Source organism: Escherichia sp. WS568, assembly GCF_046486085.1.
Lineage (GTDB): Bacteria > Pseudomonadota > Gammaproteobacteria > Enterobacterales > Enterobacteriaceae > Escherichia > Escherichia coli.
Window position 1 is genome coordinate 1 of record NZ_JBJQMC010000012.1, and the last position, 57158, is coordinate 57158.

The following is a 57158-nucleotide window of genomic DNA, read 5'->3' on the forward strand; positions in this document are numbered from 1 at the left end:
GAACTCAGGGGTGAAAGTACGTTTGGTTTTCTTGTTCATTAAGTCACCTGTTTTGTGTTGAGGTGAGAATATCACCTTTAATCAGGTGGCCAAATTTACTGTGCCACTACAGTTCTTTATCAGGGAATATTCAGGTAGCAAACGCAAGCTCAGGAACCACATGGAGCTTTATGAAATCAACTGGTAACGCTGTAGCGCCTGGAGCATGGGTTCCGAATTCAGATGGCCGCCTGAAAGATGGAGTGTCCAGAATTGGAGACCCGCTCAGTAAGATGGAAATGCTAAAAGGTTGTTCCTGGACGCGAAAAGATACCGGACAATGGGGGATTGGGTTTATCGCGCAGGATGTTAAGAAAATCTTCCCCCAGGCAGTAACTGAGGGAGGTGATCGTCAACTTCCTGATGGAACTATGGTGGAAGGAGTACTCTCTCCAGATACTTACGGCGTTGCGGCAGCGTTGCATCATGAAGCGATTCTGGCACTAATGAACGAACTCAGTGAATTACGAGAAGAAGTGAATGCGCTGAAAAGTGAGTAAGGGAATCATTCTTATAATCTGGAAGCCGCAACCACGCCGGATTGTACTTAATCAGTGTGACGGTTCAAGGCGTTTAATCTGAAAACAGCTACATATCAGTCTCTTCAAACATTTCCTGAACAGTACGGCTTATCTGTTCATTCTCATGCTTGTTGGCGTCAGTGTTGATCGCCGGCAATGTCATCATCGGTTTAACCCGGACATCAGCGCCGGGGAAAATCCGGTGAACCCTCTTGGTCAACTCGCCCAGAATGATATCTTTTGCACCGGGCAGTCCATCAAAATTCCTTTTGCCATAAACGAGTTCCACGAACATTGCTCATTGCCTCTTTACTGGGTGTATATACAGTATTTATACTGTGTTTTTATCCGGTATTCAAGAGAGGGCGTAATGATGCCACGACGCAGCGATATTGAAATAGCCTGGTATTCTTCGATACAGCAAGAGCCGAATGGCCGGAAGACCGTCACTACACAGCGATTTGTTCAGGGGTTGAGCAAAGTTAACTGGGAATTCTCACTCAAAGATGCTAATGCCTGGATCGAATCCAGCGTGAGCACTTTTAAATATTTATCAATGGTAGAGGGGGAAGAACGCACTTTCATGCTCTATAGCCTTGATTTATGCGATGCACATTTCCACAACCTAGTCAGGACAACCTCTTTTCTAATAAAATGTAGATGCCTAATTTTAGGCGTCTACATAATTAATGATGATTTATTACAATTATTTTCTAGATACTAATCGTGAAATAATGACATTGAATAAATCCACGACGGGGTCATGTTAATTAACTTATCATAATTAAAGTTATCACTGTTTTCACAGACATGCTTTGCGTTGTGATTAAATGATACCAATCCAGATTGAATGAAATGTTTATCAACTAATGAAGATACACAGAAAAAAGGTTTTCCATTGGCGTCGGTTATGAATTTTTTAATGGCGTCTTTATCATTTGATTTAATAAGTACAGGAACATCACCAAAATCGAGTGGGGTTGTGCTCATTTTAAAGACGAAATCTTCATCTTTTTCTTCTCCGATTTTGTTGAAAATATTACTTGGTAGCACCCCATTTTCGACGAAATATTTATTTAGTGGTGGTTTATGGTCACCGTAAAAGACGATTACAGCATTTGGATCTATTTTTTCTACTTGCTGTGAAAATTGAACGAATCTTTTGACTGCCTCATTAATCTCATAGGTATAAACACCTTCACCATAATCATTAATGTGTTGATAAGGACCATGAGTTGACATAGTGATCAAATGTACAAAAATATCTTTGTTTCCTGCATTTTGGATGGCTTTTAATGCTGCATTGTAAAGCAGGTAGTCATCAGGTTGCCACTGCCATGGTTTTTTAATACTGCTATACTCTGGTGGTAAATCTCCCATATTAATAATGCTATCAAATCTATCAAATCCAAATTTAGGGTAAATTTTATTCCTATACCAAAAGTCTGCTTGGTAATTATGTGCTGCGAAAGTAATATAGCCTTTGTTTTTCAGGGCATTAGGTAATGCGTCAACTTTTGGTTTGAATGCATCTGAATATTCTTGATAGATGATTCCTGATATTTTATCTGAATTACTTGGTAGTCCTGTCAGCATTTCAAATTCGGCATTTGCGGTACCTCCACCGTAAACTGGTGAGATGGCCCGTAATTCACTGTAACCTTCATCAATAACAGGTTTGAAATTTTCTCGGAAGTTTTTTTTATCATACCAACATGATTCACATAAAACATAAATAATGGTTTTATTTTTTATATGAGTGGATACTAAAGATCTTTTTTCATCTAAATATCTTAATTGTTCTGCATCAGTTGCATGTGGTACAGATTTTCTGACACTTGTTTGTATTATATGCATTGGCAAGCCATTAACGCCAATATTTTGAGACCAATTCCAGTAAATATATTTTATATTTAAGTTGTTCGCGCTGGAGTTTATGATTTCAGAAATCCTATTGTTAGGGCTAAAAATGGTTCCAATATAGGGGTAGAATGAAAAGGGGATCGTAATGATAATTAAAAGAAATAACGATATATAATTTTTTCTTGTTGTGACCGTTTTTTTGCTAAGTAGGATTGAGATTATTGCGCCAATTAGAATAGCGACAGAGTAAGTAATGGATGATAAGTTGAGGTATTTTCCTGCGACACTCAAATTGAATCCAGAAACAATGTCATTAAATGATAAAGGCTCACCGGTTAACGCCATTTTAGTACTGTTCACAAACATCAATGTTATAATTGCGATGCCTGATAAATAAGAACATAGAAAAATTGGAATGTTTATTATTCTAAATAACAAATAAATAAACAAAATGGGGGATGAACGCCAGATGAAATTCAATATTGCACCAATTAACTCTTTAGGCGGTTCAATATTTCCTATGATAACTATTGACTGATTTAGAAAACAAAATAAGTACAATAAAAACATAACGTTGACAATGTCGAAAACATATGATTTCAACTTTAAGTTTTTATATCTTGTAACGACTTTGCTCAAACCGATACTCATATTAATGCTCTATCTCTAGAATAATGAACTTTTATGCAGAATATCACAAAATGACATTTTGGTTAAATAAATCATGGTAGTCTCTCTTACTAATCATGAGTTTAAAATCTAATTAGTAGAGTATCTAATCTGTCTTTGGTATGTGTAAAAATCCAGGTTTATCCCACCATCCGGGGCGTATCCCCAGAAAACTGGATCAAGATGGAGTTTCTCGTCACGTTCGCTCAGAAGCAGAACTTTGGTGCCTGGCGCAACGTTGAAACGTCCGATCGGTTCAGGGTCATATGGAATGTCTTGCTCGACTTCATCTGCGAGAAGGGCGAGATAGTCTTCACGCGTCATTGACTGTGAAAAGCGTCCGCACATAGAAACCTCCAGCCAGATGTCAGACTGAAAGTATAAGTCGTAGCGAAAAAAAAGGGGCGCTTAGATTAATGTGTACTTAAATGCGCCCTTTATTATTGATTATGTTGACTGTCTTTCGTTATTGCTTTGAATTTAAATAATATTTAATTTATTCAAAACACTTTCTTAAATGGTTTCACTGAAACGTGTTCATAGACTCCTGCCGCTACGTACGGGTCAGCATCGGCCCAGGCCTGAGCTGCTTCCAGCGACTCAAATTCAGCAATAACGGTTGAGCCAGTAAATCCCGCAGCCCCTGGATCGTTACTGTCTACTGCTGGCATTGGACCGGCGGTCAACAAACGACCTTCATCATGCAGTAACTGTAAACGTGCTAAATGTGCCGGACGAACGGAAAGGCGTTTTTCGAGGCTATCAGCTTTGTCTTGAGCGTAAATAACATACAACACAGGCACAACTCCTTGTTCGGGAAAGTTGTAAAGTACGTTATTTGAAAGGGCGAAGATCTGCAACGGAAAGATGATGTCTTTGTTAAGACCATGCATAAAGTAAGGTCAATTACGCCAAAAATGACATTTTCACTGATCCTGATCGTCTTGCCTTATTGAATATGATTGCTATTTGCATTTAAAATCGGGGCCTGGTTTTTCTACTGAAATGATTATGACTTCAATGACCCTTGATTTACCTCGCCGCTTCCCCTGGCCGACGTTACTTTCGGTCTGCATTCATGGTGCTGTTGTGGCGGGTTTGATCTATACCTCGGTACATCAGGTTATTGAACTACCTGCGCCCGCGCAGCCGATTTCTGTCACGATGGTTGCGCCAGCGGATCTCGAACCGCCACAAGCCGTTCAACCACCACCGGAGCCGGTGGTAGAGCCAGAACCGGAACCTGAGCCGATCCCTGAACCGCCAAAAGAAGCTCCGGTGGTCATTGAAAAGCCGAAGCCGAAACCTAAGCCAAAACCGAAGCCGGTGAAAAAGGTGGAGCAGCCAAAACGCGATGTCAAACCCGTAGAGTCGCGTCCGGCATCACCGTTTGAAAATACGGCACCCGCGCGCCCGACATCAAGTACGGCAACGGCTGCAACCAGCAAGCCGGTTACCAGTGTGGCTTCAGGACCACGCGCATTAAGCCGTAATCAGCCGCAGTATCCGGCACGAGCACAGGCATTGCGCATTGAAGGGCAGGTTAAAGTTAAATTTGATGTCACGCCAGATGGTCGCGTGGATAACGTACAAATCCTCTCAGCCAAGCCTGCGAACATGTTTGAGCGTGAAGTGAAAAATGCGATGCGCAGATGGCGTTATGAGCCGGGTAAGCCAGGCAGTGGGATTGTGGTGAATATCCTGTTTAAAATTAACGGCACTACCGAAATTCAGTAAGCATAAAGTCAAAAGCCTCCGACCGGAGGCTTTTGACTATTACTCAACAGGTAAGGCGCGAGGTTTTCCTTCAGGATCAACCGCGACATACTTAAATAATGCTTCTGTCGCTTTATAGCGTTGCCCGATGGGTTCAGACGCGACTTTTTTCACCCACACTTCAATATTAATGCTGACCGATGTCGTCCCTTTCTGGACACAGCGTGCATAGCAGCACACCACATCGCCGACCGCAACCGGTCGTAAGAAAGTCATTCCTTCAACCCGCACGGTCACTACACGACCGTGGGCAATTTCTTTCGCCAGAATAGCGCCGCCAATATCCATTTGTGACATTAACCAACCACCAAAGATGTCACCATTGGCATTGGTATCGGCGGGCATGGCTAAAGTACGTAAAACAAGATCGCCCTGAGGGACGTTATGTGTTGTAGACATGGTAAAACCGACTTAAAAGGAAAATCACAGGCGCGATGCTACTATGATTTTCCTGAGGAGAACAGAGGAGATACAGCGCCAGCCCCGAAGGACTGGCAGTCTGGTTAGGATTTATCTTCCTGCGGCATGTGGCGGTAGATATAGATACCGCTTAACAATGTGAAGATTAAGGTAAGGGCGGTCAGGCCAAAGACTTTAAAGTTGACCCAAATATTTTGCGGCAGCCAGAATGCGATGTAGATGTTTGCCAGGCCGCAAAGGATAAAGAAAACAGCCCAGGCCAGATTCAGCTTCGACCATACCGATTGCGGCAGGGTGAGTTCTTTACCCAGCATCCGCTGAATTAGCGGCTTTTTCATCACCCATTGACTGACTAACAGGGCACCCGCAAACAGGGCATAAATGACAGTAACCTTCCATTTAATAAACTCATCATTGTGGAAGAACAGCGTTAAGCCACCGAAGACGACCACCAGAACAAAAGTGATCAGGGCCATCTTCTCAACCTTACGAAAGCGAACCCAGCTATAGATAAGCACAATCGCCGTGGCGACGATGAGCGCCGCAGTAGCCGCATAGATGTCATAAATCTTGTAGAACGCGAAAAAGACAACCAGCGGTAAAAAATCAAGAAACTGCTTCATTTTACGATTCCGTAATCAAATGCTTAAGGTTATTGGCGAATCAACATATACAGGCGGAACAGATAGATGAGCAATACGGCTGAAATCAGGTTGCTCAAGGTGTTCGCCAGTACGGCACCAATTTCCGGGGTTAATGCGGCAAAAGAAGAGGCAAAAAGCAGCAACAGTGTTTTTGCCAGCAACCAGCTCAGTACTGCGGGTGCCACCAGACGCATATTCGCCCATGTCAGCCGCATACTGCTACGCATCGAGGCAAAAATGCCCATTTTGTCCTGTACCAACATCACCGGTGCCAGAGCCAGTAAAATGGCCATGATAATTCCCGGAACGACCACCAGCATGATGCCAATCTGTACTAAAAGGGTAGTCAGAAAAATCAGAATAAATAACTTTGGCAATATCGGCGCACTGGCACCAATAGCTCGAAGCGCACTGACTCTCTGACCCGCAGACACCAGCTGGATAATTAATATTACGCCTCCGGCTAGAATGGCGTTACCGATTAATCCTGAAAAAGTGGACGCCGCTGAAGCCTGCAGCAAAATTTGTTGCTGTTCAGGTGACATATTCTGAACCAGGTCGAACAACCCACTACTGCCGCTAACGGGCACGCCGTCATTGAGCTGAGCAAGCTGTGCATCACTGGGTGAGAAAACATGCCCTAACACCACTGTGATAAACGCACATAGCAACGATACCAACAGAATGGTCATAAATTGATTACGGAAGAAATTTCCGGTGTCACGGTATACGGACTGCGCCGTGATAGACATGCACTCTCCTTGAGTTTTATGCAGGTGTTAATTAGCGGGCAATTGTACCCTGGTTAAGCCTCGGGTGGCAGCATCAGGTCTTGTATGGAAAAGCATATCTTTGTAAAGCGGAGGTAATTGCGGGTCTAAGCTATGGGCAAACCGCAGCAAGTGGCGAGCGAGTTAATGTTTGCGTAGTGAAATATATAGGAATTGATTTAAATCACATTAACCAGGATTCACAGTGCAACTTCTAAATTAATCCAGATCAATAAAGGGTGAATTATCATATATAATGTGATCTGTGTAGGATCATTTGTTACTCCAATGTGGGTATATTCGTCACGTTTTTATAACCATAACGACGGAGCGGATATGAAAAAGTTAACAGTGGCGGCTTTGGCAGTAACAACTCTTCTCTCTGGCAGTGCCTATGCGCATGAAGCAGGCGAATTTTTTATGCGTGCAGGGTCTGCAACCGTACGTCCAACAGAAGGTGCTGGTGGTACGTTAGGAAGTCTGGGTGGATTCAGCGTGACCAATAACACGCAACTGGGCCTGACGTTTACTTATATGGCGACCGACAACATTGGTGTGGAATTACTGGCTGCGACGCCGTTCCGCCATAAAATCGGCACCCGGGCGACCGGCGATATTGCAACCGTTCATCATCTGCCGCCAACACTGATGGCGCAGTGGTATTTTGGTGATGCCAGCAGCAAATTCCGTCCTTACGTTGGGGCAGGTATTAACTACACCACCTTCTTTGATAATGGATTTAACGATCATGGCAAAGAGGCGGGGCTTTCCGATCTCAGTCTGAAAGATTCCTGGGGAGCTGCCGGGCAGGTGGGGGTTGATTATCTGATTAACCGTGACTGGTTGGTTAACATGTCAGTGTGGTACATGGATATCGATACCACCGCCAATTATAAACTGGGCGGTGCACAGCAACACGATAGCGTACGCCTCGATCCGTGGGTGTTTATGTTCTCAGCAGGATATCGTTTTTAATTCCGCACAAAAACGACCCCGTAATATACGGGGTCAATAAGGACATGGTATAAAGGGTATTATTTCTTCGCTTCTACGCCATCAGTTTCAGAGCGAATTAAAAATTTCTCAGTTGTTTGCGGAATATGCTGAATCAGCCAGTCGGCCATTTGCTTTTCCTCATTTAAAATCGCTTCGATGGTTGGAATTGAAGCTGTATCACCGGCATTTTTTGCTGCTGCTAAGAGTGAGGTGTAACAGGCGATTTCAAATTGCTCGAAGACATATCCGCTAATAGAGCCTTTGACTATTTCATCAGAAGGAAATATACCACTGATTGACTGCCCAAGCGCAGCCATTTTACTCATGGAATCTTTAATGACTGAACGTGAAATGTCATTACGATCAAGAATAGTTTCCAGTTGAACAATCGGTTTTTGGTTTCACTAAGATGTTGTTCAATACGAGCGCGTAGTTCAGGATAATTATCTATACGGCTGGCCATGGATTAAAGCATAGATTCGGCTTGCTTTTCCATTGCGTGGGCGTCACGTAACCAGTCATGATAATGTTCAATACGATTCATGAAAATGTCCTCTTTATAAAATGACTAAAAGTTAAAGTTCATATTTCAGGCTTTATTTTCGGCTTTCTTATTTACGTTATTAAGGGCCAGATCAGTCAGTTTGATGTCGGTGGCCTTTTCTTCTTCAAGAGTTTCTTTCAGAAGCTTAGCTGCTTTACGGTAACCTAATTGTTCAGCCAGCGTCGCTAATGTCCCGTAACTGGCAATCTCATAATGCTCGACTTTCTGTGCTGCGGCAATCAGTGCGGCATCACGCACTTCGTTTTTCTCGGTACTTTCGATGACCTCATTAGCTTCTTCAATAAGACCTTCCATTGCCACACATTTCATGCGCTTAATTTTCAGATTCGATTCTGATTCCACAACTTGATCAATACGTTCAATCTGTCCATGTGTTTCCTCGAGGTGCGCATGAAAAGCCTGACTTAATTTTTCGTTTGATGTTGCTCTAGCGAGTTTTGCCAGTGCACGTGTTAATTGTTTTTCTGCACTGTAGGTGTCTGAAAGCAGGTGAATAAATACATCTTCAATGGTCTTCATATTCATATTTTTCTCCAGTGAAATCACTGCGAGCCATACGGCCCGCAGATGCAATTATCTTTATCAGCTGATATTAATAATGAACGGTGAATCAGGATTTTCCTGATTTATTACCACCGCTTTGTTGACCGCCTTTTTTACCTGCTTCAGATGCGCGTTGCGGATCATTTTTAAAATTACCGCCGCTATGCTGACCGCCTTTACGGCCTGCGTCGGATGCCTTCTCACGGTCTTCGGCGAAATTTCCTGAACCACCACGATGTTCGGCCATGTTATTTCTCCCGTTGCGCTGCATTGTTTGATTAATATGAGTGTTGTGTGTCGACACTCATTAAAATTAGTCGCAAATGAGAATTAGTCAAATTAAGCGTAACGAGAAAAAAGAGGAAAAATATATTTTGAGGAACATTCTGGATATATTAACAATTGCCTGAGGAATAAGTGACTTAGAGAAAATTATTGACTTTACTGGTGTTATGTTGCGGGATTAATTTGTTTGATTATATTACTGTTGGGCGGAAAAAAGACGTAAGTTGACGTTCGACAGGGGTAAGCGAAACGGTAAAAAGATAAATAATAAATGAATTTAGGATTTTTCCGGCTTCGTTAAAGAAAGTAAAAATGCCGCCAGCGGAACTGGCGGCTGTGGGATTAACTGCGCGTCGCCGCTTTCATCGGTTGTACAAAAGCTTTCAGTGCCGCCAGCATTTTCTCTGGCTCATTAATATGTTGCTCGATGATTTTAACGATGGCCGAACCAGAAATCGCGCCCGCAGCTCCTGCATCAATCGCTGCTTTTACCTGATCCGGGGCGGAAATACCAAATCCCTGCAATGGAGGCGCAGCATTGTATTCTTTCAGCTTCGTGACCAGATGATTGAGGGGTAACGCGGCGCGGTTTTCTGCGCCGGTCACGCCCGCACGCGACAATAAATAGGTGTAACCACGACCGTAAGAGGCTATCTGGCGCAGCAGGTCGTCATCGGCATTTGGCGGGCAGATAAAGATAGGTGCGACATTATGACGCAACGCGGCCTGGCGGAAGGGCGCGGACTCTTCCACGGGCACATCGGCAACCAGCACCGAATCGACGCCGGCTTTTTCGCACTGGGCATAAAACTCATCAATGCCTTTGTTAAACACCAGGTTGGCATACATCAGCAGGCCAATGGGAATGGTCGGGTGTTTCTGGCGAATGAGTGCCAGCATCTCAAAGCACTGCGCCGGGGTCACACCTGCCGCAAAGGCACGCAGTGTGGCGTTTTGAATCGTCGGGCCATCTGCCAGTGGGTCGGAGAAGGGGATGCCTAACTCCAGCGCGTCAGCACCGGCTTCAATTAGCGCATCGATAATTTTCAGCGACTGCTCAATGCCCGGATCACCGAGGGTGACGAAAGGAACGAATGCGCCTTCTTTGCGCTCCTTCAAACGGGCAAACAGAGATTCGTAGCGTTCCATCAGATTTCCCCTCGTGCTTTCAAAATATCGTGAACGGTGAAGATGTCTTTATCGCCGCGACCGGAAAGGTTAACCACCAATAGCTGCTCTTTTTCCGGATTTTCGCGCATCATTTTCAGCGCATGGGCCAGGGCGTGGGAGGATTCCAGCGCCGGGATGATCCCTTCATGCAGGCAAAGCGTTTTAAAGGCTTCCAGGGCTTCATCGTCGGTAATAGACACGTAATCAGCGCGTCCAGTGCTGTTGAGATACGCATGTTGCGGGCCGACGGACGGGAAATCCAGCCCGGCAGAAATGGAGTAAGACTCTTCAATTTGCCCGTCTTCGGTTTGCATCATCGGCGCTTTCATACCGAAATAGATGCCCACGCGACCATGTTTTAACGGTGCGCCGTGCTCGCCAGTTTCGATACCGTGGCCGCCAGGCTCCACACCAATCAGGCCGACGTCGGTTTCGTTGATGAAATCTGCAAACATGCCGATGGCATTCGAACCGCCGCCAACACAGGCGATAACCGCATCCGGCAGGCGACCTTCTCTTTCCAGAATCTGTGCTTTGGTTTCTTCGCCAATCATTCGCTGAAACTCACGGACAATGGTCGGATAAGGATGTGGGCCAGCTGCGGTGCCCAGCATATAGTGCGCGGTTTCATAACTGCCGGACCAGTCGCGCAGCGCCTCGTTACAGGCATCTTTCAGCGTCGCGGAACCGCTATGTACCGGGATCACTTCCGCACCCATTAAGCGCATACGAAAAACGTTTGGCGACTGGCGTTCAACGTCTTTGGCACCCATATAAATACGGCATTTCAGGCCGAGCAGGGCGCTGGCAAGGGCCGACGCCACGCCATGCTGACCGGCTCCGGTTTCGGCGATGATTTCCGTTTTACCCATCCGCTTCGCCAGCAACGCCTGTCCCAGCACCTGGTTAGTTTTATGCGCGCCGCCGTGCAGCAAATCTTCGCGCTTCAGATACAGCGTGGTGTTCGTCCCGGCTGTAATGTTCTGGCATTTGGTCAGCGCGGTTGGACGCCCGGCATAGTTTTTCAGCAGGTCGTTGAACTGAGCCTGAAATTCAGGATCTTTTTGCGCACTGACAAAAGCTTCTTCCAGCTGGCGCAGAGCAGGCATCAGGATTTGTGGCACGTACATGCCGCCAAACTCACCAAAATACGGGTTAAGTAATGTTGTCATTGTTCCTTTCCTTAATATGCGCGCAGCGTCTGGAAAACCGAGGCCAAAAGACGTGCGTCTTTGATGCCCGGTTGCGACTCTACAGCAGAATTAAAATCAAGTCCGGCGCAGCCGGTTTGTGCCGCTTCCACGCAGTTATCTGCGCCTAAGCCCCCCGCCAGCAGAACGTTGCCAAGCGATTGACCATTTAATAGTGACCAGTCGAAACGTTGTCCGCTCCCGCCCTGACCGTTGTCGAATACATATTTATCGATGTGCTGAAAATCGCGCGCGGGAAGAGTTTCACCGACACTTAAAGCCTTCCAGATGGCGACGTGTGCTGGCAGAGCCTCACGCAGAGTGTCGATATACAGCTGATCTTCTTTACCATGCAGTTGCACTGCCGCCAGCGATAACACCTTAGCTTTGTCCACCACATCGGCAATATCGTGATTGCGGAACACGCCAACATACTGCAACGGTGCCGCAGCCATCACTTCCTGCGCCTGTTCAACGTTGACGCAACGCGGTGATGTCGCAACAAAAATCAACCCACCGTAAATCGCGCCCGCGTCATAAGCTGCTTTAGCATCTTGCCCACGCGTCAGGCCACACACTTTATTCTCACCCAGCAACACCCGGCGCACGGCGGCGTTCAAATCGTCATGGGCCATCAACGCCGAACCAATCAGAAAACCGTTAGCGAAGTGGCTTAACTCGCGCACCTGAGCGTAAGTATTGATGCCGGATTCGCTGATTACCGTCACGTTGTGCCCCAGTTTCGGTGCAAGCTCGCGGGTACGGTTGAGATCAATCGACAAATCGCGCAGATCGCGGTTGTTGATGCCAACGACCTTTGCCCCCAATGCAATGGCGCGCTCCAGTTCCTCTTCATTACTGACTTCGGTCAGCACACCCATCTCCAGACTGTGGGCGACGGCGGCAAGCTGGCGATATTGTTCGTCATCCAGTACTGAAAGCATTAATAAGCAGGCATCAGCCTGGTAATAGCGCGCCAGATAGATCTGGTAAGGGTCGATAATAAAGTCTTTACATAAAATCGGCTGTGGGGCGATTTGGCTGACAATGGGGAGGAAATCAAAGCTCCCCTGAAAATATTTCTCGTCAGTCAGCACCGAAATTGCCGAAGCGTAATTTCTGTAGACGGTTGCAATGCGTGCCGGATCGAAATCATCACGGATCACGCCTTTTGACGGCGACGCTTTTTTACACTCCAGAATAAACGCCGTGCGTGCGCCCTGAAGTGCATCATAAAAATGTCGCGTGCTCGGCTGAACCTCATTCTGAAAACTGGCCAGCGGTTGCTGCTCTTTGCGGGTTTCTACCCAAATCGCCTTGTCTGCGACGATTTTCGCTAAAACGGTTTGCATCATTTACCCTCGTGCCGCCAGTGCGGTGACTCTGTCGTAAGCGGAACCACTGCGCAGTACCTCAAGAACGGTTTGCGCATTGGCTTGCAGATCTTCATGGCCATGCAGGCGCATTAACATGGCGACATTCGCCGCGACGGCTGCTTCATGGGCGGCGTCGCCTTTACCTTGTAACAAGCGTGTTAAAATGTCACGGTTTTCTTCCGGTGTTCCGCCTGCCAATTGCTCCTGGTGGTAGGGTGTCAGGCCAAAGTCTTCTGCGGTGAGCTGATAGCTTTTAATTTCGCCGTCATGCAGTTCGGCAACGATTGTCGGCGCGTGTAATGAAACTTCATCCATCCCGCCGCTGTGCACCACCGCCGCGCGTTGATACCCCAGCACGCGCAAGGTTTCGGCAATCGGCAGCACCAGCTCCGGGCTGTAGACACCAATTAACGCCAGCGGAGGATGCGCCGGGTTAATTAATGGCCCCAGAACATTGAACAGGGTGCGGGTTTTCAGTTGCTGGCGAACCGGCATTGCATGGCGGAATCCGGTGTGATATTTCGGCGCAAAGAGGAAACAGACGCCTAACTCATCCAGCGCCTGGCGCGATTTATCGGCGTTCATATCAAGATTAATACCGAACGCCGCCAGCAGATCCGACGAGCCGGATTTACTGGAGACGCTACGGTTGCCGTGTTTCGCCACTTTCAGCCCGCAGGCCGCGGCGACAAACGCACTGGCGGTAGAAATATTGATACTGTTGCTGCCGTCACCGCCAGTACCGACGATATCGGCAAACAGATAATCCGGGCGCGGGAACGGCGCGGCGTTTTCCAGTAGCGCGGTTGCTGCCCCGGCGATTTCATTCGGGTGCTCGCCGCGAATTTTCATGCTCACCAGCGCCGCCGCCAGTTGTTCCGGTTTCAGTTCGCCACGCACCACCGCTGAAAATAGCTGGTGGCTTTCCTGCTGACTAAGGGTCTGCGCCTGATACAGTTTTTCCAGAATCGGTTGCAGCGTGTTGGTTGGCTCTAGTTTCTGCTGCGCCCAGGCCAGCGTTTGTTCCAGCAGGCGAGCGCCCTGGGTAGTAAGAATGGATTCCGGATGGAACTGGAATCCACAAACGCGATCCGCATCATGGCGCACCGCCATCACCATGCCATTAAAATGGGCGTTGATGGTTAAACCTGCCGGAATATTACTGCCAACCAGCGAGTGATAACGCGCCACTGGCAGCGGGTTTGTTAATCCGGCAAACATCGCCTGACCGTCATGTTCAATGCTCGACGCTTTACCGTGAAGAATTTCGCCCGCCTGACCGACATAGCCCCCGTAAGCTTCGACAATCGCCTGATGACCGAGGCAAATGCCAATAATTGGCAGCTTGCCGCGCAGGCGGGTGAGGAGTTCCGGCATACAACCGGCTTCGCTCGGCACACCGGGGCCAGGAGAGAGCATCAGCACCGGATTGCTCATCGTCGCCAGGCGTTCAATTAAGGTCTGCGCCGGAATATGGTTGCGGTAAATCACCACGTTATGACCATTGCTGCGCAACTGATCTGCCAGGTTGTAAGTAAAAGAATCGATATTATCGAGCAGCAGAATGTCAGCCATCAGAAGGTCTCCTGTGCATGATGCGCGGTGGCAATAGCGCGCAGTACAGCGCGGGCTTTATTACGGGTTTCGTCGGCTTCCGACTGCGGAACAGAATCAAGGACTACGCCAGCACCGGCTTGCACGGTGGCGATACCGTTTTCCACCAGCGCCGAGCGGATCACAATGCAGGTGTCGAGATCGCCATGCGCGGTAAAATAACCTACCGCGCCGCCGTAGCTGCCGCGTCGACGACCTTCTGCTTCGGCAATTAACTGCATAGCGCGTACTTTCGGCGCACCGCTTAACGTCCCCATATTCATACAGGCGCGGTAAGCGTGCAGGGCGTCGAGATCGTGGCGCAGCTCACCAACAACGCGGGAGACCAGGTGCATCACGTAAGAGTAACGGTCAACTTTGGTGAGATCGGCAACGTAGCGGCTGCCGGGTGTGCAAATGCGAGCCAGGTCATTACGGGCGAGATCCACCAGCATCAGATGTTCAGAAAGCTCTTTATGGTCGGTACGCATTTCGAGTTCGATGCGGCTGTCGAGGTCTCTGTCCAGTGAACCATCGGCACGACGACCGCGTGGGCGTGTTCCGGCAATCGGGTAGATCTCAATCTGGCGGCTGGTGGCGTCATACTTGAGCGAACTTTCCGGCGACGCGCCAAACAGGGTGAAATCATTATCCTGCATAAAAAACATGTACGGGCTGGGATTACTCTTTTTCAGCACGTAATAAGCCGCCAGCGGTGACGGGCAGGGTAGAGAGAAACGGCGAGATGGCACCACCTGGAAAATTTCTCCGGCGCGAATCGCTTTTTGCAACGAACGCACCACGCCACCGAACTCTTCATCGCTCTGATTACATTCACAACGCATATGCGGCACGGAAACCACCGGCAGCGGTGGCGCGGTTTCGGTCAGTTGCTGGCGAAGTTCGTTCAGGCGAGCAGTGAGACGTTGTTTTTCTTTTTCATTGGGAGCAAACAGGCTGGCCTGAATACGGGTGCTTTTTTTCTGATGGTCAATCACCATCAGCGTTTCAGCGAGATAAAAACAGAAATCAGGGCAGTTATTTTCCGCTGCCAGTTGCGGTAAATCTTCAAATCCTGCGACCAGGTCGTAAGAGAACAGGCCACCAAAGAACATCGCTTCCCGTTCTTCCTTCGGTACATTCAACAGATTCTGCAATAAGCGGAAAGCGTCAAAAACCGAAAGGGAGCATAAGCGGGCGTCTTCATCCAGCAATGGACTGACAGGAGGGAAGCGCAGCACGCGGCAGTTTGGTGATTGTTCATTTTCCACACCCGCAGGCAGGGCGTTATCCAGTAATGCCAACAGGGCTTCGCCATTGCCGGAAAGTGCCTGAATAGTGACAGTGTCACCTAATGCTGTAATGCGCAGCGCACTGTCCACTAGCAATAGACTTTTTAAATCATCTTTGCTGTCGATATCTGCGGATTCCAGCAGCAGCGTTGCCGGACGATCCCCACACAACTGGTGAAAAAGCGCAGTCGGGTTGTCGCGATAAGCGCCTTTGCAAGTTAGCAGTTCGAGAGTCGGTTTTTGTGTTTGCATTGTTATTCTCTAATTTTGTTCAAAAAAAAGCCCGCTAATTAGGCGGGCTGGGTATCTGATTGCTTTACGCATGGTGAATACACTGCCCGTTTCAGGAAGTGCGCCACCAACCTTTCAGTACGAAAATTGCTTTCATTGTCGATACCCTTTTTACGTGAACTTGCGTACTAGTTAACTAGTTCGATGATTAATTGTCAACAGCTCATTTCAGAATATTTGCCAGAACCGTTATGATGTCGGCGCAAAAAACATTATCCAGAACGGGAGTGCGCCTTGAGCGACACGAATTACGCAGTGATTTACGACCTGCACAGCCATACCACAGCTTCCGATGGCTGCCTGACGCCAGAAGCATTGGTGCGCCGTGCAGTCGAGATGCGCGTCGGCACCCTGGCGATCACCGACCATGACACCACAGCTGCAATTGCACCAGCAAGAGAGGAAATTTCACGTTCGGGACTGGCGCTGAATCTTATTCCCGGCGTGGAAATTTCCACGGTCTGGGAAAATCATGAAATTCATATTGTCGGGCTGAATATTGATATTACTCATCCGCTAATGTGTGAGTTCCTCGCGCAGCAGACAGAACGGCGCAATCAGCGGGCGCAGCTGATTGCCGAAAGACTTGAAAAAGCGCAAATACCTGGGGCACTGGAAGGCGCGCAACGACTGGCGCAGGGCGGTGCGGTGACGCGCGGTCATTTTGCTCGTTTCCTTGTGGAGTGCGGCAAAGCCAGTTCAATGGCGGATGTCTTTAAAAAATATCTGGCGCGCGGGAAAACCGGATACGTTCCGCCACAGTGGTGTACAATAGAACAAGCTATTGATGTCATTCATCATTCTGGCGGTAAGGCGGTGCTAGCTCATCCTGGGCGGTACAATCTTAGTGCTAAATGGCTGAAAAGATTGGTTGCGCATTTTGCTGAACACCACGGCGACGCGATGGAAGTCGCGCAGTGCCAGCAATCGCCCAATGAACGCACCCAGCTGGCGACACTTGCGCGTCAGCATCATTTATGGGCATCACAAGGATCTGATTTTCATCAGCCATGCCCGTGGATCGAACTGGGTCGTAAACTCTGGCTGCCCGCAGGCGTTGAAGGCGTCTGGCAGCTATGGGAACAGCCGCAGAACACCACAGAGAGGGAATTATGAGCCAGTTTTTTTATATTCATCCTGATAACCCGCAGCAACGTCTGATCAACCAGGCGGTGGAGATCGTGCGTAAAGGCGGGGTGATTGTTTATCCAACTGATTCCGGCTATGCGCTCGGCTGTAAAATTGAAGATAAAAACGCCATGGAGCGTATTTGTCGTATTCGCCAGCTGCCGGACGGTCACAACTTTACCCTGATGTGTCGCGATCTTTCTGAACTCTCGACCTATTCATTTGTCGATAACGTTGCGTTTCGTTTAATGAAAAACAACACGCCGGGCAACTATACCTTCATCCTGAAGGGGACGAAGGAAGTGCCACGCCGTCTGTTGCAGGAAAAACGCAAAACCATCGGTATGCGTGTGCCGTCTAACCCGATTGCGCAGGCGCTGCTTGAAGCATTGGGCGAACCGATGCTTTCCACTTCGCTAATGCTGCCAGGCAGTGAATTTACCGAATCCGATCCGGAAGAAATTAAAGACCGTCTGGAAAAACAGGTGGATTTGATTATTCACGGTGGCTATCTCGGGCAGAAACCGACAACGGTTATTGATCTTACCGATGATACGCCGGTCGTGGTGCGTGAAGGCGTAGGTGATGTGAAGCCTTTCTTATAACAAATTGCGTTCCACGGATGGAAGACTATGGCAGGGAAGTTTCGCTGCATTTTGCTGTTGATAGTTGGGCTTTTTTTCTCTTCGTTGAGTTATGCGAAAAACACGGAGATCCCTTCTTATGAAGAAGGGATCTCTCTCTTTGATGTTGAAGCCACTCTGCAACCGGATGGGGTGCTCGACATCAAAGAAAATATTCATTTTCAGGCGCGAAATCAGCAGATTAAGCACGGATTTTATCGTGATTTACCACGACTCTGGATGCAGCCTGATGGGGACGCTGCACTGCTGAACTATCATATTGTTGGCGTCACCCGTGATGGTATTCCTGAACCCTGGCATCTTGACTGGCATATCGGGTTAATGAGTATTGTCGTGGGCGATAAACAACGTTTCTTGCCTCAAGGCGACTATCATTATCAAATTCATTATCAGGTTAAAAATGCTTTCCTGCGTGAAGGGGATTCTGATCTGCTAATCTGGAACGTGACCGGTAACCACTGGCCGTTTGAAATTTATAAGACCCTATTTTCACTCAAGTTGCCAGATATTGCGGGTAATCCATTTAGCGAAATCGATCTCTTTACTGGAGAAGAGGGCGACACATATCGAAATGGCCGCATCCTTGAGGACGGAAGAATTGAATCCCGCGATCCGTTTTATCGTGAAGATTTCACGGTCCTCTACCGCTGGCCTCACGCTTTACTTGGTAATGCCCCGGCACCACAAACGACGAATATTTTCAGCCATCTTCTTTTACCCTCTACGTCATCGTTGTTAATTTGGTTTCCGTGTCTCTTCCTGGCGTGTGGATGGTTATATCTCTGGAAGCGCAGGCCGCAATTTACGCCGGTAGATGTGATTGAAACCGATGTCATTCCGCCAGATTACACACCCGGCATGTTACGTCTCGATGCGAAGCTGGTTTACGACGATAAAGGTTTTTGTGCCGATATCGTAAATCTGATTGTTAAAGGAAAAATTCATCTGGAAGATCAGTATGACAAGAACCAGCAAATCCTGATTTGTGTTAATGAAGGCGCGACCAGAAATAATGCGGTATTACTGCCCGCAGAGCAGTTATTACTGGAAGCGTTATTTCGTAAAGGCGATAAGGTCGTTCTTACGGGGAGACGCAACAGAGTCTTACGCAGGGCATTTTTACGGATGCAGAAATTTTATCTGCCGCGTAAAAAGTCTTCGTTTTATCGACCAGATACGTTTTTGCAATGGGGCGGAATGGCGATATTGGCGGTCATTCTCTACGGTAACCTGAGTCCCGTAGGTTGGGCAGGAATGAGTCTGGTTGGCGATATGTTTATTATGATCTGCTGGCTTCTTCCTTTTTTATTTTGTTCCCTTGAGCTTTTGTTTGCCCGCGATGATGACAAGCCTTGCGTTAATCGTGTAATCATCACTTTGTTTTTACCGCTGATTTGTTCAGGCGTGGCCTTTTATTCTCTCTATATCAATGTCGGAGATGTATTCTTTTACTGGTATATGCCAGCGGGTTATTTTAGCGCTGTTTTCCTGACCGGTTATCTCACTGGCATGGGGTATATTTTTCTGCCAAAGTTTACCCAAACTGGGCAGCAACGTTATGCCCACGGTGAAGCTATCGTTAACTATCTTGCGCGTAAAGAGGCAGCAACACACAGTGGGCGGCGGCGGAAAGGGGAAACACGGAAACTGGATTACGCGTTGCTAGGTTGGGCAGTCTCGGCAAACCTTGGAAAAGAATGGGCAGCACGTATCACCCCATCACTCACAGCGGCTGTTCACGCCCCGGAAATTGCCCGTAGTGGCGTTTTGTTTTCATTACAGATGCACCTGAGCCTGGGGGCCAATACCAGTTTGTTGGGGCGAAGTTATTCCGGTGGTGGTGCTGGCGGCGGGGCGGGTGGCGGAGGCGGTGGTGGCTGGTAATTAAGCTGATGTTAATCGAAACAAGCTTTAACCATAAAGATAGTGTAGTATGTTGCGCCTCAAAGCCAGGCCGATAAACGTCGAGTCGTTTACTTAAGGCCTGAAGAGTTCAAACAGACTTTACTATCAGTGAGTCAGATGTAAATTCTGACTCACTGTTGCACAAAAGCATATCAGACGCCTGGGAAGGCGACACCAAAAGGAAGCTCTATGAGCGAAAAGCTACAGAAAGTGCTGGCGCGTGCCGGCCACGGCTCTCGCCGTGAAATCGAATCTATTATTGAAGCCGGTCGTGTGAGTGTTGATGGCAAAATTGCTAAACTCGGCGATCGCGTTGAAGTTACCCCTGGATTGAAAATCCGTATCGATGGTCACCTGATTTCGGTACGTGAGTCCGCTGAACAAATTTGTCGCGTTCTGGCCTATTACAAACCGGAAGGTGAGTTGTGTACCCGTAACGATCCGGAAGGACGTCCAACGGTGTTTGACCGTCTGCCAAAACTGCGTGGCGCACGCTGGATTGCCGTGGGGCGCCTGGACGTTAATACCTGTGGTCTGCTGCTGTTCACCACCGATGGTGAACTGGCAAACCGTTTAATGCACCCAAGCCGTGAAGTTGAACGTGAATATGCCGTGCGTGTATTTGGTCAGGTTGACGACGCGAAACTGCGTGATTTGAGTCGTGGCGTGCAGTTGGAAGATGGTCCGGCAGCCTTTAAAACCATCAAGTTCAGCGGCGGCGAAGGGATCAACCAGTGGTACAACGTTACTCTGACCGAAGGCCGTAACCGTGAAGTTCGTCGTCTTTGGGAAGCGGTTGGTGTGCAGGTGAGCCGTCTGATCCGCGTGCGTTACGGTGATATCCCACTGCCGAAAGGTCTGCCACGCGGTGGCTGGACGGAGCTGGACCTCGCCCAGACTAACTATCTGCGTGAGCTGGTGGAACTACCGCCAGAAACCAGCTCTAAAGTTGCTGTAGAAAAAGACCGTCGTCGTATGAAGGCGAATCAAATTCGTCGTGCGGTGAAACGTCACAGCCAGGTCAGCGGCGGTCGTCGTTCTGGTGGACGTAATAATAACGGTTAATTTAAGTTAAGTATAAAATAAAGGCCCTGCGGGGCCTTTTCTTCATTTGAAGTATGATAAATAGTCGCAGTATTTTAATTTAATTTCATACTTGCTTATGAATATTACCAGGAAATAGCCACATTACTATTTAATTATCTGAGATAAACTCAACGTCAAGAGGTGGGTTATGATTAGATATAGTGGAATATTTCTATCGCTGTTAATGCTTTCAGGTTGTGCAACCGAAGCATTGAAGAATGAACAAGCTGAAACTGTTATTACTGCGGGTAACAAGGCGGTTGCGGCGAATGCAAGTTTCTTTAAACAATACTATGCTTCTCGTGAAAACTTCCTTGTTAATTTCTATGCAACTAATCCGGATTGTGCACTGCGACCTGATTATACCATAGATATAGGCGGTGATGGTAATGGCGGAAAATTATGCCAGCGCCCTGGGCCAAATACAAAAAAAGTACAATTAGTCCCTTTCGAGAAAGAAAAATTACTGGCTTCAATGGAAGTCATTAATAGCATGAGCGCTTATGTAGAACTTCTGACTGAGGACATGGCAACGACAGAAAGTCAGCAAGTGGCATTACTTAAACAGGCTCTGGATCACGCAAACAACGCACAAACACTACTTGGTATTTCACATAGCAAAGATTTAGCACAATCTGCAGCAGCGGTTAAAGATTTGGTAAATTATTTCAATGAGTTATATATAATAAAAGTCAATTCTGGAAAAATAGGCAAAACGGTAGATGAAAACTGGGTAAGACTTATAGGGAACATGACAGTTTTGCGTAATGATATTTATACAAAAAGCAATAAGATTGAAAATTATACCTTTGCGAATGTGCATGATAATATGTTTTATTATAATACGGCATCTAAAAACGCTAAGAATACAGAGTTTAACACTCTGAAAAACAGGAAGGAGTTTCTAAGTTCAGTAATCAATGTGAATGAAACCAGGCTACAGGCATCGGCACCTGCCATGCCCGCAATTGAGGCTTTAAATGCCTTTATAGATAAGGGTGATTATCTGAATAATTTATATGTTAATAAAACACGCACGGCAGCTGAACAAAAAAGGTTAAATGAGATATTGCGCGCACAGGTCATTAGTGGGTTAAAGGCGTCTGAGGGGCTGGCAAAATTACTTATTGCCAGCGGAATAATGTTATAGGAGGCTTTTTATGAACGATGTGCAAAATCGTAGAATACTGGCATTACTTGATATGCTGTATAATACCCTGGGCAATAAAACCACATGTAATGTTTGTCATAAATATTTTATCCATATCCTCACAGTTATGAACAACCTGACGATTAACTATGGTACTGAAACTTCGCCAGAGTTAGCAGGGATAAATTATGACGATGCTAATGCGCTAATTACTGAACTGATATTATTTATTGAAGATGTTGACGCTGAGAATCATGAAACATATCAGAGACATTTCAATGAGATTATACGCATTCTGAATTTTGCTATTGCCGCTTGAATATAATTATGATTAAAGCACCTCAAGAGGCAATCTTTTGAGGTGCTTTCCCTTAATAATCAATCCCTATTTGCGCCTTAACACCGGCATCAAACGCATGTTTGATGGGGCGCAGCTCACTCACCGTATCCGCTAGTTCAAGAATATCCCGATGACAGCCTCGACCCGTGATAATCACCGTCTGTTGATGTGGACGTTCATTTAACGCCTGCACCACTTCTTCCAGTGGCAAATAATCATACGCCACCATATAAGTCAGTTCATCGAGCAAAACCATATCCAGTGAAGGATCTGCCAGCATTCGTTTGGCATGTTGCCAGACTTCACGGCAGGCGGCGGTATCAGATTCGCGATTTTGCGTATCCCAGGTAAAGCCCGTTGCCATCACCTGAAATTCAACGCCGTGTGGTTCCAGCAGATTTCGTTCGCCATTAGGCCAGGTGCCTTTAATAAACTGCACGACGCCCACTTTTTTTCCGTGACCAACTGCGCGTGTTGCCGTACCAAATGCTGCGGTGGTTTTGCCTTTTCCATTGCCGGTAAAGACGATGATAATACCGCGTTCATCCTGGGCCTGGGCCACACGGGCATCTACTTTTTCTTTCACTCGCTGCTGACGCTGTTGGTAGCGTTCATCACTCATTGGGAAATTCCTGGTTTACGGCCCGGTTGGGCGTCAAAGGTCATGCCGGTTTTACGGCGGCTGTCATCGCCCATCAGCCAAAGGTAGAGCGGCATGATATCAGCGGGTGTTTTAAGTTTCTGTGGATCTTCGGTCGGGAAGGCGCTGGCACGCATTGCGGTGCGCGTACCGCCTGGGTTAATGCAGTTGACGCGCAGGCGCTGCTGATATTCATCGGCCAGTACCTGCATCATCCCTTCGGTGGCAAATTTCGACGCTGCATAAGCGCCCCAGTTTGCACGCCCCTGACGTCCAACGCTTGATGAAGTAAAGACCAGTGAACCGGCGTCCGATTTGAGTAATAAAGGAAGCAGTGCCTGGGTGAGCATAAAGGTGGCATTAACGTTGACCTGTATGACGTCCTGCCAGACCTGTGGATTTTGTTCGCTCATTGGACAAACATCGCCGAGCAATCCGGCATTATGCAAAACACCATCCAGACGCGGATAATTAACGGCAATGCGCTGTGCCAGTTGTTGGCAATCTTCGGACGTGCAGGTCAGCAAATCGAGAATAAACCACTGTGGCTGACGCCCAGTTTCTTCGTTTATGTGGCTGGCTACCTGACGTAATTTTTCTTCATTACGGCCCAACAGAATCACTGTCGCACCATAGCGTGCATACGTCATCGCGGCTTCACGACCAATACCATTGCTGGCTCCCGTCACCAGGATAATGCGATCATTGAGTAAATCTTGTTTTGGCTGGTAATGCATGGCTACTCCTCAACGACGTTGTCTGTCGCGCTGCCAGTGTACTTTAAGACTTTGGGGCTTTATGCCTGAAACAGAAGGGCATTTCAATCAGCCTGGGGCGATAACACCGCAAAATGGATACTTTGTCATACTTTCGCTGCAATAACATCTCTGCGAGACGGCTTAACATGCCTGTTGTAAACTGTGAGCCAAAGCGTTGTTTAACCAAGGTGGGGACTCGTGGAATTGTTGTCTGAATATGGTTTGTTTTTGGCGAAAATCGTTACCGTTGTGCTAGCGATTGCGGCGATTGCCGCCATTATAGTCAATGTTGCTCAACGTAATAAACGCCAGCGTGGCGAGTTACGGGTCAACAATCTCAGCGAACAGTATAAGGAGATGAAAGAAGAACTGGCCGCGGCGCTGATGGACTCACATCAGCAAAAACAGTGGCACAAAGCGCAGAAGAAAAAGCACAAGCAAGAAGCGAAAGCAGCAAAAGCGAAAGCCAAACTGGGCGAGGTGGCAACTGACAGTAAACCCCGCGTCTGGGTGCTGGATTTTAAAGGCAGCATGGACGCCCATGAAGTGAACTCGCTACGTGAAGAGATAACGGCGGTACTCGCAGCATTCAAACCGCAGGATCAGGTTGTACTCCGTCTGGAAAGCCCTGGTGGCATGGTGCATGGTTACGGGTTGGCGGCTTCGCAGCTGCAGCGTCTGCGTGATAAAAACATTCCTTTAACTGTTACGGTAGACAAAGTCGCTGCCAGCGGCGGTTACATGATGGCCTGTGTGGCGGACAAAATTGTTTCCGCACCGTTTGCTATTGTGGGTTCCATTGGCGTGGTGGCACAAATGCCCAACTTTAACCGCTTCCTGAAAAGCAAAGATATTGATATCGAACTGCACACCGCCGGGCAGTATAAGCGCACGCTGACCTTGCTGGGTGAAAACACCGAAGAAGGGCGGGAGAAATTCCGCGAAGAGCTGAACGAAACGCATCAGTTATTTAAAGATTTTGTGAAGCGTATGCGTCCGTCTCTGGATATTGAACAGGTGGCAACGGGTGAACACTGGTACGGACAACAGGCGGTAGAGAAAGGCCTGGTTGATGAAATCAACACCAGTGATGAAGTTATTCTTAGCCTGATGGAAGGCCGTGAAGTGGTCAATGTACGCTATATGCAACGTAAACGACTCATTGACCGATTCACCGGCAGCGCGGCAGAGAGCGCCGATCGATTGTTGTTACGCTGGTGGCAGCGAGGGCAGAAGCCATTGATGTAAAAGACAAACGCGAGGGTAAGACCTCGCGTTTTGCTTTAATCAACCAGGTGATATTTTTCTGAAAGCACATGGGCCAGGTGTTTGAACATATTAAACACCGCGGTGCTTTTGGCTGTTGGCAATCCTTGTTCATCTAAAAAGTAGTCGCCGGTAAATACCAGCACGCCATTACGCTGCGTGACGCCGGTGGCTTCAATCCCTGCGAGCGTATCCTCATGCTCACGAATGATTTTGTTGGCCTCTTTCAACAGCGTTTCGCGGTCGATGGGTTGTGTCTCTTTGTTCATTATTTACTCCTTAAACAAGGACATTAGTCTACGCCAGGCATGGCTTGCAGACAAATATACCACGCTGGTGGCAAGAGCGCCTTACTGGCAACTTTGGATTTTGCATGCTAATAAAGTTGCGTATCGGATTTTATCAGGTACAGTGTGACGCTTTCGTCAATCTGGCAATAGATTTGCTTGACATTCGACCAAAATTCCGTCGTGCTATAGCGCCTGTAGGCCAAGACCTGTTAACTCAGTCACCTGAATTTTCGTGAACAGAGTCACGACAAGGGGTTGATATCCGCAGAGAGCGAGTCCATATCGGTAACTCGTTGCCAGTGGAAGGTTTATCAACGTGCGACGCATTCCTGGAAGAATCAAATTAGGTAAGGTGAATATGGGTAAAGCTCTTGTCATCGTTGAGTCCCCGGCAAAAGCCAAAACGATCAACAAGTATCTGGGTAGTGACTACGTGGTGAAATCCAGCGTCGGTCACATCCGCGATTTGCCGACCAGTGGCTCAGCTGCCAAAAAGAGTGCCGACTCTACCTCCACCAAGACGGCTAAAAAGCCTAAAAAGGATGAACGTGGCGCTCTCGTCAACCGTATGGGGGTTGACCCGTGGCACAATTGGGAGGCGCACTATGAAGTGTTGCCTGGTAAAGAGAAGGTCGTCTCTGAACTGAAACAACTGGCTGAAAAAGCCGACCACATCTATCTCGCAACCGACCTTGACCGCGAAGGGGAAGCCATTGCATGGCACCTGCGGGAAGTGATTGGTGGTGATGATGCGCGCTATAGCCGAGTGGTGTTTAACGAAATTACTAAAAACGCGATCCGCCAGGCATTTAACAAACCAGGTGAGCTGAATATTGATCGTGTTAATGCCCAGCAGGCGCGTCGCTTTATGGACCGCGTGGTGGGGTATATGGTTTCGCCGCTGCTGTGGAAAAAGATCGCTCGTGGTCTGTCTGCCGGTCGTGTGCAGTCGGTGGCGGTTCGCCTGGTGGTCGAGCGTGAGCGTGAAATTAAAGCGTTCGTGCCGGAAGAGTTCTGGGAAGTCGATGCCAGCACGACCACGCCATCTGGTGAAGCGTTGGCGTTACAGGTCACTCATCAGAACGACAAACCGTTCCGCCCGGTCAACAGAGAACAAACTCAGGCTGCGGTAAGTCTGCTGGAAAAAGCGCGCTACAGCGTGCTGGAACGTGAAGACAAACCGACAACCAGTAAACCTGGCGCTCCTTTTATTACCTCTACGCTGCAACAAGCTGCCAGCACCCGTCTTGGATTTGGCGTGAAAAAAACCATGATGATGGCGCAGCGTTTGTATGAAGCAGGCTATATCACTTACATGCGTACCGACTCCACTAACCTGAGTCAGGACGCGGTAAATATGGTTCGCGGTTATATCAGCGATAATTTTGGTAAGAAATATCTGCCGGAAAGTCCGAATCAGTACGCCAGCAAAGAAAACTCACAGGAAGCGCACGAAGCGATTCGTCCTTCTGACGTCAATGTGATGGCGGAATCGCTGAAGGATATGGAAGCAGATGCGCAGAAACTGTACCAGTTAATCTGGCGTCAGTTCGTTGCCTGCCAGATGACCCCAGCGAAATATGACTCCACGACGCTGACCGTTGGTGCGGGCGATTTCCGCCTGAAAGCACGCGGTCGTATTTTGCGCTTTGATGGCTGGACAAAAGTGATGCCTGCACTGCGTAAAGGCGATGAAGATCGTATCTTACCGGCAGTCGATAAAGGCGATGCTCTGACGCTCGTTGAACTGACACCAGCCCAGCACTTTACCAAGCCGCCAGCCCGTTTTAGTGAAGCATCGCTGGTTAAAGAGCTGGAAAAACGCGGTATCGGTCGTCCGTCTACCTATGCATCGATCATTTCGACCATTCAGGATCGTGGCTATGTGCGAGTAGAAAATCGTCGTTTCTATGCGGAAAAAATGGGCGAAATCGTCACCGATCGCCTTGAAGAAAATTTCCGTGAGTTAATGAACTACGACTTCACCGCGCAGATGGAAAACAGCCTCGACCAGGTGGCAAATCACGAAGCAGAGTGGAAAACTGTACTGGATCACTTCTTCTCGGATTTCACTCAGCAGTTAGATAAAGCTGAAAAAGATCCGGAAGAGGGTGGTATGCGCCCGAACCAGATGGTTCTGACCAGCATTGACTGCCCGACTTGTGGTCGCAAAATGGGGATTCGCACAGCGAGCACCGGGGTATTCCTTGGCTGTTCTGGTTATGCGCTGCCGCCGAAAGAGCGTTGCAAAACCACCATTAACCTGGTGCCGGAAAACGAAGTGCTGAACGTGCTGGAAGGCGAAGACGCTGAAACCAACGCGCTGCGCGCAAAACGTCGTTGCCCGAAATGCGGCACGGCGATGGACAGCTATCTCATCGATCCGAAACGTAAGTTGCATGTCTGTGGTAATAACCCAACCTGCGACGGTTACGAGATCGAAGAGGGCGAATTCCGCATTAAAGGTTATGACGGCCCGATCGTTGAGTGTGAAAAATGTGGCTCTGAAATGCACCTGAAAATGGGGCGTTTCGGTAAATACATGGCCTGCACCAACGAAGAGTGTAAAAACACACGTAAGATTTTACGTAACGGCGAAGTGGCACCACCGAAAGAAGATCCGGTGCCATTACCTGAGTTGCCGTGCGAAAAATCAGATGCTTATTTCGTGCTGCGTGACGGTGCTGCCGGTGTGTTCCTGGCTGCCAACACTTTCCCGAAATCGCGTGAAACACGTGCGCCACTGGTGGAAGAGCTTTATCGCTTCCGCGACCGTCTGCCGGAAAAACTGCGTTATCTGGCCGATGCGCCACAGCAGGATCCGGAAGGTAATAAGACCATGGTTCGCTTTAGCCGTAAAACCAAACAGCAATATGTCTCTTCGGAAAAAGACGGAAAGGCGACTGGCTGGTCAGCATTTTATGTTGATGGCAAATGGGTTGAAGGAAAAAAATAACCTTTAATTCTGTCAGGTTTTTATAAACAAAGGGTCGCGAAAGCGGCCCTTTTTTATTGCATATTATTTTTCTTCACACCTATACACTAAGGCTATAAATGATATAGTGGTTATAGTTAGCCCCTTTTTTATTATTAAATCGTATTAGTCACCCGCCTGGCGTGACGAAAAAACGATGTTCTGATGGCGTCTAAGTGGATGGTTTAACATGAAATTACAACAACTTCGCTATATTGTTGAGGTGGTCAATCATAACCTGAATGTCTCATCAACGGCGGAAGGACTTTACACATCACAACCCGGGATCAGTAAACAAGTCAGAATGCTGGAAGACGAGCTAGGCATTCAAATTTTTTCCCGAAGCGGCAAGCACCTGACGCAGGTAACGCCAGCAGGACAAGAAATAATTCGTATCGCTCGCGAAGTCCTGTCGAAAGTCGATGCCATAAAATCGGTCGCCGGAGAGCACACCTGGCCGGATAAAGGCTCGCTGTATATCGCCACCACGCATACCCAGGCACGCTACGCTTTACCAAACGTTATCAAAGGCTTTATTGAGCGTTATCCTCGCGTTTCTTTGCATATGCACCAGGGCTCGCCGACACAAATTGCTGATGCCGTCTCTAAAGGCAATGCCGATTTCGCGATTGCCACAGAAGCGCTGCATCTGTATGAAGATTTAGTGATGTTACCGTGCTACCACTGGAATCGGGCTATTGTAGTCACTCCGGATCACCCGCTGGCAGGCAAAAAAGCCATTACCATTGAAGAACTGGCGCAATATCCGTTGGTGACATATACCTTCGGCTTTACCGGACGCTCAGAACTGGATACTGCCTTTAACCGCGCAGGGTTAACGCCGCGTATCGTCTTCACGGCAACGGATGCTGACGTCATTAAAACTTACGTCCGGTTAGGGTTGGGGGTAGGGGTTATTGCCAGCATGGCGGTGGATCCGGTCGCCGATCCCGACCTGGTGCGCGTTGATGCTCACGATATCTTCAGCCACAGTACAACCAAAATTGGTTTTCGCCGTAGTACTTTTTTGCGCAGTTATATGTATGATTTCATTCAGCGTTTTGCACCGCATTTAACGCGTGATGTCGTTGATGCGGCTGTCGCATTGCGCTCTAATGAAGAAATTGAGGCCATGTTTAAAGATATAAAACTGCCGGAAAAATAATTTCTTGCGTTATTTTCGGCACCTTTTATGTAGCGAAGGTGCCGGAATATATTCTCTTTTGTTACTTATTTGTATACCGTGCACAATATTTTTATCCCTCATATTTATAGGGTAAATTACCTGTAAAGTAGTGTCTAATTACCCGCCTCGCAAACTCCAGTTTTCAAATATCTATTTCAGGTCAAAAGATTGAATTATTCACTGGAGACGATTCGTAAATTCGCTGGATTTTTGACTAAAGTTTCTTTAGGATTTGTCTCATCGTATGATTAATTACACCAATCGTTCAACGTCTTGTTGATAAGTGATGGCGATTATATGAGGTTAGCAATGCCTTCTGGAAATCAGGAACCCCGCCGCAATCCTGAATTAAAACGTAAAGCCTGGCTGGCGGTTTTTCTTGGTTCTGCACTTTCCTGGGTGGTTGTCGCACTGCTTATTTGGAAAGTGTGGGGATAACTATGGTCGGTCAGGAGCAACTGGAGTCGTCACCATTATGTCAGCATAGTGACAATGAACCAGAAGCAAAACGGGAATGTTCCGTCGTTATTCCAGACGACTGGCAACTAACATCGCAGCAACAAGCCTTTATAGAACTGTTTGCTGAAGATGATCAGCCGAAACAATAATTATCATCATTCTTATTACCCATTTTTAATGAATCACAGGGCTTTTAATACACCGCAGCAATAACAGGTTGAGTTATCTCAACACAAATATGAAATATTGGTCCTGGATGGGCGCATTTTCTCTGTCGATGCTCTTCTGGGCCGAACTCCTCTGGATCATTACTCACTGATCCCTGACCCCGCTGTTTGCTTTGTCTCAAGGTTTCTCCTCTTTTATCAATTTGGGTTGTTATCAAATCGTTACGCGATGTTTGTGTTATCTTTAATATTCACCCTGAAGAGAATCAGGGCTTCGCAACCCTGTCATTAAGGAGGAGCTATGTCGTCAACCCTACGAGAAGCCAGTAAGGACACGTTGCAGGCCAAAGATAAAACTTACCACTACTACAGCTTGCCGCTTGCTGCCAAATCACTGGGCGATATCACCCGTCTACCCAATTCACTCAAAGTTTTGCTCGAAAACCTGCTGCGTTGGCAGGATGGTAAATCGGTTACCGAAGAGGATATCCACGCGCTGGCGGGATGGCTGAAAAATGCCCATGCTGACCGTGAAATTGCCTACCGCCCGGCAAGAGTGCTGATGCAGGACTTTACCGGCGTACCTGCCGTTGTTGATCTGGCGGCAATGCGCGAAGCGGTTAAACGCCTCGGCGGCGATACTGCAAAGGTTAACCCGCTCTCACCGGTCGACCTGGTCATTGACCACTCGGTGACCGTCGATCGTTTTGGTGATGATGAGGCATTTGAAGAAAACGTGCGCCTGGAAATGGAGCGCAACCACGAACGTTATGTGTTCCTGAAATGGGGAAAGCAGGCGTTCAGTCGTTTTAGCGTCGTGCCGCCAGGCACAGGCATTTGCCATCAGGTTAACCTCGAATATCTCGGCAAAGCAGTGTGGAGCGAATTGCAGGACGGTGAATGGATTGCTTATCCGGATACACTCGTTGGTACTGACTCGCACACCACCATGATCAACGGCCTTGGCGTGCTGGGGTGGGGCGTTGGTGGGATCGAAGCCGAAGCCGCAATGTTAGGCCAGCCGGTTTCCATGCTTATCCCGGACGTAGTAGGCTTTAAACTTACCGGAAAATTACGTGAAGGTATTACCGCCACAGACCTGGTTCTCACCGTTACCCAAATGCTGCGCAAACATGGCGTGGTGGGGAAATTCGTCGAATTTTATGGTGATGGTCTGGATTCACTACCGCTGGCGGATCGCGCCACCATTGCCAATATGTCGCCAGAATATGGTGCCACCTGTGGCTTCTTCCCAATCGATGCTGTCACCCTCGATTACATGCGTTTAAGCGGGCGCAGCGAAGATCAGGTCGAGTTGGTCGAAAAATATGCCAAAGCGCAGGGCATGTGGCGTAACCCGGGCGATGAACCGATTTTTACCAGTACGTTAGAACTGGATATGAATGACGTTGAAGCGAGCCTGGCAGGGCCAAAACGCCCACAGGATCGCGTTGCACTGCCCGATGTACCAAAAGCATTTGCCGCCAGTAACGAACTGGAAGTAAATGCCACGCATAAAGATCGCCAGCCGGTCGATTATGTTATGAACGGACATCAGTATCAGTTACCTGATGGCGCGGTGGTCATTGCTGCGATAACGTCGTGCACCAACACCTCTAACCCAAGTGTGCTGATGGCCGCAGGTTTGCTGGCGAAAAAAGCTGTAACTCTGGGCCTCAAGCGGCAACCGTGGGTCAAAGCGTCGCTGGCACCAGGCTCGAAAGTCGTTTCTGATTATTTGGCAAAAGCGAAACTGACACCGTATCTCGATGAACTGGGGTTTAACCTTGTGGGATACGGTTGTACCACCTGTATTGGTAACTCTGGTCCATTGCCCGATCCTATCGAAACGGCAATCAAAAAAGGCGATTTAACCGTCGGTGCGGTGCTGTCCGGCAACCGTAACTTTGAAGGCCGTATCCATCCGCTGGTTAAAACTAACTGGCTGGCCTCGCCGCCGCTGGTGGTTGCCTATGCGCTAGCGGGAAATATGAATATTAACCTCGCTTCTGAGCCTATTGGTCACGATCGTAAAGGCGACCCGGTATATCTGAAAGATATCTGGCCCTCGGCACAAGAAATTGCCCGTGCGGTAGAACAAGTCTCCACAGAAATGTTCCGTAAAGAGTACGCAGAAGTTTTTGAAGGCACAGCAGAGTGGAAGGAAATTAACGTCGCACGATCCGATACCTACGGTTGGCAGGAGGATTCAACCTATATTCGCTTATCGCCTTTCTTTGATGAAATGCAGGCAACACCAGCACCTGTGGAAGATATTCACGGTGCGCGGATCCTCGCAATGCTGGGGGATTCAGTCACCACTGACCATATCTCTCCGGCGGGCAGCATTAAGCCCGATAGCCCGGCGGGGCGATATCTACAAGGTCGGGGTGTTGAGCGCAAAGACTTTAACTCCTACGGTTCGCGGCGTGGTAACCATGAAGTGATGATGCGCGGCACCTTCGCCAATATTCGCATCCGTAATGAAATGGTGCCTGGCGTTGAAGGGGGGATGACGCGGCATTTACCTGACAGCGAGGTCATCTCTATTTATGATGCCGCGATGCGCTATAAGCAGGAGCAAACGCCGCTGGCGGTGATTGCCGGGAAAGAGTATGGATCAGGCTCCAGCCGTGACTGGGCGGCAAAAGGTCCGCGTCTACTTGGCATTCGTGTGGTGATTGCCGAATCGTTTGAACGAATTCACCGTTCGAATTTAATTGGCATGGGCATCCTGCCGCTGGAATTTCCGCAAGGCGTAACGCGTAAAACGTTAGGGCTAACCGGGGAAGAGAAGATTGATATTGGCGATCTGCAAAATCTACAGCCCGGCGCGACGGTTCCGGTGACGCTTACGCGCGCGCATGGTAGCCAGGAAGTCGTACCCTGCCGTTGTCGTATCGACACCGCGACGGAGTTGACCTACTACCAGAACGACGGCATTTTGCATTATGTCATTCGTAATATGTTGAAGTAACGAGTATTTGCTTGCCGGTTATTTTGCTTCCGGCAAGCAAATGAATTACACAATGCAAGAGGGTTATTTGTTCAGCAAATGACCCATTTTCTCGGCTTTGGTATCGAGATAATGTTCGTTATTGGGGTTACGACCTACAATCAACGGTACGCGTTCAACAATATTAATCCCTGCTTCGGTCAGAATTTCGACTTTTTTCGGGTTGTTGGTTAACAAGCGGACTTCATTGACGCCAAGGAGTTTGAACATATCAGCGCAAAGAGTGAAGTCGCGCTCATCAGCGGCGAAGCCTAACTGGTGGTTAGCCTCTACAGTATCGTAACCTTGATCCTGCAGTGCATAAGCGCGGATTTTATTCAGCAGACCAATGTTACGACCTTCCTGACGGTGATACAGCAAAATACCACGGCCTTCTTCGGCAATTTGCGTCAGTGCCGCTTCGAGCTGGAAGCCACAATCGCAGCGCAAGCTGAACAGGGCGTCACCGGTCAGACATTCGGAATGGACGCGCGCAAGTACCGGGGTATGCCCGGAAATATCGCCATAGACTAGCGCGACATGATCGTGTCCGGTTGCCAGTTCTTCAAATCCCACCATCAGGAAATCGCCCCATGGGGTTGGCAGTTTGGCTTCTGCCACACGTTTAAGCTGCATGAAATTCTCCAGATAATGCTGGTTCTGTATTGGCTTATTTTGCCATAACGAGAAGGGGTTCACCTAATCACGACGCGTCGATCGTTCACGGAATGGCACAAATCTGTCAATTTTTCCTGGAACTGGCATTTTCAGTTATGATTGTGGGACTTATCAAAAAGGAGAGGCCATGCGTTCGATTGCCAGACGTACCGCAGTGGGAACTGCACTATTGCTTGTTATGCCAGTAGCCGTATGGATTTCTGGCTGGCGTTGGCAACCTGGAGAACAAAGTTGGTTACTAAAAGCGGCTTTTTGGGTTACTGAAACTGTCACCCAGCCCTGGGGCGTCATTACACATTTGATTTTATTCGGCTGGTTTCTCTGGTGTCTGCGTTTTCGCATTAAGGCTGCCTTTGTATTATTTGCCATTCTGGCGGCGGCAATCCTTGTGGGACAAGGCGTTAAATCCTGGATCAAAGACAAAGTCCAGGAACCACGACCTTTTGTTATCTGGCTGGAAAAAACACATCATATTCCGGTTGATGAGTTCTACACTTTAAAGCGAGCAGAACGCGGAAATCTAGTGAAAGAACAGTTGGCTGAAGAGAAAAATATCCCACAATATTTGCGTTCACACTGGCAGAAAGAGACGGGGTTTGCCTTTCCTTCCGGTCACACGATGTTTGCTGCCAGTTGGGCACTGCTGGCCGTTGGTTTGCTGTGGCCGCGTCGGCGAACGTTAACCATTGCTATCTTGTTGGTCTGGGCAACTGGAGTCATGGGAAGCCGCCTGCTGCTCGGGATGCATTGGCCACGCGATCTGGTAGTAGCTACGTTGATTTCGTGGGCGCTGGTGGCGGTGGCAACGTGGCTTGCGCAACGAATTTGTGGGCCATTAACACCACCTGCGGAAGAAAATCGCGAAATAGCGCAACGAGAACAAGAAAGTTAACGCTGGTTGATTTTCCGAATTTAGCCCTTAAATCATCAACAATGCGCGTGGATGCCATTTCGCAGACGGCGCGAAAATGGTACTTTAAAGGGCTATTGCGGTAAGTTGACCATAATTTATTTGCTCTAACCACATAACGGGAAGTAATGTGAAATATTTACTCATTTTCTTACTGGTGTTAGCGATCTTCGTGATTTCGGTTACGTTAGGTGCGCAGAACGATCAACAGGTGACGTTTAATTATCTGTTAGCGCAAGGGGAGTACCGTATTTCCACATTGCTGGCGGTATTGTTTGCTGCGGGGTTTGCTATCGGTTGGTTGATTTGTGGCCTGTTCTGGCTGCGAGTTCGTGTTTCCCTGGCGCGCGCTGAACGTAAAATAAAGCGACTGGAAAACCAGCTTTCACCCGCGACTGACGTGGCTGTAGCGCCGCACTCGTCAGCGGCGAAGGAATAACTTTCTATGCTGGAGTTGTTGTTTCTGCTTTTGCCTGTAGCCGCTGCCTATGGCTGGTATATGGGCCGCAGAAGTGCGCAACAAAACAAGCAAGATGAAGCCAACCGCTTGTCGCGTGATTACGTAGCGGGGGTTAACTTCCTGCTTAGTAATCAACAGGATAAAGCGGTAGATCTGTTTCTCGATATGCTTAAAGAGGATACAGGTACCGTTGAAGCCCACCTTACGCTCGGAAACCTGTTCCGTTCGCGTGGCGAAGTTGATCGCGCTATTCGCATCCATCAGACCCTAATGGAAAGCGCCTCGCTGACCTATGAACAGCGGCTTTTGGCGATTCAACAACTGGGGCGTGATTACATGGCTGCCGGGTTATACGACCGCGCGGAAGACATGTTCAATCAGCTGACCGATGAAACTGACTTCCGCATTGGCGCGCTGCAACAGTTGCTACAAATCTACCAGGCTACCAGCGAGTGGCAGAAAGCAATTGATGTTGCCGAACGCCTGGTGAAGCTGGGTAAAGATAAACAGCGCGTCGAAATTGCCCATTTCTACTGTGAGTTAGCTCTGCAGCATATGGCCAGCGACGATCTCGATCGTGCCATGACTTTGCTAAAAAAAGGTGCGGCGGCAGATAAAAACAGCGCCCGCGTATCCATCATGATGGGACGCGTGTTTATGGCGAAAGGAGAATACGCCAAAGCCGTCGAAAGTCTGCAACGTGTCATATCCCAGGACAGAGAACTGGTCAGCGAAACGCTGGAAATGCTGCAAACCTGCTACCAGCAGTTGGGTAAAACTGCCGAATGGGCAGAGTTCCTGCAGCGCGCGGTGGAAGAGAACACCGGTGCCGATGCTGAACTGATGCTTGCGGACATCATCGAAGCGCGCGACGGTAGTGAGGCCGCACAGGTCTATATTACGCGTCAGCTTCAGCGTCATCCGACCATGCGTGTGTTCCATAAGCTAATGGATTACCACTTAAATGAAGCGGAAGAAGGGCGTGCCAAAGAGAGTCTGATGGTGCTGCGTGACATGGTTGGCGAGAAGGTGCGGAGTAAGCCTCGTTATCGCTGCCAGAAATGTGGGTTTACCGCATACACTCTCTACTGGCATTGTCCGTCTTGTCGGGCCTGGTCAACCATTAAACCGATTCGCGGTCTTGATGGCCTGTAATTTTTAAAAAAATCCGACTTTAGTTACAACATACTAATTGTTGATGTTCCATTGTGCTCCGGTAGCTCGGGCGCAGAAAAGCCTGCCAGGGGAGAAATCGCAACTGTTAATTTTTTATTTCCACGGGTAGAATGCTCGCCGTTTACCTGTTTCGCGCCACTTCCGGTGCCCATCATCAAGAAGGTCTGGTCATGACGTTAACTGCTTCATCTTCTTCCCGCGCTGTTACGAATTCTCCTGTGGTTGTTGCCCTTGATTATCATAATCGTGATGCCGCGCTGGCCTTTGTCGACAAGATCGACCCACGCGATTGTCGTCTGAAAGTCGGCAAAGAGATGTTTACGCTGTTTGGACCTCAATTTGTACGCGAACTTCAACAGCGTGGTTTTGATATCTTCCTCGACCTGAAATTTCACGATATTCCCAACACTGCAGCGCACGCTGTCGCTGCTGCAGCTGACTTAGGCGTGTGGATGGTGAATGTTCACGCCTCCGGTGGGGCGCGTATGATGACCGCAGCGCGTGAGGCACTGGTTCCGTTTGGCAAAGATGCACCGCTTTTGATTGCTGTGACAGTATTGACCAGCATGGAAGCCAGCGACCTGGCCGATCTTGGCGTGACACTGTCACCTGCAGATTATGCAGAACGTCTGGCGGCACTGACGCAAAAATGTGGCCTTGATGGTGTGGTGTGTTCTGCTCAGGAAGCTGTGCGCTTTAAACAGGTATTCGGTCAGGAGTTCAAACTGGTTACACCGGGCATTCGTCCGCAGGGGAGTGAAGCAGGTGACCAGCGCCGCATTATGACGCCAGAACAGGCGTTGGCGGCTGGTGTTGATTATATGGTGATTGGTCGCCCGGTAACGCAATCGGTAGATCCAGCGCAGACGCTGAAAGCGATCAACGCCTCTTTACAGCGGAGTGCATGATGAGTGATTCCAACAGCCGTCTGGTCTACTCAACGGAAACCGGACGTATTGATGAGCCAAAAGCGGCCCCTGTACGCCCTAAAGGCGACGGTGTGGTGCGTATTCAGCGTCAGACCAGTGGACGTAAAGGTAAGGGCGTTTGCCTGATTACCGGTGTCGATCTCGATGATGCCGAACTGACGAAACTGGCAGCGGAACTGAAGAAAAAATGCGGCTGCGGCGGAGCAGTTAAAGATGGAATTATTGAAATCCAGGGCGATAAGCGTGATTTATTAAAATCACTGCTTGAAGCGAAAGGGATGAAGGTAAAACTCGCAGGCGGCTAACATAAAAAGCCACGGATATATCCGTGGCTTTCGAATGTTTTACTGTGTGTATTATTCAGTTATTTCGTACTGAACAGAATCAAGTGTATTATAATTGCGAGTCGATAATCGACATTTATTTACGATTATTTACCGACCTGGTGACCAATAACACCACCGACGGCTGCACCACCTAATGTACCCAGCGTACTGCCATCGGTCAGTACTGCACCGCCTAATGCACCTGCGCCCGCGCCAATTGCGGTGTTACGGTCTCGTTTAGACCAGTTAGAACAGGCACTCAGAGACATTGCCAGGGTAATTGCCAGAACAGCCGCGGTCATTTTTTTGCTCGTTACAAACATAATACTCTCTCCTGAATTTATGATTCACGGAAGTAAGCTCTCTATAACTATAATAGCTAAGAATAAGCCTGGTGAAATTATTCCGTGAAATCCGCTCGCGCGCAGGGTTATATCACGCAGGTGATAATGACTTCCTGTTATATCGCTGATAATAATTTTATATCTTGAGAGTGTTAATAACAGGTAAATAGTCTTAATTATCAACCAGGAATCATCTTAGAGCGGATGATTTGCAAAACAGCAAATCATCCGTAGAGAAGGGAAATGGTTAAATGTCAACGACGTGAACGGTGAGTTTACTGTGCTCAAGATGCATCAGATCGCTGGCGCGTATTTTCGAATCGGTAATCACGCGATTGAATCGCTCAACGGGGCCGATGGAGTATGAATGTACAGCACCAAATTTCGAGCTGTCAGTCAGGACTATCGCCTCGCACTCTTTTTCCAGCACGGCATTGACCACATCGGTACGCATCATATCGCGACCGGTAAACCCAGTTTCAGGTTGCCAGCCATCAATACCAATAAATGCTTTGCTGAAATGCACCTGTTGGATGCACTGGCGTGTCAAAGGACCAACCATACTTTCGCTTTTTTTCTGGTACACGCCACCGAGCAAAATAACTTCACAAGGCGCGTCTTTCAGCAAATGCGCGATGTAGCTGCTGACCGTGATGATCGTGACATTTTTCTTCTGCTCGCCCAGAGTCCGGGCGAGCAGGGCATTGCTGCTGCCATTTTCGATAAAGATGGTTTCGCCCGGTTGAACCAGTGACGCGGCAAACTCAGCGAGTTCACGCTTCAGCGTATAGTTGCTCATCATACGAGTTTCGACGTCATCACTATCAAGCGATACTGCAAAGCCATGTGCACGGCGGAGGTAACTCAGTTTTTCGAGGGTGTTGAGATCCTGGCGAATGGTAACTTCAGAAACTCCAGTGGCTTTTGCCAGATCGGTTACGCTAACCTGACCCTGGTCAATGACCATCTGTAGAATAGTTTGTTGTCGGGAATTCATCGCTGTAATTCTTATAACGTTATAATACTAAATAAAAAAATACTGACGCGCCGGGCATCCTCAAATAGGAAAACCTGAAGGCACGATTGTTAAATCTCCCACGGTGCCTTCGGGATGTCTGGCGTAGATTCAGCAACCTGGCGCAAGAGTTCTGCTTTAAGTATCTCGAGATTATGGATCGCAGAGTGGTAATCGCCTGCCACAAGGATATCTAACACAATATCAATACGTTCGGCAACGCGCTGGGCATCAAATTCAGACATCAAGGACATCCTTATAGCAAAAGGGGGAAAATGAATAATGCAAAAATTGCCGCTAAAAGAGAAGTGTTTAACAGCAACGGCTAATTATCATCCAGTAATACGATATATAATGACGGAATATATCGCTAAGTATATATATTCATCTACTTATGCGCGCTTCAGATAGCGTTTATACCAGCGTTCGAAGGCGACGGCGGGCATCGGTTTGGCAAACAAAAATCCTTGCCGCTCATTGATCCCGTTCTTGGTTAAAAAAGCATCTTCCTTTTTACTCTCCACTCCTTCAGCGATCACCTGAAGATTCAATGCCTGTGCCACAGCGACGATCGCCCGGACCAGTGACTGCGAGACAGGCTGTTTGTGAATATCCCGAACAAAAACCTGGTCAAGTTTGATGGCATCGATCGGAAAGCGCGCCAGTTGCGAAAGTGAAGAGTAGCCGGTACCAAAATCGTCCAGATGCACTTGCGCACCTAGTTGGCTAAATTGTTGAATAACAGACAGTGCCAGTTCATCATTCTCAATCAGGCAGCTCTCCGTCAGTTCAACATCAATAGGGCAGTATTCAAAATTGAGTTCCTGGAGAACCTGTTTCAGGGCGGTGAAAATGGTTTGATCGGCGAGCTGACGTGCAGAAATGTTTACCGCCACTCGCAGGTTAATACCTTTATCCCGCCACTTTGCCACCTGGCGTACGACATCGAGAATCACCCAACGGCCTAAAGGCACAATTAGCCCTGACTCTTCGGCGTAGGAAATGAAGTCCAACGGTGGAATCAACCCACGTTCAGGTGACTGCCAACGTACTAGTGCTTCCAGACTGCGCACTTCGCCACGCCAGGTGATTTTCGGTTGATAGTGAATAACCAACTGATCGTTTTCCAGTGCTTTACGCAAGTTGGTATCCAGCCAGAGATATTCAAATACCCTCTGATTCATTTCTGGGGTAAAAACGCAAAATTGTCCTCGTCCGCCTTCCTTCGCTGTGTACATTGCTGTGTCGGCGTGACGAATAATAGCCGCGCTGTCCGAACCATGTTCGGGAGAGAGTGAAATACCTACTGAACAGCTGGTATAAACTTCAATTAAACCAATGCGGAAGGGGAGTCGTAAGCGGGTCAAAATTCGTGATGCCATTGCTTCCAGCGCGCTTTGTGAGGTATTGGATGCCAGTACCAGAAACTCATCGCCACCTGGACGCGCCAACACCTGATCATGTTCGAGACAGCTTAAAATGGCCAATGACACGTCGCGTAATAACTGGTCACCAAATAAATGCCCATAGGCGTCGTTGACCTTTTTAAAATTATCCAAATCAAGATACACAACCCCAACTTTATTGTTATCTGCCTGATTAATAGCGTGATCGATTAACTCCTGCATTGCATTACGATTCGGCAGTCCGGTGATACTGTCGGTATTTGCCAGAATACGCAGTCGCTCCTGAGCGCGGCGCTCTTCGGTAATGTCGGTGCCGGAACAGATTAAAAAAATCTCGTTTTTGCCACTGCCGCTGTGGACAAATTTATTGCGAAACAGAAACAGCCGCTGGCCTTTACGTGTTGGTATCCACAGTTCGACTTCATATGCATTGCCGCTTCGAAAAAATACACGGTTATTGCGCCTGGATGCCGCAGCTTCACGACGGCTCATAAACAGTTTAAACACGCTTTGGCCAATGACGTCGTGTTCTTTCAACCCAGTGTAATCTTCACATAACCGATTGAAGCGTTGGATATTCCCCCGGCTGTCGAGAATCACTATTGCGGAATGTGCTTCAGAAACTACCTGCTCAGCAAAGGAAAGCCCGTGTGATAAATCACGAGCAACTGCTGGTGTGTCATGCCATGCAGACGCGTTGCCAGCCCATTCCCGTTTATTGATTTTTCGTCCTACCAGATGCACAGAAAGATCGCTTTCATCGACGGTCAGACTCATCATCAGGCTGGAGGTGATGACCGTCATTTCCCTGATGCGAGCAGCCTGTTCGGCAGATAACTGCAACGTACGTTCAGGTTCTGTGGTTTCGGTGGTAGAAAAGCGCAAAACATCGCTGCTTTCCGTTAACCGCCAGTATGGATTGTGCGATCCGAGAAAGTTGTACAACGTTGTGGACTCCCTAACGGTTTTCATGATGCATATCCTCCGGTTAACTGCGGAGTCCGCGGTTAAATAAAAGGAACAACATGACTTACATGAAATTAACGGCGGCTAAACGCATTGTTTTTTTTATATATTTATTTGTAATCCAGTTTTGGAAAAACGCCAGTTTTCAAACGAAAGTCAGTTAAAAATCTGCCGGGATATGACGAAGGTGGAGCGGGGAAATAAACGGCCCATTCATGAGGAATGGGCCGTGAAAGAAGATTACGCGACCGGGCGCGCAATAATGCTGCGGGTTTCCATGCGGACTTCGGCAATGGTGACGTCAATAACGTCAGTCACTTTGTAAGCCGTTTCACCTTTAATTTGTACAGTGCCGTTTTCCTGGCTGCAAACCAGTTCATCGCGCACAGCGTGTAAGAAAGGTGCCGGAATAAAGGCGATAGCGCCGTTATCAACCAAACGCACACGCATGCCGCCACGGCTGATATCGACAATTTCCGCCGCGAAACGGGTGTCGGTCCCGGCTTTGTCTTTCAGGAAGCGTGCGTATAACCAGTCGCCAACATCACGTTCTGCCATCCGGTTGAGACGGCGACGCTCGGCCATTTGGACAGTGATTTCATCCTGTGGACGCGTCGCAGTTTCGCCTTTGATAACCGCTTTCAGCAGACGGTGGTTGATCATGTCGCCATATTTACGGATCGGCGAAGTCCAGGTGGCGTATGCTTCCAGACCGAGGCCAAAGTGAGGACCGGGTTCAGTGCTAATTTCAGCAAATGACTGGAAGCGACGAATGCGGCTGTCGAGGAAACCAGTTGGTTGCGCATCCAGTTCACGACGCAGTTTGCAGAAACCGTCCAGCGTGAGCACTTCTTCGGCATCGACATGCAGACCGTGGGTTTTCAGCAACGCTGCCAGCGCGTCGGCATTCGCCGGATCAAAGCCCATATGCACGTTATAGATGCCAAAACCGAGCTTATCGCGCAGTACGCGGGCCGCACAAATGTTAGCGGCAATCATCGCTTCTTCGACGATACGGTTGGCAATGCGACGAGGCTCGGCGACGATATCCAGCACTTCTCCTTTTTCACCGAGAATAAAGCGGTAATCCGGGCGATCTTTAAACACCAGTGCGTGGTTATGACGCCACTCGCCGCGGCGTTGGCAAATTTGCGCTAGCAAACGGACTTGTTCGGCAATTGCTTCGCTTTCAGGCTGCCAGTCACCGGTATTTTCCAGCCAGTCAGAAACCTGGTCATACACCAGCTTCGCTTTGGATTCGATGGTGGCGGCAAAGAATTCGATATTATCTTCAATGGTGCCATCAGCGGAGAGCGTCATGCGGCATGCCAGTACCGGGCGGACTTCATTGGCGCGCAGTGAGCAGAGATCGTCAGAAAGCTCGCGAGGCAGCATAGGGATGTTGAAGCCAGGCAGATAGTTGGTGAATGCGCGAATTTTCGCGGCTTTGTCCAGCTTGCTGCCTTCAGCAATCCACGCAGTTGGATCGGCAATCGCCACAATCAGCTGAAGTTTGTCATCCGGCAACGCCTTAGCGAAAAGGGCGTCATCCATATCTTCTGTGCTGGCACTGTCGATGGTGACAAAATCCAGCGCAGTCAGATCTTCACGAACCAGACCTTCATCGAGCATTTCGGTAGCGACGCCGTCTGGTGCTTCTTTTTCCAGATTATGGCGCGCAAGGGTAACCCACCACGGTACAAAGTGATCGTCACCAAAAGTGATGTATTGTGTCAGTTCAGCATAGAAAGAACGATCGCCTTTCAGCGGATGACGGCGCATTTCGGCAACCGCCCAGTCGCCTTCTTTAAACTCGTGGTTCAGGCCACGGGCTGCGCGGCAAGGAATGGCGTCTTTTAAGAGTGGATGATCAGGAACGATGGCCAGACGGTCATTTTTGCCCTGAACTTTACCCACGAAACGAGTCAGGAACGGTTCAACCAGTTCTTCTGGCTCTGCGGATTCACGTTCTTTTTCACTGTGGATCACCGCGATAATTCGGTCGCCATGCATGACTTTTTTCATCTGCGGCGGCGGAATGAAATAACTTTTTTGCGCGTCGACTTCCAGGAAGCCAAAGCCTTTTTCTGTGGCTTTTACCACCCCTTCAGCGCGTGGCGTCTGGGAATGCAGTTGCTGTTTAAGCTGCGCTAGCAGCGGGTTGTCCTGAAACATAATTGTCTATTTTGGTGGCCATTAGAGCGGCTGACAGTTTTACGCGAATCTGTCTGACGCGGCAAGGTTAATATGTCTCACCCAACGCGATTTTTAAACGATTTATCCAGCCACACAGCCCGCTCCATACCAGCAGATTAATAATCTGCGTTGATGATTTTTCGTGTTCGAGTAATGGGCTGAACTGGGCGGCGCTAAAGCGATCGGGTGCTCGGGTCAGCCATTGTATCGCCTGAACGGTAGCGCGCTCAACAGAATGACGGTCAGCCCATCGGTTAATTTCATTTTCGCCCTTGCGCAGAAGGAGGCTGATTTTTTTATATTCATTTGATGAATTCATACAGGCGGCAAAACAAGCAGGACTGCCATTTATCCGCGCGCATAACAACGCCGCAAGCTGATTATCCGGCTGTGTATTGACCCGTGTGCTGTTTAACAACTTTTCGAGAAGGGAAAGTGAAATAGGGTGGAGAGAGAGTGTGTTGGCCAGTTGGCAAAGTTCTGCAGTTGAACTTTTTGTGTGCTCTTCAGGGAGTTTTTCCACCTCATAGCTGCTTCGCCAGCGTAATGATTCATCAGCAAACAGTGATGCGTCGGCGTAGTTTTGTATCTCCAGCCCGGGTAACCAGCGTACTGGATGCCCGAGATAAGCCTGAAATGTCGCAATTGTCCGCGCCTGAAAGCCAATAAAACCAATGATTTGGTTAATGATCACACAGTCACAGGCAGTAAGACCAACGTCATTCAGATGCTGGCGCGATCGGTTGTCGATAATAGAAGGCGAGCTAGCCAGTTGGCGGGCATATTGCGTGATTTGTGCCAACCGATGATTACTTTCCCTGGAGGAATCAGGCCCGGGGAGCGGCGTAAGTCGCGCCGAATAGTAGTTACATAACCGTTGGACGCCGCAAACCTGAGCAACCGTAAGGGCCGTCGACAAGCGTTCATAAGCGGTGAAGGTCTGTGAACGGGTCACGGTAAGCTGGTCAGGGAACAACTCTACTACAAGAACGCGCGCAGGGACCAGCCATGAAAGGAAGGGTGCCAGCGTTTCTTCATCAAGGATCACGTCGAGCAGAAAGGGATCGCTGACCTTTGCGGCTTCCGGGACCAGAGGCAGAACGTCATACTCCGCAGTACTGGATTGCGTTTCATGATACCAGTGGCTTTTGCCAGTGATGTGGCGTTGTTCCATAGGCGCTCCTTGGTCGTAAAGGAAATCGTTATCCTGACGCAAGGCGAGAAGGGGAGAAAGACGGATCGGCGATAACAAATATCAGAAAGGTATAACAGAGATAACGGGCGGCAGAACGCCGCCCAATATTTACCAACAGAACGATTATTTCAGTTCGAGTTCGTTCATTGCAGCGATGCTGAAACCGCCGTCAACGTGGACCACTTCACCGGAGATACCGGCAGAGAGATCGGAGCACAGGAATGCCGCGGAGTTACCCACATCTTCAATAGTAACGGTACGGCGAATCGGGGTAACGGCTTCGCAATGAGCCAGCATTTTGCGGAAGTCTTTGATACCGGAAGCCGCCAGAGTACGGATCGGACCCGCAGAGATGGCGTTAACACGCACACCTTCCGGACCCATCGCGTTCGCCATATAGCGCACGTTCGCTTCCAGAGACGCTTTTGCCAGACCCATAACGTTGTAGTTCGGGATAGCGCGCTCAGCGCCAAGGTAGGAAAGGGTCAGCAGGGCAGAACCCGGATTCAGCATGGAGCGGCAAGCTTTTGCCATTGCAACGAAGCTGTAGGAGCTGATGTCGTGGGCAATTTTGAAGCCTTCACGGGTAACGGCGTTAACATAGTCACCATCCAGCTGATCGCCAGGTGCAAAACCAATAGAGTGTACGAAACCGTCAAATTTCGGCCAAACTTTCCCCAGTTCAGCGAACATGGTGTCGATGCTGGCATCTTCGGCAACATCGCACTGCAGAACGATGTCAGAACCCAATTGAGCGGCAAATTCTTCTACGCGGCCTTTCAGTTTGTCGTTCTGGTAGGTGAATGCCAGTTCAGCTCCTTCGCGGTGCATCGCCTGAGCGATACCGTAGGCGATGGACAGTTTGCTGGCAACACCGGTTACCAGAATGCGCTTACCGGAAAGAAAACCCATAGCTTTAATCCTTATTGTTGATGCTTGTTGTGCCTGAAAATCAGGCGATTCGTCGTTTTAGTAAACAGTACGAACAGATAAACGGTTATTATAATCAACCTGGCTGTGGGTGGCTATAGTTGCGCTTTCTGTAGCGGAGAGAAGCTGCGGTACAGAGCATTTTGCGTTATCTACTCCTGACGCCTGCAAGGGGGAGGTTGGGGAAATATCTTATAGAATCTGACTTTGAAACTATTCGTATTAGCTCCGATAAGTTTGATGATGAAAACAGAACTGGCGACAACAAGTCGCTGTCTTTCTGATGAATTGACCCCAACTTAATATTGTCAACTATCTTCACAGAATCTCCACAATCTCTTCATTATCAGAATATGCATCATGAATAAGATAAAAATACTTTCCATTACTTTGGAGAAACGTATAATTAGCAAAAATGAGAATGATCATTCTCACCAAGTGATAGGCCAGGAGACAGAAATGACCAGCAAGCTGGAGATACGCCACAAACAGCGTCAGGATGAAATCATTAACGCCGCCCGTCGGTGTTTTCGTCGCTGCGGATTTCATGCCGCCAGTATGTCGCAAATTGCCAGCGAAGCTCAGCTTAGCGTGGGTCAGATATATCGTTACTTCGCCAACAAAGACGCCATTATTGAAGAGATGGTTCGCCGTATCATCGACTTTCGTATTGCCCAAATGGACATTGACGCGCGTACCGATCACTTTCCGGAAGTTCTTGCCTTGCGTAAATCCTTAAATGAGGACGACGACGCGCTGATGCTGGAAGTGGCTGCAGAAGCCACACGCAACCCGCGGGTGATGGCAATGCTTGAAGAAGCTGACGCCAGAATGTTCGCTAACGGTTGTGCTCATATGAAAAGAATGCATCCCCATCTTAGCGACGAGCACATTCGTTGCTGCGTTGAAGTGTTTGCTACCATGATGGAAGGTACGGTTTATCGTCGTTTAACACCGCAAAAAAGCGATCCACAACATCTGCAGGAAATATATCAGGATATTGTTAGTATGTTGATAAATAAATAAGAACAGAATTAACCAATAGCGGGGGATATTAATCCCCCTTATTTCATTGCGAAATTCATTTCGCGATGCGGGTTCGTTATAACTGAATATCCCTGACATATCCTCATTAATTTCAATGAGGAGGGTATTTCTCACCCTGGAGAAAATAATGAAGTATATAGCAACATCTGTAGTGGCAATGCTGCTCTTATCGGGTTGCGATAATACGCAAAGTAACAATTCATCCCCGTCAGAAACAGAAGTCGGCGTTGTTACACTCAAATCTCAACCGGTTTCGGTAGTCAGTGAATTAACCGGACGCACCAGTGCTGCGCTCAGTGCCGAAGTACGTCCGCAGGTTGGGGGAATTATCCAGAAACGCTTATTTAAGGAAGGTGATCTGGTCAAGGCTGGACAGCCGCTCTACCAGATTGATGCGGCCAGTTATCAGGCTGCATGGAATGAAGCCCGGGCAGCATTACAACAAGCACAGGCACTGGTAAAAGCCGATTGCCAGAAAGCGCAGCGTTATGCTCGACTGGTGAAAGAGAACGGTGTTTCACAACAGGATGCTGATGATGCTCAGTCTACCTGTGCACAAGATAAAGCCAGTGTAGAGGCGAAAAAAGCCGCACTGGAAACTGCGCGCATTAATCTTGACTGGACCACGGTAACCGCACCGATTTCAGGGCGCATTGGCATTTCGTCGGTAACCCCTGGCGCACTGGTGACCGCGTCGCAAGATACAGCGTTAACGACGATTCGTGGTCTGGATACAATGTATGTCGACCTCACTCGCTCCAGTGTCGATTTATTACGTCTGCGTAAACAGTCACTGGCGACCAACAGTGACACCATGAGCGTCTCACTTATTCTGGAAGATGGCACAACCTACAGCGAAAAAGGGCGTCTGGAACTCACCGAAGTCGCGGTGGATGAGTCTACCGGTTCGGTGACATTACGGGCAATTTTCCCCAATCCACAACAGCAGTTATTACCGGGAATGTTTGTTCGCGCTCGTGTCGATGAAGGCGTGATGGAAGACGCTATTCTCGCGCCTCAACAGGGCGTCACGCGCGATGCTAAAGGCAATGCAACTGCGCTGGTGGTGAATAAAGACAATAAAGTAGAGCAGCGAGCGCTCGAAACGGGAGAAACGTATGGTGATAAATGGCTGGTGCTGAACGGCCTGCACAACGGCGACCGACTGATTGTTGAAGGTTCTGCCAAAGTCACTTCAGGGCAGACCATCAAGGCTGTTGAAGTTCAGGCTAATGGAGGCAACGCCTGATGTTTTCGCGCTTTTTTGTTCGCCGCCCGGTCTTTGCCTGGGTTATCGCCATTTTGATTATGTTGGCGGGGATTCTGGCTATTCGCACATTACCCGTCGCGCAATATCCTGACGTTGCACCGCCGACCATTAAAATTTCAGCCACTTATACTGGTGCTTCTGCCGAAACGCTGGAGAACAGCGTGACTCAGGTTATCGAGCAACAACTCACTGGGCTTGATAATTTACTCTATTTCAGCTCAACCAGTAGCTCTGATGGTTCGGTCAGTATTAATGTGACCTTTGAACAAGGTACCGATCCAGATACTGCACAGGTTCAGGTGCAGAATAAAATTCAGCAGGCGGAGTCGCGCCTACCCAGCGAAGTGCAGCAAACGGGTGTTACGGTGGAGAAATCACAAAGCAACTTTTTGCTGATTGCTGCCGTGTATGACACCACTGACAAAGCCTCCAGTTCGGATATCGCCGACTGGTTGGTCAGTAACGTTCAGGACCCGCTGGCGCGTGTTGAAGGTGTGGGGAGTCTGCAAGTCTTTGGCGCGGAATACGCTATGCGCATCTGGCTTGACCCGGCCAAACTGGCGTCTTACTCGCTAATGCCTTCAGACGTGCAAAGTGCTATTGAAGCGCAAAACGTGCAGGTTACTGCCGGGAAAATAGGGGCATTGCCTTCACCGAATACTCAGCAACTGACCGCAACGGTACGTGCGCAGTCTCGCTTGCAGACGGTGGATCAGTTCAAAAATATTATCGTGAAAAGCCAGTCAGACGGCGCAGTTGTTCGTATAAAAGATGTGGCTCGCGTTGAGATGGGCAGTGAAGATTATACCGCTATCGGCAAACTTAACGGTCACCCGTCTGCCGGGGTTGCTGTAATGCTTTCGCCCGGTGCGAATGCGCTGAATACGGCGACGCTGGTCAAGGATAAGATTGCCGAATTCCAGCGGAACATGCCGCAGGGATACGACATCGCATACCCGAAAGACAGCACTGAATTTATTAAAATCTCCGTAGAGGACGTAATTCAGACGCTGTTTGAAGCCATCGTATTGGTGGTTTGCGTGATGTATTTATTCCTGCAAAACCTGCGTGCCACACTGATTCCGGCGTTAGCTGTCCCCGTCGTTTTGCTGGGCACATTCGGCGTTCTTGCGTTGTTTGGCTATTCGATTAATACCCTGACGTTGTTTGCAATGGTGCTGGCGATCGGCTTGCTGGTGGACGATGCCATTGTGGTGGTAGAGAACGTCGAACGCATTATGCGTGACGAAGGGTTGCCCGCGCGTGAAGCCACGGAAAAATCAATGGGCGAGATTTCTGGCGCACTGGTTGCCATTGCGCTGGTGTTGTCAGCCGTATTCCTGCCGATGGCCTTCTTTGGGGGATCTACGGGCGTAATTTATCGTCAGTTCTCCATCACCATCATCTCCGCAATGCTGCTTTCCGTGGTGGTGGCATTGACCTTGACTCCCGCCCTGTGCGGTTCCGTCCTCCAGCATGTTCCGCCACATAAAAAAGGCTTTTTCGGCGCATTTAACCGCTTTTACCGCCGTACTGAAGATAAATATCAGCGAGGCGTAATTTATGTCCTGCGCCGTGCAGCCCGAACGATGGGGCTTTATGTCGTGCTGGGTGGTGGAATGGCCCTGATGATGTGGAAACTGCCCGGCAGTTTCTTACCCACTGAAGACCAGGGCGAAATCATGGTGCAGTACACGCTGCCGGCCGGGGCGACCGCTGCCCGTACAGCAGAAGTGAATCGCCAGATTGTTGACTGGTTCCTGATTAACGAGAAAGCAAATACCGATGTCATCTTTACCGTTGATGGTTTCAGTTTTAGCGGCAGCGGACAGAACACCGGGATGGCGTTTGTTTCGTTGAAAAACTGGTCTCAACGTAAAGGGGCAGAAAACACCGCCCAGGCTATCGCCCTACGGGCAACCAAAGAGCTGGGCACAATTCGTGATGCGACGGTATTTGCGATGACGCCGCCAGCCGTTGATGGGCTGGGGCAAAGCAATGGTTTTACGTTTGAATTGTTAGCTAACGGTGGAACCGATCGTGAAACACTGCTGCAAATGCGTAATCAGTTGATAGAAAAAGCGAATCAAAGTCCGGAGTTACATTCTGTACGCGCCAATGATTTGCCACAAATGCCGCAATTGCAGGTAGATATTGATAGCAATAAAGCGGTGTCATTAGGGTTGAGTTTGAATGATGTCACCGACACCCTGTCCAGTGCGTGGGGCGGTACTTATGTGAATGACTTTATTGACCGTGGTCGTGTGAAAAAAGTCTACATTCAGGGCGACAGCGAATTTCGTTCCGCGCCGTCAGACTTAGGTAAATGGTTTGTGCGCGGTAGCGATAACGCTATGACACCATTCTCTGCTTTTGCGACCACCCGCTGGCTGTATGGACCGGAAAGACTGGTGCGCTACAACGGCTCGGCAGCCTATGAAATTCAGGGCGAAAACGCGACTGGCTTTAGTTCCGGCGATGCAATGACAAAAATGGAGGAACTGGCAAACAGTCTTCCTGCGGGAACAACCTGGGCCTGGAGTGGTTTGTCATTGCAGGAGAAACTGGCCAGCGGTCAGGCATTAAGTCTGTATGCAGTTTCTATTCTGGTGGTTTTCCTCTGCCTTGCAGCACTGTACGAAAGCTGGTCAGTCCCGTTCTCGGTCATTCTGGTGATCCCTCTGGGGCTTCTTGGCGCGGCGCTGGCGGCCTGGATGCGTGATTTAAACAACGACGTTTACTTCCAGGTAGCGCTATTAACTACTATCGGCTTGTCATCGAAAAACGCCATTCTGATTGTGGAATTTGCTGAAGCGGCGGTTGCAGAGGGCTATTCCTTGAGTCGTGCGGCATTACGCGCGGCGCAGACTCGTTTACGCCCAATCATCATGACCTCGCTGGCGTTTATTGCGGGGGTAATGCCGCTGGCGATAGCAACTGGCGCAGGGGCGAACAGCCGCATCGCCATTGGTACGGGCATTATTGGCGGCACGCTGACCGCTACATTACTGGCCATTTTCTTCGTTCCTCTGTTTTTTGTACTGGTGAAACGTTTGTTTGCCGGTAAACCGCGCCGTCAGGAGTAAGTTATGTTGCGTCGTTCTCTTATTTTTCTGGTGTTGTTGAGTGCGGGATGTGTCTCGCTCGATCCTCACTACAGTACGCCTGAATCCCCAATCCCGGCGACCTTGCCGGGAGCACAGGGCCAGGGGAAGGCAATCAGCCATGACTGGCAGCAGGTGATTCACGATCCCCGATTGCAGCAGGTGATTCACGATCCCCGATTGCAGCAGGTAGTAACCATTGCACTGAACAGTAACCGCGATGTGCAAAAAGCGATTGCTGATATTGACTCAGCACGGGCGCTCTATGGGCAAACTAATGCGTCGTTATTTCCGACGGTGAATGCGGCCTTAAGTTCGACTCGCAGTCGTTCGCTGGCGAATGGTACGGGAACAACTGCCGAGGCTGACGGCACGGTGTCCAGTTATACGTTAGATCTGTTTGGTCGTAATCAGAGTTTATCTCGGGCGGCGCGGGAAACCTGGCTTGCCAGTGAATTTACAGCCCAGAACACTCGTTTAACGCTGATTGCTGAAATCAGCACCGCCTGGCTGACACTGGCGGCTGATAACAGCAACCTGGCCCTGGCAAAAGAAACGATGGCCAGTGCAGAAAACTCATTGAAAATTATCCAGCGCCAGCAACAGGTTGGCACGGCGGCAGCGACAGATGTCAGTGAGGCGATGAGTGTTTATCAGCAAGCGCGCGCCAGCGTTGCCAGCTATCAGACACAAGTGATGCAGGATAAAAATGCGCTGAACTTACTGGCAGGTACAACGCTTGCGGAAAATCTGCTACCGGGAACACTGGAAAGCCTGCCGGAACAAATGATAAGTCTGGTTCCTGCGGGAGTATCATCTGATGTTCTGCTGCGTCGCCCGGATATCCAGGAAGCGGAACATAATTTGAAGAGCGCCAATGCCGATATTGGCGCGGCACGGGCTAACTTTTTCCCGACGATTTCGCTGACTGCCAGTGCCGGTGTTGGCAGTGACGCGTTGTCGTCGTTGTTCAGCCACGGAATGCAGATCTGGTCATTTGCGCCATCGGTCACATTACCGCTGTTTACTGGCGGAAGTAATCTGGCGCAGCTTCGTTACGCAGAAGCACAAAAGCGTGGACTCATTGCCACCTATGAAAAAACCGTTCAGAGCGCATTTAAAGATGTCGCTAACGCACTGGCGCGGCGGACCACGCTTGAAGAGCAACTGGATGCACAGCGCCAGTATGTTAAAGCTGAACAACAAACGGTCGATGTTGGCTTGCGTCGCTATCAGGCGGGTGTTGGTGATTACCTGACCGTGTTGACGGCGCAGCGCAGCTTGTGGAGCGCACAGCAGGAGCTGCTGGCACTGCAACTGACTGATTTTACAAACCGAATCACGCTCTGGCAGTCGCTGGGCGGCGGCATGTCATCACTCAAGTAAGGAATAATATGGCTAGAGTCTCTCTTTCATGGGCATTGATTCTTGGTCTTTTAGCCGGTATCGGCCCGATGTGTACCGATCTTTATTTGCCGGCTTTGCCGGAGATGTCTGAGCAACTGGCGGCAACCACGACCATAACGCAATTAACCCTGACCGCATCACTGATTGGTCTTGGCGTCGGACAACTGTTATTTGGCCCTCTGAGCGACAAAATAGGGCGTAAACGTCCGTTAATCTTGTCGTTGCTATTGTTTATTGTTTCTTCCATTTTGTGCGCGACAACGAACAATATTTACTGGCTGGTGGTCTGGCGTTTTATTCAAGGGATCGCGGGGGCGGGTGGTTCGGTGCTCTCTCGTTCTATTGCTCGTGACAAATATCAGGGAGTAACGTTGACCCAGTTTTTTGCGCTGTTAATGACGGTGAATGGCCTGGCACCGGTGTTGTCGCCAGTGCTGGGCGGGTACATTGTTAGCACTTTTGACTGGCGCACTTTATTCTGGGTAATGGCTGAAATTAGCACCGTACTGTTGCTGGGCTGCCTGTTATTTATTAATGAGACCTTGCCAGAAAATAAAAGGGGCTCATCATTGCTATTAACCGGACGAAGCGTGGTGCAGAACCGCCGTTTTATGCGCTTTTGCCTGATTCAAAGTTTTATGCTGGCCGGTTTGTTTGCATATATCGGCTCTTCGTCGTTCGTGTTGCAGAAGGAATTTGGCTTTAGTCCAATGCAATTTAGCCTGGTGTTTGGCCTTAACGGCATCGGACTTATCATTGCTTCATGGATCTTCTCGCGCCTGGCGCGACGGATTAACGCGATGACATTGTTGCGAGGTGGCCTGATAGCGGCAATTTTGTGTGCATTGCTCACGGTCTTATGCGCATGGACACAATTGCCCATTCCGGCACTGGTGGCATTATTTTTCACCATCGCATTTTGTAGCGGCATCGGCACTGTTGGCGGGGCAGAGGCTATGAGTGCAGTAGGGACGCAGGAATCTGGAACGGCGTCTGCGTTGATGGGGATGAGCATGTTTGTCTTCGGCGGTATAGCCGCGCCATTGTCGGGAATTGGCGGAGAAACACTGTTAAAAATGAGTCTGGCAATTACGGTGTGTTATACGCTGGCATTGCTGGTTGCTCTCACCAGAATCGACAATCAAAAGTAATGAACACCTCATCCTGAGGGGGGCCCTGTCAGGATGAGGTGCAAAACACTAACGGTCCTTACGCCACGCATCCGCCGTCAATGCCTCGCCAAAATGACCGGCGATCAGCCGTTTGGTGAGTTCATGCAGCGGCGATGCCAGCACATCTGCGGTGCTGCCTCGCTCGACAACCTCGCCCTGATGCATCACCAGCACCTGGTCGCTAATGTGCTTCATCATTCCGATATGCTGGGTAACATAAATATACGAAATGCCCTGTTTTTCCTGTAACTCCAGCATCAGGTTAATCAACTGCGAACGCATCGACATATCCAGTGAGGCGAGGGCTTCATCGGCAATAATGACTTTTGGGCGCAATATCAGCGCGCGCGCCAGACCCAGACGCTGTTTTTGCCCGGGTGCCAACATATGCGGATAGTAACTGACGTGATCCGGTAGCAGCCCAACCATACGCATCGTTTCAATAATCTGTTTGCGACGCTGTTCCGGTTCCAGATCGGTGTTCAGACGCAGTGGAAAATCCAGAATTTGCGAGATACGTTGACGGGGATTCAACGAGGTCGAAGGATCCTGAAAAATCATGCGAATACGCTGACTGCGGAAGGAATAATCGCCAAAATGCAGCGGATGATCGTCAATCAATAACTCGCCGCTGGTAGGTTCTATCATTCCCGCCAGCATTTTTGCCAGCGTGGATTTACCCGAACCATTCTCGCCAATAATCGCCAGTGTCTGGCCTTCACGTAGCGTAAAGCTCAAGGGTTTTACCGCTTCTACGGTCTGACGACGAAACCAACCGGTCCGGTAGCGGAACGTTTTACTTAAATTACGCACTTCAAGCAGCGTTTCGATCATCTCATTCTTTCTCCATGTTCAGCGGGAAATGACAGGCATAGAGATGATTTTTCGCCCCCGTCAAACGTGGCGTCACAATGCATTCTCGTTGTGCATACGGGCAACGCGGCCCCAGACGACACCCAATCGGTAACTGTTCCAGCAGCGGGATAGCGCCGGGCAGCGTATTGAGGCGACTTTTATGCGGCATCGCGCTGCCGAAGTCTGGTATCGCGCGGATCAGCGCCTGGGTATAAGGATGATGTGGCATTGTCACCAACTCCTTACTTGGCGCGGTTTCCACCGTTTGACCGCAGTAAAGCACGTTAATTTTATCCGCCCATTGGCTAAGCATTTGTAAGTCATGGCTGATAAGCAAAATAGTGGTATTACTGTTTTGGTTGAGACGCGTCAGCAGGCGAAAGATTTGCGCCTGGGTTGTTGGCTCCATTGAGTTTGTCGGTTCGTCAGCAATCAGCAGACGCGGTTGATTCGCCAGTGCAATGGCTATCATCACTTTCTGACATTCACCTTCGGTCAACTCATAGGGAAAACTGCGCATCGCATCTTTGTGATCTTTAATCCCCACGCGGTGCAGCAGTTCAATGGCACGGCGTTTGCGCCAGCCAAAACGCTGCCACCAACGGCCTTTATAGGTCCAGGCTGGGATGTTTTGCATCAACTGGCGACCCACACGTTCTGAAGGGTCAAGACACGACTGCGGTTCCTGGAAAATCATCGACACGTTGTGACCAACCAGCTTGCGCCGTTCGCGTGCGGAGAGACGCAGCAAATCGATATCATCAAAACGCATACGGTCAGCAGTAACACGCCAGTTATCTTTATTCACCCCACAAATTGCTTTCGCAATCAAACTTTTGCCGGAACCTGATTCGCCAACAAGACCGCGGATTTCACCTTCGGTTAAGGTCATACTTACGCGGTCGACGGCTTTAACCCACTCATCACCGGTTTTAAATTCAATGGTCAGGTTACGAATATCGAGTAATGGCATTATTCCACCCCCGCAATAATTGCACGACGGACACCGTCGCCAAGGAGGTTAACCAACAGCACGCTAATCATAATTGCCGCACCTGGCAGCATGACAGTCCACGGGGCGACATAAATCAGTTCCAGCGCATCACCGAGCATCGCTCCCCATTCAGGCGAGGGGAGTTGTGCGCCGAGATCGAGAAAGCCCAGCGCGGCGATATCGAGAATTGCCATCGACAGTGCGCGGGTGATCTCGGTGACCAGCCCGGCGGTGATGTTTGGCATCACAGCAAACCAGAGAATATTCAGCGTTGATGCGCCATCCAGACGGGCGGCGATAACGTACTCTTTTTCCAGTTCGTCATGCACCATGCTGTAAATCGAACGTACCATACGAGGCAGCAGCGCCAGCCAGACGGCAAACATGGCGTGCGACAAACTCGGTCCGGCAAACGCTACAACGATAATTGCCAGCAGTAGGGAAGGGATCGCCAGTAAGGTATCCAGAATATGGTTAAGCACCGCTGATCGGAGGCCGTGGGTCGCCCCGGCGAAGGTGCCCAGTACCAGGCCACAGATCGTCGCGGCAAGCGTCACCACAAATGCGCCGCCTACGGTTGGCGCAGCTCCGCTCAGTAAACGGCTTAAAACATCGCGTCCGAGGTCGTCAGTCCCAAGGAAGAAAGAAACTTCGCCATAGCGCGACCATGACGGCGGCAATAATTGATAACCGAGAAATTGCTGATCGATGCCGTAAGGCGCAAACCAGCCGCCAAAAATACACAGTACAGCCAGCCCCGCGCAGCCGTACAGGCCGACCATCGCAGAGGCGTCACTATAAAATTTGCGCCAGGCGGTACGCAGCGTGCCCGGCGGGCGCTTTTCGCTGTATACGCTATCGTAAGGCATACCATTCCTTATGTTTCAGAGGGTTAGCCATGGCACCCAAAATATCAGAAATCACGTTAACAATAATGACCAGTGAGCCACACACCATCACTCCGGCGGAAATGGCTGCGTAATCCTGCTGGCGGATAGCGTTAATTAACCAGCGCCCTAAACCCGGCCAGCTAAAGACCATTTCGGTGATCATCGCCAGCGTCAGCATGGTAGAAAACTGTAAGCCCAGGCGAGGAATAACCGGAGGTAACGCGTTATGCAGAACGTGGCGACGCAAAATAGTAAAGCGCGACAAACCGCGGGTCGCCGCTGCTTTAACATAGTTCTGGTCATACACTTCGATAGTGCTGATACGCATTAGTCGGATCACTTCAGTTGTTGGCGCAACCGACAGGGTGATCACGGGTAATATCATATGGCGAATTGCGCTCATGACCATTTCATCCCGCCACGGTGAGTCCGAAAGCCAGGCATCAATCAACGCAAAACCGGTAATCGGTTTCACTTCGTAGAGCAAATCGAAACGCCCAGAAACGGGCAACCAACCTAGCGTGAGTGAACAAAACAGCGTCAGCAGAAGCGCCAGCCAGAACACCGGGATTGAAAAGCCCAGTAAGGCGATGGCGTTGATCAAGTTATCCTGCCACTTATGGCGCGTAATCCCGGCAATCATTCCCATGGGGATGCCAACAATCAGCGCAAAACCAAAGGCGAGGATGCACAGCTCCATCGTCGCCGGGAAGACCTCTTTTAACTGTTCGGCAATCGGTTGACCGTTAATGCTGGAAACACCAAAATCCCAGTGGATCAGGCCGTTAAACCAGAACACCCAGGCATTCCACAGTGACGCGCCTTGTAACGGCGCATGTGGGGTGAAATAGCTCAAGCTGAAGCCAACGAAGGTCAGCAGGAACAAGGTGACAATCA

General features: G+C 49.1%; 57 protein-coding genes, 4 pseudogenes and 1 other annotated feature (1 of these 62 running past the window's edge). Of the genes and pseudogenes, 29 read left to right on the top strand and 32 right to left on the bottom strand.

Annotation, left to right across the window (positions count from 1 at the left end; genetic code table 11):
* Positions 1-170: 170 nt before the first annotated feature.
* A complete protein-coding gene (locus ACJHWR_RS14470; protein WP_000843044.1) occupies positions 171-539 on the top strand; it encodes a tail fiber domain-containing protein in 369 nt (122 codons plus the stop codon).
* A gap of 88 nt (positions 540-627) precedes the next feature.
* Here ACJHWR_RS14470 and ACJHWR_RS14475 read toward each other — a convergent pair whose 3' ends face one another.
* Positions 628-855, bottom strand: coding sequence for a DinI-like family protein (locus ACJHWR_RS14475; RefSeq protein ID WP_000497462.1), 228 nt, complete (start codon positions 853-855; stop codon positions 628-630).
* Between the two features lie 75 nt (positions 856-930).
* Here ACJHWR_RS14475 and ACJHWR_RS14480 point away from each other — a divergent pair.
* Positions 931-1155, top strand: a pseudogene (locus ACJHWR_RS14480) (hypothetical protein); the annotation flags it as partial.
* 125 nt (positions 1156-1280) lie between these two features.
* On the opposite strand, the gene ACJHWR_RS14485 reads toward ACJHWR_RS14480, so the two are convergent.
* From ACJHWR_RS14485 to ACJHWR_RS14495, 3 genes and pseudogenes are all read right to left on the bottom strand, one after another.
* Positions 1281-3074: an LTA synthase family protein gene (locus tag ACJHWR_RS14485; protein ID WP_000022039.1), complete on the bottom strand. Its 1794-nt coding sequence runs from the start codon at positions 3072-3074 to the stop codon at positions 1281-1283.
* A gap of 142 nt (positions 3075-3216) precedes the next feature.
* Positions 3217-3440, bottom strand: a pseudogene (locus tag ACJHWR_RS14490) (SOS response-associated peptidase family protein); the annotation flags it as partial.
* A gap of 152 nt (positions 3441-3592) precedes the next feature.
* Positions 3593-3889: a YciI family protein gene (locus tag ACJHWR_RS14495; protein WP_000967595.1), complete on the bottom strand. Its 297-nt coding sequence runs from the start codon at positions 3887-3889 to the stop codon at positions 3593-3595.
* A 223-nt stretch (positions 3890-4112) separates the two neighbouring features.
* On the opposite strand from ACJHWR_RS14495, the gene tonB reads away from it, so the two are divergent.
* Positions 4113-4829 carry a TonB system transport protein TonB gene (gene tonB, locus ACJHWR_RS14500; protein WP_024175796.1) on the top strand — a complete coding sequence of 239 codons (717 nt, stop codon included), beginning with the start codon at positions 4113-4115 and terminating at the stop codon, positions 4827-4829.
* Positions 4830-4868: 39 nt separating this feature from the next.
* Here the strand turns inward: tonB and yciA are convergent, their stop codons facing one another.
* The 4 genes and pseudogenes from yciA to ACJHWR_RS14520 form a co-directional block, all read right to left on the bottom strand.
* Positions 4869-5267, bottom strand: a complete 399-nt coding sequence (gene yciA / locus ACJHWR_RS14505) for an acyl-CoA thioester hydrolase YciA (protein WP_000108160.1) — start codon at positions 5265-5267, stop codon at positions 4869-4871.
* A gap of 104 nt (positions 5268-5371) precedes the next feature.
* Positions 5372-5911, bottom strand: coding sequence for a septation protein A (locus tag ACJHWR_RS14510; RefSeq protein ID WP_000808672.1), 540 nt, complete (start codon positions 5909-5911; stop codon positions 5372-5374).
* Positions 5912-5940: 29 nt separating this feature from the next.
* Positions 5941-6684: a YciC family protein gene (locus tag ACJHWR_RS14515; protein ID WP_000028541.1), complete on the bottom strand. Its 744-nt coding sequence runs from the start codon at positions 6682-6684 to the stop codon at positions 5941-5943.
* Between the two features lie 27 nt (positions 6685-6711).
* Positions 6712-6801: pseudogene (locus ACJHWR_RS14520) on the bottom strand (YkgJ family cysteine cluster protein); the annotation flags it as partial.
* Between the two features lie 237 nt (positions 6802-7038).
* On the opposite strand from ACJHWR_RS14520, the gene ompW reads away from it, so the two are divergent.
* Positions 7039-7677: an outer membrane protein OmpW gene (gene ompW, locus ACJHWR_RS14525; protein WP_000737245.1), complete on the top strand. Its 639-nt coding sequence runs from the start codon at positions 7039-7041 to the stop codon at positions 7675-7677.
* A 59-nt stretch (positions 7678-7736) separates the two neighbouring features.
* On the opposite strand, the pseudogene ACJHWR_RS14530 reads toward ompW, so the two are convergent.
* The 9 genes and pseudogenes from ACJHWR_RS14530 to trpL form a co-directional block, all read right to left on the bottom strand.
* Positions 7737-8242, bottom strand: a pseudogene (locus tag ACJHWR_RS14530) (ferritin-like domain-containing protein).
* Positions 8243-8287: 45 nt separating this feature from the next.
* Positions 8288-8788, bottom strand: coding sequence for a ferritin-like domain-containing protein (locus ACJHWR_RS14535; protein WP_001056491.1), 501 nt, complete (start codon positions 8786-8788; stop codon positions 8288-8290).
* Between the two features lie 85 nt (positions 8789-8873).
* On the bottom strand, positions 8874-9053 hold the full coding sequence (locus ACJHWR_RS14540) for a general stress protein (RefSeq protein ID WP_000807651.1): 180 nt from the start codon (positions 9051-9053) through the stop codon (positions 8874-8876).
* Positions 9054-9433: 380 nt separating this feature from the next.
* On the bottom strand, positions 9434-10240 hold the full coding sequence (trpA, locus tag ACJHWR_RS14545) for a tryptophan synthase subunit alpha (protein WP_000443094.1): 807 nt from the start codon (positions 10238-10240) through the stop codon (positions 9434-9436).
* Positions 10240-11433 (bottom strand): tryptophan synthase subunit beta, encoded by a 1194-nt coding sequence (gene trpB / locus ACJHWR_RS14550; protein WP_000209513.1) that lies wholly within the window; start codon positions 11431-11433, stop codon positions 10240-10242. Before trpB ends, trpA begins: the two co-directional genes overlap by 1 nt.
* Positions 11434-11444: 11 nt before the next feature.
* Positions 11445-12806 carry a bifunctional indole-3-glycerol-phosphate synthase TrpC/phosphoribosylanthranilate isomerase TrpF gene (trpCF, locus tag ACJHWR_RS14555; protein ID WP_000983885.1) on the bottom strand — a complete coding sequence of 454 codons (1362 nt, stop codon included), beginning with the start codon at positions 12804-12806 and terminating at the stop codon, positions 11445-11447.
* On the bottom strand, positions 12807-14402 hold the full coding sequence (trpD, locus tag ACJHWR_RS14560; RefSeq protein ID WP_000763524.1) for a bifunctional anthranilate synthase glutamate amidotransferase component TrpG/anthranilate phosphoribosyltransferase TrpD: 1596 nt from the start codon (positions 14400-14402) through the stop codon (positions 12807-12809).
* Positions 14402-15964, bottom strand: a complete 1563-nt coding sequence (gene trpE, locus ACJHWR_RS14565) for an anthranilate synthase component I (protein ID WP_001194634.1) — start codon at positions 15962-15964, stop codon at positions 14402-14404. The genes trpD and trpE overlap by 1 nt, the downstream gene beginning before the upstream one ends.
* A gap of 21 nt (positions 15965-15985) precedes the next feature.
* Positions 15986-16079, bottom strand: a sequence feature (Trp leader region).
* Positions 16056-16100: a trp operon leader peptide gene (gene trpL / locus ACJHWR_RS14570; protein WP_001700591.1), complete on the bottom strand. Its 45-nt coding sequence runs from the start codon at positions 16098-16100 to the stop codon at positions 16056-16058. It overlaps the preceding feature by 24 nt.
* Before the next feature lie 137 nt (positions 16101-16237).
* Between trpL and rnm the strand changes: the two genes are divergently transcribed.
* The 6 genes from rnm (at position 16238) to ACJHWR_RS14600 (ending at position 22235) form a co-directional block, all read left to right on the top strand.
* Positions 16238-17119 (top strand): RNase RNM, encoded by an 882-nt coding sequence (gene rnm / locus ACJHWR_RS14575; RefSeq protein WP_001285697.1) that lies wholly within the window; start codon positions 16238-16240, stop codon positions 17117-17119.
* Complete coding sequence (locus ACJHWR_RS14580) at positions 17116-17736, top strand: L-threonylcarbamoyladenylate synthase (RefSeq protein ID WP_001295575.1); 621 nt, start codon at positions 17116-17118, stop codon at positions 17734-17736. The genes rnm and ACJHWR_RS14580 overlap by 4 nt, the downstream gene beginning before the upstream one ends.
* A gap of 27 nt (positions 17737-17763) precedes the next feature.
* The gene (locus ACJHWR_RS14585; protein WP_001330536.1) at positions 17764-19659 is read left to right on the top strand and encodes a DUF2207 domain-containing protein; all 1896 of its coding nucleotides are present in this window, start codon (positions 17764-17766) and stop codon (positions 19657-19659) included.
* Between the two features lie 210 nt (positions 19660-19869).
* Complete coding sequence (gene rluB / locus ACJHWR_RS14590; protein WP_001291217.1) at positions 19870-20745, top strand: 23S rRNA pseudouridine(2605) synthase RluB; 876 nt, start codon at positions 19870-19872, stop codon at positions 20743-20745.
* A gap of 169 nt (positions 20746-20914) precedes the next feature.
* Entirely contained in the window at positions 20915-21916 is a 1002-nt protein-coding gene (locus tag ACJHWR_RS14595; RefSeq protein ID WP_000622025.1) for a hypothetical protein, read from the top strand.
* Between the two features lie 10 nt (positions 21917-21926).
* Positions 21927-22235 carry a hypothetical protein gene (locus ACJHWR_RS14600; protein ID WP_001000712.1) on the top strand — a complete coding sequence of 103 codons (309 nt, stop codon included), beginning with the start codon at positions 21927-21929 and terminating at the stop codon, positions 22233-22235.
* A 52-nt stretch (positions 22236-22287) separates the two neighbouring features.
* On the opposite strand, the gene cobO is transcribed toward ACJHWR_RS14600, so the two are convergent.
* The gene (gene cobO, locus ACJHWR_RS14605; RefSeq protein WP_001278893.1) at positions 22288-22878 is read right to left on the bottom strand and encodes a cob(I)yrinic acid a,c-diamide adenosyltransferase; all 591 of its coding nucleotides are present in this window, start codon (positions 22876-22878) and stop codon (positions 22288-22290) included.
* Positions 22875-23633: a YciK family oxidoreductase gene (locus tag ACJHWR_RS14610; protein WP_000559302.1), complete on the bottom strand. Its 759-nt coding sequence runs from the start codon at positions 23631-23633 to the stop codon at positions 22875-22877. Before ACJHWR_RS14610 ends, cobO begins: the two co-directional genes overlap by 4 nt.
* Positions 23634-23852: 219 nt before the next feature.
* Between ACJHWR_RS14610 and sohB the strand changes: the two genes are divergently transcribed.
* Positions 23853-24902, top strand: coding sequence for a protease SohB (gene sohB, locus ACJHWR_RS14615; protein WP_000422045.1), 1050 nt, complete (start codon positions 23853-23855; stop codon positions 24900-24902).
* 35 nt (positions 24903-24937) lie between these two features.
* Here sohB and ACJHWR_RS14620 read toward each other — a convergent pair whose 3' ends face one another.
* On the bottom strand, positions 24938-25189 hold the full coding sequence (locus ACJHWR_RS14620) for a YciN family protein (protein WP_001031530.1): 252 nt from the start codon (positions 25187-25189) through the stop codon (positions 24938-24940).
* 379 nt (positions 25190-25568) lie between these two features.
* On the opposite strand from ACJHWR_RS14620, the gene topA reads away from it, so the two are divergent.
* From topA to acnA, 6 genes are all read left to right on the top strand, one after another.
* Positions 25569-28166, top strand: coding sequence for a type I DNA topoisomerase (topA, locus tag ACJHWR_RS14625; protein WP_012311849.1), 2598 nt, complete (start codon positions 25569-25571; stop codon positions 28164-28166).
* 208 nt (positions 28167-28374) lie between these two features.
* Positions 28375-29349, top strand: a complete 975-nt coding sequence (cysB, locus tag ACJHWR_RS14630) for an HTH-type transcriptional regulator CysB (RefSeq protein WP_000776252.1) — start codon at positions 28375-28377, stop codon at positions 29347-29349.
* A 318-nt stretch (positions 29350-29667) separates the two neighbouring features.
* Positions 29668-29808: a YmiA family putative membrane protein gene (locus ACJHWR_RS14635; RefSeq protein WP_212734748.1), complete on the top strand. Its 141-nt coding sequence runs from the start codon at positions 29668-29670 to the stop codon at positions 29806-29808.
* Positions 29809-29810: 2 nt separating this feature from the next.
* Positions 29811-29978 (top strand): protein YciX, encoded by a 168-nt coding sequence (yciX, locus tag ACJHWR_RS14640; RefSeq protein WP_001296035.1) that lies wholly within the window; start codon positions 29811-29813, stop codon positions 29976-29978.
* Positions 29979-30067: 89 nt separating this feature from the next.
* Entirely contained in the window at positions 30068-30148 is an 81-nt protein-coding gene (ymiC, locus tag ACJHWR_RS14645) for a small membrane protein YmiC (RefSeq protein ID WP_122991686.1), read from the top strand.
* 149 nt (positions 30149-30297) lie between these two features.
* Complete coding sequence (gene acnA / locus ACJHWR_RS14650; RefSeq protein ID WP_000099559.1) at positions 30298-32973, top strand: aconitate hydratase AcnA; 2676 nt, start codon at positions 30298-30300, stop codon at positions 32971-32973.
* Positions 32974-33036: 63 nt separating this feature from the next.
* On the opposite strand, the gene ribA is transcribed toward acnA, so the two are convergent.
* Entirely contained in the window at positions 33037-33627 is a 591-nt protein-coding gene (ribA, locus tag ACJHWR_RS14655; RefSeq protein ID WP_001176295.1) for a GTP cyclohydrolase II, read from the bottom strand.
* A 169-nt stretch (positions 33628-33796) separates the two neighbouring features.
* On the opposite strand from ribA, the gene pgpB reads away from it, so the two are divergent.
* The 5 genes from pgpB (at position 33797) to yciH (ending at position 37449) form a co-directional block, all read left to right on the top strand.
* Entirely contained in the window at positions 33797-34561 is a 765-nt protein-coding gene (pgpB, locus tag ACJHWR_RS14660; RefSeq protein ID WP_001256556.1) for a phosphatidylglycerophosphatase B, read from the top strand.
* A 148-nt stretch (positions 34562-34709) separates the two neighbouring features.
* Positions 34710-35018, top strand: a complete 309-nt coding sequence (lapA, locus tag ACJHWR_RS14665) for a lipopolysaccharide assembly protein LapA (RefSeq protein WP_000876284.1) — start codon at positions 34710-34712, stop codon at positions 35016-35018.
* Between the two features lie 6 nt (positions 35019-35024).
* A complete protein-coding gene (gene lapB, locus ACJHWR_RS14670) occupies positions 35025-36194 on the top strand; it encodes a lipopolysaccharide assembly protein LapB (protein ID WP_000891353.1) in 1170 nt (389 codons plus the stop codon).
* 191 nt (positions 36195-36385) lie between these two features.
* Complete coding sequence (gene pyrF / locus ACJHWR_RS14675; protein ID WP_000176265.1) at positions 36386-37123, top strand: orotidine-5'-phosphate decarboxylase; 738 nt, start codon at positions 36386-36388, stop codon at positions 37121-37123.
* Entirely contained in the window at positions 37123-37449 is a 327-nt protein-coding gene (yciH, locus tag ACJHWR_RS14680) for a stress response translation initiation inhibitor YciH (protein ID WP_001353236.1), read from the top strand. The genes pyrF and yciH overlap by 1 nt, the downstream gene beginning before the upstream one ends.
* A gap of 125 nt (positions 37450-37574) precedes the next feature.
* Here the strand turns inward: yciH and osmB are convergent, their stop codons facing one another.
* The 3 genes from osmB to yciZ form a co-directional block, all read right to left on the bottom strand.
* Positions 37575-37793, bottom strand: coding sequence for an osmotically-inducible lipoprotein OsmB (osmB, locus tag ACJHWR_RS14685; RefSeq protein ID WP_000498253.1), 219 nt, complete (start codon positions 37791-37793; stop codon positions 37575-37577).
* A gap of 268 nt (positions 37794-38061) precedes the next feature.
* Positions 38062-38811, bottom strand: coding sequence for a DNA-binding transcriptional regulator YciT (locus ACJHWR_RS14690; protein ID WP_001088621.1), 750 nt, complete (start codon positions 38809-38811; stop codon positions 38062-38064).
* Between the two features lie 89 nt (positions 38812-38900).
* On the bottom strand, positions 38901-39074 hold the full coding sequence (yciZ, locus tag ACJHWR_RS14695) for a protein YciZ (RefSeq protein WP_001288368.1): 174 nt from the start codon (positions 39072-39074) through the stop codon (positions 38901-38903).
* Positions 39075-39111: 37 nt separating this feature from the next.
* On the opposite strand from yciZ, the gene ymiD reads away from it, so the two are divergent.
* Entirely contained in the window at positions 39112-39240 is a 129-nt protein-coding gene (ymiD, locus tag ACJHWR_RS14700) for a protein YmiD (RefSeq protein ID WP_023143869.1), read from the top strand.
* On the opposite strand, the gene pdeR is transcribed toward ymiD, so the two are convergent.
* On the bottom strand, positions 39222-41207 hold the full coding sequence (gene pdeR / locus ACJHWR_RS14705) for a cyclic di-GMP phosphodiesterase (protein ID WP_000859966.1): 1986 nt from the start codon (positions 41205-41207) through the stop codon (positions 39222-39224). The genes ymiD and pdeR overlap by 19 nt on opposite strands.
* Before the next feature lie 53 nt (positions 41208-41260).
* Between pdeR and ACJHWR_RS14710 the strand changes: the two genes are divergently transcribed.
* On the top strand, positions 41261-41365 hold the full coding sequence (locus ACJHWR_RS14710; protein ID WP_000221855.1) for a hypothetical protein: 105 nt from the start codon (positions 41261-41263) through the stop codon (positions 41363-41365).
* A gap of 76 nt (positions 41366-41441) precedes the next feature.
* Here the strand turns inward: ACJHWR_RS14710 and rnb are convergent, their stop codons facing one another.
* The 3 genes from rnb to fabI all read right to left on the bottom strand — a co-directional run bounded on the left by rnb (position 41442) and on the right by fabI (position 45504).
* Positions 41442-43376, bottom strand: a complete 1935-nt coding sequence (gene rnb / locus ACJHWR_RS14715) for an exoribonuclease II (protein ID WP_000484983.1) — start codon at positions 43374-43376, stop codon at positions 41442-41444.
* Positions 43377-43443: 67 nt separating this feature from the next.
* A complete protein-coding gene (locus tag ACJHWR_RS14720; RefSeq protein ID WP_012311891.1) occupies positions 43444-44571 on the bottom strand; it encodes a carboxymuconolactone decarboxylase family protein in 1128 nt (375 codons plus the stop codon).
* A gap of 144 nt (positions 44572-44715) precedes the next feature.
* Positions 44716-45504, bottom strand: a complete 789-nt coding sequence (gene fabI / locus ACJHWR_RS14725) for an enoyl-ACP reductase FabI (RefSeq protein ID WP_000506490.1) — start codon at positions 45502-45504, stop codon at positions 44716-44718.
* A gap of 477 nt (positions 45505-45981) precedes the next feature.
* Here fabI and ACJHWR_RS14730 point away from each other — a divergent pair, with 477 nt between their 5' ends.
* The 5 genes from ACJHWR_RS14730 (at position 45982) to ACJHWR_RS14750 (ending at position 53501) form a co-directional block, all read left to right on the top strand.
* Complete coding sequence (locus tag ACJHWR_RS14730; RefSeq protein WP_000202113.1) at positions 45982-46548, top strand: TetR/AcrR family transcriptional regulator; 567 nt, start codon at positions 45982-45984, stop codon at positions 46546-46548.
* 148 nt (positions 46549-46696) lie between these two features.
* Positions 46697-47818 carry an efflux RND transporter periplasmic adaptor subunit gene (locus tag ACJHWR_RS14735; protein ID WP_410226703.1) on the top strand — a complete coding sequence of 374 codons (1122 nt, stop codon included), beginning with the start codon at positions 46697-46699 and terminating at the stop codon, positions 47816-47818.
* Entirely contained in the window at positions 47818-50925 is a 3108-nt protein-coding gene (locus ACJHWR_RS14740; protein WP_000492814.1) for an efflux RND transporter permease subunit, read from the top strand. The genes ACJHWR_RS14735 and ACJHWR_RS14740 overlap by 1 nt, the downstream gene beginning before the upstream one ends.
* Positions 50926-50928: 3 nt before the next feature.
* The gene (locus ACJHWR_RS14745; protein WP_023146387.1) at positions 50929-52329 is read left to right on the top strand and encodes an efflux transporter outer membrane subunit; all 1401 of its coding nucleotides are present in this window, start codon (positions 50929-50931) and stop codon (positions 52327-52329) included.
* Positions 52330-52337: 8 nt separating this feature from the next.
* Entirely contained in the window at positions 52338-53501 is a 1164-nt protein-coding gene (locus ACJHWR_RS14750) for a multidrug effflux MFS transporter (RefSeq protein ID WP_000135019.1), read from the top strand.
* A 48-nt stretch (positions 53502-53549) separates the two neighbouring features.
* Here the strand turns inward: ACJHWR_RS14750 and sapF are convergent, their stop codons facing one another.
* The 4 genes in view from sapF to sapB are tightly spaced (at most 1 nt apart) and all read right to left on the bottom strand, a layout consistent with a single transcriptional unit that may run on beyond the window.
* On the bottom strand, positions 53550-54356 hold the full coding sequence (gene sapF / locus ACJHWR_RS14755; protein ID WP_000573407.1) for a peptide ABC transporter ATP-binding protein SapF: 807 nt from the start codon (positions 54354-54356) through the stop codon (positions 53550-53552).
* A gap of 1 nt (position 54357) precedes the next feature.
* Complete coding sequence (sapD, locus tag ACJHWR_RS14760) at positions 54358-55350, bottom strand: peptide ABC transporter ATP-binding protein SapD (protein WP_001128858.1); 993 nt, start codon at positions 55348-55350, stop codon at positions 54358-54360.
* Positions 55350-56240, bottom strand: coding sequence for a peptide ABC transporter permease SapC (sapC, locus tag ACJHWR_RS14765; RefSeq protein WP_001146163.1), 891 nt, complete (start codon positions 56238-56240; stop codon positions 55350-55352). The genes sapD and sapC overlap by 1 nt, the downstream gene beginning before the upstream one ends.
* Positions 56227-57158 carry the 3' portion of a putrescine export ABC transporter permease SapB gene (sapB, locus tag ACJHWR_RS14770; protein WP_000583265.1) on the bottom strand. 34 nt of this gene lie beyond the right edge of the window, so 932 of the gene's 966 nt are visible here — the last part of the coding sequence; its start codon lies beyond the right edge, outside the window; the stop codon is at positions 56227-56229. The genes sapC and sapB overlap by 14 nt, the downstream gene beginning before the upstream one ends.

Coding starts and splice junctions, on each gene's coding strand:
- cysB (WP_000776252.1), top strand. CDS start 28,375: ATGAAATTACAACAACTTCGCTATATTGTTGAGGTGGTCAATCATAAC.
- ACJHWR_RS14720 (WP_012311891.1), bottom strand. CDS start 44,571: ATGGAACAACGCCACATCACTGGCAAAAGCCACTGGTATCATGAAACG.
- tonB (WP_024175796.1), top strand. CDS start 4,113: ATGACCCTTGATTTACCTCGCCGCTTCCCCTGGCCGACGTTACTTTCG.
- rluB (WP_001291217.1), top strand. CDS start 19,870: ATGAGCGAAAAGCTACAGAAAGTGCTGGCGCGTGCCGGCCACGGCTCT.
- ACJHWR_RS14540 (WP_000807651.1), bottom strand. CDS start 9,053: ATGGCCGAACATCGTGGTGGTTCAGGAAATTTCGCCGAAGACCGTGAG.
- trpD (WP_000763524.1), bottom strand. CDS start 14,402: ATGGCTGACATTCTGCTGCTCGATAATATCGATTCTTTTACTTACAAC.
- trpB (WP_000209513.1), bottom strand. CDS start 11,433: ATGACAACATTACTTAACCCGTATTTTGGTGAGTTTGGCGGCATGTAC.
- topA (WP_012311849.1), top strand. CDS start 25,569: ATGGGTAAAGCTCTTGTCATCGTTGAGTCCCCGGCAAAAGCCAAAACG.
- ribA (WP_001176295.1), bottom strand. CDS start 33,627: ATGCAGCTTAAACGTGTGGCAGAAGCCAAACTGCCAACCCCATGGGGC.
- ACJHWR_RS14610 (WP_000559302.1), bottom strand. CDS start 23,633: ATGCATTACCAGCCAAAACAAGATTTACTCAATGATCGCATTATCCTG.
- pgpB (WP_001256556.1), top strand. CDS start 33,797: ATGCGTTCGATTGCCAGACGTACCGCAGTGGGAACTGCACTATTGCTT.
- ymiD (WP_023143869.1), top strand. CDS start 39,112: ATGCAAAAATTGCCGCTAAAAGAGAAGTGTTTAACAGCAACGGCTAAT.
- sapC (WP_001146163.1), bottom strand. CDS start 56,240: ATGCCTTACGATAGCGTATACAGCGAAAAGCGCCCGCCGGGCACGCTG.
- ACJHWR_RS14745 (WP_023146387.1), top strand. CDS start 50,929: ATGTTGCGTCGTTCTCTTATTTTTCTGGTGTTGTTGAGTGCGGGATGT.
- rnb (WP_000484983.1), bottom strand. CDS start 43,376: ATGTTTCAGGACAACCCGCTGCTAGCGCAGCTTAAACAGCAACTGCAT.
- ACJHWR_RS14515 (WP_000028541.1), bottom strand. CDS start 6,684: ATGTCTATCACGGCGCAGTCCGTATACCGTGACACCGGAAATTTCTTC.
- acnA (WP_000099559.1), top strand. CDS start 30,298: ATGTCGTCAACCCTACGAGAAGCCAGTAAGGACACGTTGCAGGCCAAA.
- trpCF (WP_000983885.1), bottom strand. CDS start 12,806: ATGATGCAAACCGTTTTAGCGAAAATCGTCGCAGACAAGGCGATTTGG.
- osmB (WP_000498253.1), bottom strand. CDS start 37,793: ATGTTTGTAACGAGCAAAAAAATGACCGCGGCTGTTCTGGCAATTACC.
- ACJHWR_RS14690 (WP_001088621.1), bottom strand. CDS start 38,811: ATGAATTCCCGACAACAAACTATTCTACAGATGGTCATTGACCAGGGT.
- ACJHWR_RS14580 (WP_001295575.1), top strand. CDS start 17,116: ATGAGCCAGTTTTTTTATATTCATCCTGATAACCCGCAGCAACGTCTG.
- ACJHWR_RS14585 (WP_001330536.1), top strand. CDS start 17,764: ATGGCAGGGAAGTTTCGCTGCATTTTGCTGTTGATAGTTGGGCTTTTT.
- ACJHWR_RS14730 (WP_000202113.1), top strand. CDS start 45,982: ATGACCAGCAAGCTGGAGATACGCCACAAACAGCGTCAGGATGAAATC.
- sapF (WP_000573407.1), bottom strand. CDS start 54,356: ATGATCGAAACGCTGCTTGAAGTGCGTAATTTAAGTAAAACGTTCCGC.
- ACJHWR_RS14470 (WP_000843044.1), top strand. CDS start 171: ATGAAATCAACTGGTAACGCTGTAGCGCCTGGAGCATGGGTTCCGAAT.
- trpE (WP_001194634.1), bottom strand. CDS start 15,964: ATGCAAACACAAAAACCGACTCTCGAACTGCTAACTTGCAAAGGCGCT.
- ACJHWR_RS14750 (WP_000135019.1), top strand. CDS start 52,338: ATGGCTAGAGTCTCTCTTTCATGGGCATTGATTCTTGGTCTTTTAGCC.
- ACJHWR_RS14600 (WP_001000712.1), top strand. CDS start 21,927: ATGAACGATGTGCAAAATCGTAGAATACTGGCATTACTTGATATGCTG.
- sapD (WP_001128858.1), bottom strand. CDS start 55,350: ATGCCATTACTCGATATTCGTAACCTGACCATTGAATTTAAAACCGGT.
- yciZ (WP_001288368.1), bottom strand. CDS start 39,074: ATGTCTGAATTTGATGCCCAGCGCGTTGCCGAACGTATTGATATTGTG.
- yciX (WP_001296035.1), top strand. CDS start 29,811: ATGGTCGGTCAGGAGCAACTGGAGTCGTCACCATTATGTCAGCATAGT.
- ACJHWR_RS14510 (WP_000808672.1), bottom strand. CDS start 5,911: ATGAAGCAGTTTCTTGATTTTTTACCGCTGGTTGTCTTTTTCGCGTTC.
- ACJHWR_RS14740 (WP_000492814.1), top strand. CDS start 47,818: ATGTTTTCGCGCTTTTTTGTTCGCCGCCCGGTCTTTGCCTGGGTTATC.
- ACJHWR_RS14710 (WP_000221855.1), top strand. CDS start 41,261: ATGACTTACATGAAATTAACGGCGGCTAAACGCATTGTTTTTTTTATA.
- ACJHWR_RS14735 (WP_410226703.1), top strand. CDS start 46,697: ATGAAGTATATAGCAACATCTGTAGTGGCAATGCTGCTCTTATCGGGT.
- ompW (WP_000737245.1), top strand. CDS start 7,039: ATGAAAAAGTTAACAGTGGCGGCTTTGGCAGTAACAACTCTTCTCTCT.
- cobO (WP_001278893.1), bottom strand. CDS start 22,878: ATGAGTGATGAACGCTACCAACAGCGTCAGCAGCGAGTGAAAGAAAAA.
- pdeR (WP_000859966.1), bottom strand. CDS start 41,207: ATGAAAACCGTTAGGGAGTCCACAACGTTGTACAACTTTCTCGGATCG.
- fabI (WP_000506490.1), bottom strand. CDS start 45,504: ATGGGTTTTCTTTCCGGTAAGCGCATTCTGGTAACCGGTGTTGCCAGC.
- ACJHWR_RS14535 (WP_001056491.1), bottom strand. CDS start 8,788: ATGAATATGAAGACCATTGAAGATGTATTTATTCACCTGCTTTCAGAC.
- ACJHWR_RS14475 (WP_000497462.1), bottom strand. CDS start 855: ATGTTCGTGGAACTCGTTTATGGCAAAAGGAATTTTGATGGACTGCCC.
- ACJHWR_RS14595 (WP_000622025.1), top strand. CDS start 20,915: ATGATTAGATATAGTGGAATATTTCTATCGCTGTTAATGCTTTCAGGT.
- yciH (WP_001353236.1), top strand. CDS start 37,123: ATGAGTGATTCCAACAGCCGTCTGGTCTACTCAACGGAAACCGGACGT.
- trpA (WP_000443094.1), bottom strand. CDS start 10,240: ATGGAACGCTACGAATCTCTGTTTGCCCGTTTGAAGGAGCGCAAAGAA.
- lapB (WP_000891353.1), top strand. CDS start 35,025: ATGCTGGAGTTGTTGTTTCTGCTTTTGCCTGTAGCCGCTGCCTATGGC.
- ACJHWR_RS14635 (WP_212734748.1), top strand. CDS start 29,668: ATGAGGTTAGCAATGCCTTCTGGAAATCAGGAACCCCGCCGCAATCCT.
- ymiC (WP_122991686.1), top strand. CDS start 30,068: ATGAAATATTGGTCCTGGATGGGCGCATTTTCTCTGTCGATGCTCTTC.
- yciA (WP_000108160.1), bottom strand. CDS start 5,267: ATGTCTACAACACATAACGTCCCTCAGGGCGATCTTGTTTTACGTACT.
- ACJHWR_RS14620 (WP_001031530.1), bottom strand. CDS start 25,189: ATGAACAAAGAGACACAACCCATCGACCGCGAAACGCTGTTGAAAGAG.
- pyrF (WP_000176265.1), top strand. CDS start 36,386: ATGACGTTAACTGCTTCATCTTCTTCCCGCGCTGTTACGAATTCTCCT.
- ACJHWR_RS14485 (WP_000022039.1), bottom strand. CDS start 3,074: ATGAGTATCGGTTTGAGCAAAGTCGTTACAAGATATAAAAACTTAAAG.